47 protein-coding genes, 1 tRNA gene, 1 other RNA gene and 2 riboswitches (1 of these 51 running past the window's edge) are annotated in these 57,188 nt (G+C 64.6%); of the genes, 17 read left to right on the top strand and 32 right to left on the bottom strand.

Features of this window, described 5'->3' with window-relative positions; all coding sequences use genetic code 11:
- The 4 genes in view from ACREB4_RS14460 to ACREB4_RS14445 are tightly spaced (at most 10 nt apart) and all read right to left on the bottom strand, a layout consistent with a single transcriptional unit that may run on beyond the window.
- Positions 1–591, bottom strand: partial view of an ABC transporter substrate-binding protein gene (locus tag ACREB4_RS14460; protein ID WP_431588929.1) — the 5' portion only. Its footprint begins 303 nt before the window's first position; only the first 591 of its 894 coding nucleotides appear in the window; its start codon is at positions 589–591; the stop codon falls past the left edge of the window.
- Between the two features lies 1 nt (position 592).
- The gene (cobU, locus tag ACREB4_RS14455) at positions 593–1,156 is read right to left on the bottom strand and encodes a bifunctional adenosylcobinamide kinase/adenosylcobinamide-phosphate guanylyltransferase (RefSeq protein WP_431588928.1); all 564 of its coding nucleotides are present in this window, start codon (positions 1,154–1,156) and stop codon (positions 593–595) included.
- Positions 1,156–3,009: a TonB-dependent receptor domain-containing protein gene (locus tag ACREB4_RS14450; protein ID WP_431588927.1), complete on the bottom strand. Its 1,854-nt coding sequence runs from the start codon at positions 3,007–3,009 to the stop codon at positions 1,156–1,158. The genes cobU and ACREB4_RS14450 overlap by 1 nt, the downstream gene beginning before the upstream one ends.
- 10 nt (positions 3,010–3,019) lie before the next feature.
- The gene (locus ACREB4_RS14445; protein ID WP_431588926.1) at positions 3,020–4,981 is read right to left on the bottom strand and encodes a TonB-dependent receptor; all 1,962 of its coding nucleotides are present in this window, start codon (positions 4,979–4,981) and stop codon (positions 3,020–3,022) included.
- Positions 4,982–5,041: 60 nt separating this feature from the next.
- Positions 5,042–5,291: riboswitch (cobalamin riboswitch) on the bottom strand.
- Between the two features lie 9 nt (positions 5,292–5,300).
- Here ACREB4_RS14445 and ACREB4_RS14440 point away from each other — a divergent pair.
- From ACREB4_RS14440 to ssrS, 3 genes are all read left to right on the top strand, one after another.
- The gene (locus tag ACREB4_RS14440; protein ID WP_431588925.1) at positions 5,301–5,537 is read left to right on the top strand and encodes a DUF904 domain-containing protein; all 237 of its coding nucleotides are present in this window, start codon (positions 5,301–5,303) and stop codon (positions 5,535–5,537) included.
- The gene (locus ACREB4_RS14435) at positions 5,534–5,857 is read left to right on the top strand and encodes a cell division protein ZapA (RefSeq protein ID WP_431588924.1); all 324 of its coding nucleotides are present in this window, start codon (positions 5,534–5,536) and stop codon (positions 5,855–5,857) included. Before ACREB4_RS14440 ends, ACREB4_RS14435 begins: the two co-directional genes overlap by 4 nt.
- A gap of 57 nt (positions 5,858–5,914) precedes the next feature.
- Positions 5,915–6,093, top strand: a non-coding RNA gene (gene ssrS, locus ACREB4_RS14430) — 6S RNA.
- Positions 6,094–6,110: 17 nt separating this feature from the next.
- Here the strand turns inward: ssrS and ACREB4_RS14425 are convergent.
- On the bottom strand, positions 6,111–7,112 hold the full coding sequence (locus ACREB4_RS14425) for a GGDEF domain-containing protein (RefSeq protein ID WP_431588923.1): 1,002 nt from the start codon (positions 7,110–7,112) through the stop codon (positions 6,111–6,113).
- A 205-nt stretch (positions 7,113–7,317) separates the two neighbouring features.
- Between ACREB4_RS14425 and ACREB4_RS14420 the strand changes: the two genes are divergently transcribed.
- Entirely contained in the window at positions 7,318–8,220 is a 903-nt protein-coding gene (locus tag ACREB4_RS14420; protein ID WP_431588922.1) for an NAD(P)-dependent oxidoreductase, read from the top strand.
- A gap of 15 nt (positions 8,221–8,235) precedes the next feature.
- Positions 8,236–8,311 (top strand) — tRNA-Ala (locus tag ACREB4_RS14415).
- Positions 8,312–8,346: 35 nt separating this feature from the next.
- Here the strand turns inward: ACREB4_RS14415 and ACREB4_RS14410 are convergent.
- Both ACREB4_RS14410 and chrA read right to left on the bottom strand, forming a co-directional pair.
- Positions 8,347–9,858 carry a protein adenylyltransferase SelO gene (locus ACREB4_RS14410; protein WP_431588921.1) on the bottom strand — a complete coding sequence of 504 codons (1,512 nt, stop codon included), beginning with the start codon at positions 9,856–9,858 and terminating at the stop codon, positions 8,347–8,349.
- An 86-nt stretch (positions 9,859–9,944) separates the two neighbouring features.
- Positions 9,945–11,297: a chromate efflux transporter gene (gene chrA, locus ACREB4_RS14405; protein ID WP_431588920.1), complete on the bottom strand. Its 1,353-nt coding sequence runs from the start codon at positions 11,295–11,297 to the stop codon at positions 9,945–9,947.
- Positions 11,298–11,460: 163 nt separating this feature from the next.
- Here chrA and ACREB4_RS14400 point away from each other — a divergent pair, with 163 nt between their 5' ends.
- Both ACREB4_RS14400 and ACREB4_RS14395 read left to right on the top strand, forming a co-directional pair.
- The gene (locus ACREB4_RS14400; protein WP_431588919.1) at positions 11,461–12,663 is read left to right on the top strand and encodes a multidrug effflux MFS transporter; all 1,203 of its coding nucleotides are present in this window, start codon (positions 11,461–11,463) and stop codon (positions 12,661–12,663) included.
- Positions 12,664–12,682: 19 nt separating this feature from the next.
- A complete protein-coding gene (locus tag ACREB4_RS14395) occupies positions 12,683–13,978 on the top strand; it encodes an MFS transporter (protein ID WP_431588918.1) in 1,296 nt (431 codons plus the stop codon).
- 2 nt (positions 13,979–13,980) lie between these two features.
- On the opposite strand, the gene ACREB4_RS14390 is transcribed toward ACREB4_RS14395, so the two are convergent.
- The gene (locus ACREB4_RS14390; protein ID WP_431588917.1) at positions 13,981–14,343 is read right to left on the bottom strand and encodes a translation initiation factor Sui1; all 363 of its coding nucleotides are present in this window, start codon (positions 14,341–14,343) and stop codon (positions 13,981–13,983) included.
- A 62-nt stretch (positions 14,344–14,405) separates the two neighbouring features.
- Here ACREB4_RS14390 and ppk2 point away from each other — a divergent pair, with 62 nt between their 5' ends.
- Both ppk2 and ACREB4_RS14380 read left to right on the top strand, forming a co-directional pair.
- The gene (gene ppk2 / locus ACREB4_RS14385) at positions 14,406–15,284 is read left to right on the top strand and encodes a polyphosphate kinase 2 (RefSeq protein WP_431588916.1); all 879 of its coding nucleotides are present in this window, start codon (positions 14,406–14,408) and stop codon (positions 15,282–15,284) included.
- Positions 15,285–15,328: 44 nt separating this feature from the next.
- Positions 15,329–15,510, top strand: a riboswitch (yybP-ykoY riboswitch).
- A 6-nt stretch (positions 15,511–15,516) separates the two neighbouring features.
- The gene (locus ACREB4_RS14380) at positions 15,517–16,089 is read left to right on the top strand and encodes a TMEM165/GDT1 family protein (protein WP_431588915.1); all 573 of its coding nucleotides are present in this window, start codon (positions 15,517–15,519) and stop codon (positions 16,087–16,089) included.
- Here the strand turns inward: ACREB4_RS14380 and ACREB4_RS14375 are convergent.
- From ACREB4_RS14375 to ACREB4_RS14330, 10 genes are read right to left on the bottom strand one after another with little or no spacing between them, the layout of a single operon-like run.
- The gene (locus ACREB4_RS14375) at positions 16,086–16,838 is read right to left on the bottom strand and encodes a hypothetical protein (protein ID WP_431588914.1); all 753 of its coding nucleotides are present in this window, start codon (positions 16,836–16,838) and stop codon (positions 16,086–16,088) included. The genes ACREB4_RS14380 and ACREB4_RS14375 overlap by 4 nt on opposite strands.
- The gene (locus ACREB4_RS14370) at positions 16,835–17,566 is read right to left on the bottom strand and encodes a hypothetical protein (protein WP_431588913.1); all 732 of its coding nucleotides are present in this window, start codon (positions 17,564–17,566) and stop codon (positions 16,835–16,837) included. The genes ACREB4_RS14375 and ACREB4_RS14370 overlap by 4 nt, the downstream gene beginning before the upstream one ends.
- Before the next feature lie 47 nt (positions 17,567–17,613).
- Positions 17,614–20,373 carry a type VI secretion system ATPase TssH gene (gene tssH / locus ACREB4_RS14365; RefSeq protein ID WP_431588912.1) on the bottom strand — a complete coding sequence of 920 codons (2,760 nt, stop codon included), beginning with the start codon at positions 20,371–20,373 and terminating at the stop codon, positions 17,614–17,616.
- Between the two features lie 31 nt (positions 20,374–20,404).
- Positions 20,405–21,472, bottom strand: a complete 1,068-nt coding sequence (gene tssG, locus ACREB4_RS14360; protein WP_431588911.1) for a type VI secretion system baseplate subunit TssG — start codon at positions 21,470–21,472, stop codon at positions 20,405–20,407.
- Entirely contained in the window at positions 21,436–23,406 is a 1,971-nt protein-coding gene (gene tssF / locus ACREB4_RS14355; RefSeq protein ID WP_431588942.1) for a type VI secretion system baseplate subunit TssF, read from the bottom strand. Before tssF ends, tssG begins: the two co-directional genes overlap by 37 nt.
- Positions 23,407–23,428: 22 nt before the next feature.
- Positions 23,429–23,893 (bottom strand): type VI secretion system baseplate subunit TssE, encoded by a 465-nt coding sequence (gene tssE, locus ACREB4_RS14350; protein ID WP_431588910.1) that lies wholly within the window; start codon positions 23,891–23,893, stop codon positions 23,429–23,431.
- Positions 23,894–23,947: 54 nt separating this feature from the next.
- On the bottom strand, positions 23,948–24,508 hold the full coding sequence (locus ACREB4_RS14345) for an Hcp family type VI secretion system effector (protein WP_431588909.1): 561 nt from the start codon (positions 24,506–24,508) through the stop codon (positions 23,948–23,950).
- A gap of 38 nt (positions 24,509–24,546) precedes the next feature.
- A complete protein-coding gene (gene tssC / locus ACREB4_RS14340) occupies positions 24,547–26,025 on the bottom strand; it encodes a type VI secretion system contractile sheath large subunit (protein ID WP_431588908.1) in 1,479 nt (492 codons plus the stop codon).
- A gap of 4 nt (positions 26,026–26,029) precedes the next feature.
- On the bottom strand, positions 26,030–26,545 hold the full coding sequence (tssB, locus tag ACREB4_RS14335; protein WP_431588907.1) for a type VI secretion system contractile sheath small subunit: 516 nt from the start codon (positions 26,543–26,545) through the stop codon (positions 26,030–26,032).
- A 27-nt stretch (positions 26,546–26,572) separates the two neighbouring features.
- On the bottom strand, positions 26,573–27,241 hold the full coding sequence (locus tag ACREB4_RS14330) for a tetratricopeptide repeat protein (RefSeq protein ID WP_431588906.1): 669 nt from the start codon (positions 27,239–27,241) through the stop codon (positions 26,573–26,575).
- A 255-nt stretch (positions 27,242–27,496) separates the two neighbouring features.
- Here ACREB4_RS14330 and tssJ point away from each other — a divergent pair, with 255 nt between their 5' ends.
- From tssJ to icmH, 3 genes are read left to right on the top strand one after another with little or no spacing between them, the layout of a single operon-like run.
- The gene (gene tssJ / locus ACREB4_RS14325) at positions 27,497–28,177 is read left to right on the top strand and encodes a type VI secretion system lipoprotein TssJ (protein WP_431588905.1); all 681 of its coding nucleotides are present in this window, start codon (positions 27,497–27,499) and stop codon (positions 28,175–28,177) included.
- A 23-nt stretch (positions 28,178–28,200) separates the two neighbouring features.
- Complete coding sequence (tssK, locus tag ACREB4_RS14320; RefSeq protein WP_431588904.1) at positions 28,201–29,571, top strand: type VI secretion system baseplate subunit TssK; 1,371 nt, start codon at positions 28,201–28,203, stop codon at positions 29,569–29,571.
- 33 nt (positions 29,572–29,604) lie between these two features.
- Positions 29,605–30,357 carry a type IVB secretion system protein IcmH/DotU gene (gene icmH, locus ACREB4_RS14315; protein ID WP_431588903.1) on the top strand — a complete coding sequence of 251 codons (753 nt, stop codon included), beginning with the start codon at positions 29,605–29,607 and terminating at the stop codon, positions 30,355–30,357.
- Positions 30,358–30,360: 3 nt separating this feature from the next.
- Here the strand turns inward: icmH and ACREB4_RS14310 are convergent, their stop codons facing one another.
- A complete protein-coding gene (locus ACREB4_RS14310; protein ID WP_431588902.1) occupies positions 30,361–31,668 on the bottom strand; it encodes a replication-associated recombination protein A in 1,308 nt (435 codons plus the stop codon).
- A gap of 495 nt (positions 31,669–32,163) precedes the next feature.
- Here ACREB4_RS14310 and ACREB4_RS14305 point away from each other — a divergent pair, with 495 nt between their 5' ends.
- A complete protein-coding gene (locus ACREB4_RS14305; RefSeq protein WP_431588901.1) occupies positions 32,164–33,894 on the top strand; it encodes a DEAD/DEAH box helicase in 1,731 nt (576 codons plus the stop codon).
- A gap of 24 nt (positions 33,895–33,918) precedes the next feature.
- Here the strand turns inward: ACREB4_RS14305 and lolA are convergent, their stop codons facing one another.
- From lolA to ACREB4_RS14290, 3 genes are read right to left on the bottom strand one after another with little or no spacing between them, the layout of a single operon-like run.
- Positions 33,919–34,578, bottom strand: a complete 660-nt coding sequence (lolA, locus tag ACREB4_RS14300; RefSeq protein ID WP_431588900.1) for an outer membrane lipoprotein chaperone LolA — start codon at positions 34,576–34,578, stop codon at positions 33,919–33,921.
- A gap of 17 nt (positions 34,579–34,595) precedes the next feature.
- A complete protein-coding gene (locus ACREB4_RS14295) occupies positions 34,596–37,079 on the bottom strand; it encodes a DNA translocase FtsK (RefSeq protein ID WP_431588899.1) in 2,484 nt (827 codons plus the stop codon).
- Between the two features lie 51 nt (positions 37,080–37,130).
- Positions 37,131–37,802: a Crp/Fnr family transcriptional regulator gene (locus ACREB4_RS14290; RefSeq protein WP_431588898.1), complete on the bottom strand. Its 672-nt coding sequence runs from the start codon at positions 37,800–37,802 to the stop codon at positions 37,131–37,133.
- A gap of 193 nt (positions 37,803–37,995) precedes the next feature.
- Here ACREB4_RS14290 and trxB point away from each other — a divergent pair, with 193 nt between their 5' ends.
- From trxB to rpmG, 3 genes are all read left to right on the top strand, one after another.
- Entirely contained in the window at positions 37,996–38,952 is a 957-nt protein-coding gene (gene trxB / locus ACREB4_RS14285; RefSeq protein WP_431588897.1) for a thioredoxin-disulfide reductase, read from the top strand.
- Positions 38,953–39,193: 241 nt separating this feature from the next.
- Positions 39,194–39,427, top strand: coding sequence for a 50S ribosomal protein L28 (gene rpmB, locus ACREB4_RS14280; protein WP_431588896.1), 234 nt, complete (start codon positions 39,194–39,196; stop codon positions 39,425–39,427).
- A gap of 14 nt (positions 39,428–39,441) precedes the next feature.
- Positions 39,442–39,612: a 50S ribosomal protein L33 gene (gene rpmG, locus ACREB4_RS14275; protein ID WP_230181974.1), complete on the top strand. Its 171-nt coding sequence runs from the start codon at positions 39,442–39,444 to the stop codon at positions 39,610–39,612.
- A gap of 152 nt (positions 39,613–39,764) precedes the next feature.
- On the opposite strand, the gene ACREB4_RS14270 is transcribed toward rpmG, so the two are convergent.
- The 7 genes from ACREB4_RS14270 to ACREB4_RS14240 form a co-directional block, all read right to left on the bottom strand.
- Positions 39,765–40,973, bottom strand: a complete 1,209-nt coding sequence (locus ACREB4_RS14270) for a DesA family fatty acid desaturase (protein WP_431588895.1) — start codon at positions 40,971–40,973, stop codon at positions 39,765–39,767.
- Positions 40,974–41,195: 222 nt separating this feature from the next.
- Positions 41,196–41,978, bottom strand: a complete 783-nt coding sequence (locus tag ACREB4_RS14265; protein WP_431588894.1) for a lysophospholipid acyltransferase family protein — start codon at positions 41,976–41,978, stop codon at positions 41,196–41,198.
- A 3-nt stretch (positions 41,979–41,981) separates the two neighbouring features.
- A complete protein-coding gene (locus tag ACREB4_RS14260) occupies positions 41,982–43,310 on the bottom strand; it encodes a dihydroorotase (RefSeq protein WP_431588893.1) in 1,329 nt (442 codons plus the stop codon).
- Between the two features lie 7 nt (positions 43,311–43,317).
- Positions 43,318–44,289 carry an aspartate carbamoyltransferase catalytic subunit gene (locus ACREB4_RS14255; RefSeq protein WP_431588892.1) on the bottom strand — a complete coding sequence of 324 codons (972 nt, stop codon included), beginning with the start codon at positions 44,287–44,289 and terminating at the stop codon, positions 43,318–43,320.
- On the bottom strand, positions 44,286–44,801 hold the full coding sequence (gene pyrR, locus ACREB4_RS14250; RefSeq protein WP_431588891.1) for a bifunctional pyr operon transcriptional regulator/uracil phosphoribosyltransferase PyrR: 516 nt from the start codon (positions 44,799–44,801) through the stop codon (positions 44,286–44,288). The genes ACREB4_RS14255 and pyrR overlap by 4 nt, the downstream gene beginning before the upstream one ends.
- Complete coding sequence (gene ruvX, locus ACREB4_RS14245; RefSeq protein WP_431588890.1) at positions 44,798–45,214, bottom strand: Holliday junction resolvase RuvX; 417 nt, start codon at positions 45,212–45,214, stop codon at positions 44,798–44,800. Before ruvX ends, pyrR begins: the two co-directional genes overlap by 4 nt.
- Positions 45,211–45,795 (bottom strand): YqgE/AlgH family protein, encoded by a 585-nt coding sequence (locus ACREB4_RS14240; RefSeq protein ID WP_431588889.1) that lies wholly within the window; start codon positions 45,793–45,795, stop codon positions 45,211–45,213. The genes ruvX and ACREB4_RS14240 overlap by 4 nt, the downstream gene beginning before the upstream one ends.
- Positions 45,796–45,815: 20 nt before the next feature.
- Here ACREB4_RS14240 and ACREB4_RS14235 point away from each other — a divergent pair, with 20 nt between their 5' ends.
- Positions 45,816–47,291, top strand: coding sequence for a cryptochrome/photolyase family protein (locus tag ACREB4_RS14235; protein WP_431588888.1), 1,476 nt, complete (start codon positions 45,816–45,818; stop codon positions 47,289–47,291).
- An 11-nt stretch (positions 47,292–47,302) separates the two neighbouring features.
- On the opposite strand, the gene ACREB4_RS14230 is transcribed toward ACREB4_RS14235, so the two are convergent.
- The 3 genes from ACREB4_RS14230 to ACREB4_RS14220 are packed head-to-tail and all read right to left on the bottom strand — an operon-like array spanning position 47,303 to position 57,150.
- A complete protein-coding gene (locus tag ACREB4_RS14230) occupies positions 47,303–48,412 on the bottom strand; it encodes a diguanylate cyclase (protein WP_431588887.1) in 1,110 nt (369 codons plus the stop codon).
- Between the two features lie 22 nt (positions 48,413–48,434).
- Entirely contained in the window at positions 48,435–54,770 is a 6,336-nt protein-coding gene (locus tag ACREB4_RS14225) for an Hpt domain-containing protein (protein ID WP_431588886.1), read from the bottom strand.
- Between the two features lie 40 nt (positions 54,771–54,810).
- Entirely contained in the window at positions 54,811–57,150 is a 2,340-nt protein-coding gene (locus ACREB4_RS14220; RefSeq protein ID WP_431588885.1) for a methyl-accepting chemotaxis protein, read from the bottom strand.
- Positions 57,151–57,188 lie beyond the last annotated feature (38 nt).

Genomic DNA, 57,188 nt, shown 5'->3' with positions numbered 1-57,188 from the left:
GCTCAAGGTCTCGCCGATGAACGACGACTCGCCTGCCGCGTAAGGCGCGCTGTCCACCTCGTAGTAAACGCTCAAGCCGCGCGCGCTGGCGGGCACGCCCTTGGCCGCCGCGTCCACCTGGGCCTCCAGGCGCTGCCACAGCCGCGCGCCGCCATCGGCGCTGCCCAGGATCTGCGCCACCTTGCCCGCCACGCGCTGCACGTCTTTGTAAGTGCGGGGCTCCAGCGCCACCACCTTCATGCCCAGCGATTCAAGCCGGTCGGTCACGCGCGACGACAAGGCCAGCAAGACCACGTCGGGCTTGAGCGAGGCAATCAGTTCGATGTTGGCATCGTCCAGGCCCCCGGTCTTGGGCAAGCTGCGCACCGAGGCCGGGTGGTTGGAATAGCGGTCGGTGCCGACCAGGCGGGCACAGCCGCCCAGTTCGCACACCGTCTCGGTCAAGGAGGGCAGCAAGGTGACGATGCGGGCGGGCGGCGCGTCCAGGCGCACCGTCACACCGCGGTCATCGACCAAGGTCACCCCAGTCGCAGCCTGGCACACCTGGGCGGCCAGGCACATCACCCACAGCCAAAGGCAACGCTTGATCATGTCATTCCTCATGAGGGACCACGGGGCGTGTCCAAGGCTGGCCAGCCACCATCAAGGTCAGCTGTTGACAGCGTTGCGCCACCGCCTGGTTGAGCCAGCCCAGTTCATCGACGAACGCCCGCACCTCGCGCGACATCGGCACGATGCCCCAACCCACCTCGTTGCTCACGAACACCACGGGCGAAGGCAGCTGCGGCAACAAGGCCAGCACGGCTTCACGCTCGGCCCGCCAACCGGCCAGATCAGGCTGGTTGCTGGCCGGCATCAGCCAGTTGGTCAGCCACAGCGTGAGGCAGTCCACCAGCAGCAGGCGGCCGGGCGCGGCATGCGCCAGCAAGGCTTGCGACAAGGCCAAGGGGGCCTCCACCGTGTCCATGCCAGCTGGCCGCTCGGCCTGGTGGCGGCGGATGCGCTCGCGCATTTCGTCGTCGAAGGCCAAGGCGGTGGCGACCACGGTCACGCGGTGATCGGCCGATTGGCGCAACCAGGCCTGCGCCAGCCGCTCGGCTTGGCGCGACTTGCCGCTGCGTTGGCCCCCGACGATCAGATGGTGGTCAAACGACATCACAAGCCCGGTGTCCAGCGCACGCCGACGATGGCGGTTCGAGGTGCAGTCCCATAGGTCTGCGCGTTCTCGTACTTCTTGTCGGCGATGTTGTCGATGCGGGCCAGCACACGCCATTGCGCGTTGAGGCGGTACAGCGCGTCCGCATTGACCACCGTGTAGCCGCCCAGGGGGCCGACGCCGTCTTTGTTGAAGCGGCGGCCCACCGCCAGCAGTTCGGCACCGAGCGTCCATTGCGCCAGATCGGTGTCCATGCGCAGCGAAGCCTGGCGGCGCGCGCGGCGCTGAAGGTCGAGGTCATTGAGCGTGTTCTTGAACGAACCAAAGTCCATGGAACCCGACAGGCGCACCGGCCCCATCGAAGCCCCTGCGGACAAAGCCACGCCCTTCAGGCGGGCCTGCCCGGTGTTGCTGTAGCAAAAACTGGGCGCCGACTGGCTGCAAGGCGTGGTGGTGGTGGCGGGAAAATTGATCAGGTTGCTCACATGATTGTCGTAAACCGTCAAGCCCAGTTCAGCACCGCCCCCGTGATACCGCACACCCACTTCCGCATTGCGAGAGGTCTCCGGTTGAAGCGCCGCATTGCCATATTTGCTGAAGCGCTGGTACAAAGTCGGCGCCCGGTAGGCTGTGCCCCATGACGCATGGATGTTCCAACGGTCGGCGATGTCCTGGCCGACCGCGATGGAGCCGGTGCTGTGATCGCCAAACTCGCTGTCCCAGTCGGTGCGGCCATTGACTTGGAACGCGGTGCCATGGGCCCGCCATGCATAACCCAAGCCCAGGCCATCATCGCTGCGCTCACCTTCCCCCTTGGTGCCCGACAGCACCACCTCGCTGTTTTTCAAAGTGTCCTCGCGCCGCTCCAGCACCGCCGTCACCGAATGCGCGCCCCACTTGAATTCATTGAGCCAGGATGCCGTGTCCACATCGGTCCGCGTGAGGTAGCCCGTCAAAGGGGTACCGTACCGATCGGACGACTGTGTCAGCGCCGCCTGGCTCGACCAGCTGTCCAGCCATTGCGCGTTCCATTGCAGCTTCAGGTTGTTCAGATCACGAACCCCATAGTCATCCCGACTCGTGACATTGGAGTCGTAGCGGCTGTGAAGATGCTGCTGCATGACCGACGCTTCGACACGGTGCGCCGCCACCGGCTTGAACCCGACCCGCAAATGGCTCCCTGACGTCGAATAGCCATCACGGTCCGTGGCCCGAGTCCCGGCCTTGGCATTGTTCAAGGCACTGAAACCATCGCTGCGCTCTTTGGATGCCGACACCGCGTAGTCGAACAGGCCAGACGCGCCACTCAAACTGGCGTCGGCCTTCAAGAAACCAAAGTCACCGGCCGAAATGCCCAGATCAACGCTCGCTGGGCCCTTGCCTTTCTTGGTGAATATTTGCACGACACCCGAGATCGCGTCCGACCCGTACAAGGCGCTGACCGGCCCGCGCACGACCTCGATGCGATCGATCTGCGACAGGTTCAACAACTGCCAGGACGCGCCCCCGCTCACGTTCTGCGTGTCGATGCGCACGCCATCCACCAGCACCGCGATGTGCCGCGTTTCGCCCCCCCGCAGGTACACATTGGCGTCCGCGCCCGGCCCGCCATTGCGCGCCACCTGGAAGCCGCCCACCCGACTCAGCAGATCGACCACCGTGCCCGCGGCCTGCCGCTCGATCTCCTCGCGGGTGATCACGGTCACATCAGCCACCACCTGGGACACCGGCAGGGGCGTTCGGGTCGCAGTGACCACCACCGGGTCCAGCACGTCTTTGGTCGCTGGCTGCGCCCAGGCCAGCTCGCCACTCAGCAGGGCCACGGCCATCACCATCCATTGTTTCGTCGTCATGGTGCGCCCCTCAGAACTGGCGAGCCAGCGACAGTTTGAAAGCACGGCCAGGCTCAGGATACAAGCCCCCCGTGGCACATCTGTAGGCGTAGTTGTAGCTGCCCTGGTCGGTCAGGTTGGTGCCCGCCACGGACACAGTCCAGACCTTGTCGGACCAGGCATAGCGCGCATCCAGCAGGGCCGATTCAGGGACCTTGCGATCGCACTGGTTGCTCACATCGTCGCCAAAGCGCATCGAGCCCAGGTACTGCACGCCCGCGTCCAGCGTCTGACGGTCAGTGACACGGTAAGCCAATCGCACGGTGGCGGTCTGCGGCGCCACCAACACCTGCTCCCTGCCAGCGTTCGGGCCCGACCTGTACCTGGCCGACAAGCTCTGCCAATTCAAGCGCCACTCCAGCACCGATGTCATGAGCCAGCGAGCTTCCAGTTCGACACCTTGACGGCGGGTGGGGTCAACGTTTTCGTTGTACCCAAAGCTGTTCGGGATCAAAGAAGGCACATAGGTGATCTCATTGACGTTGTCCTGCCGGAAATAACGGACTGACACCGTCTGTGCACCGTGGGCCCACCGCAGCCCCAATTCCTTGTCACGGCCGCGTTGAGGCAGCAGCGGCTGCCCTCCTGGGGTGTTGCCGTTCTCGTCGAAATTCGGCAAGCGGTAGGACTGTGCCAAGCGGCCGTACACCGTCCAGTCGTCCGCGAACACCTGACTCAGGCCCAACTCGGCGGCCTTGAGCGAGTCACGCCGGTCGTAGCTTGAAAAATCCGAGCGCTCTTTCTTGCTCACCCTCTCGGTACGCCAACCCAGGGCCACGCGGGTCGAGGTGTCGAAAGCCCAATCGCTGTGAACGAAGAACGCCTTGTTGGACTGCCAGCCATGGTCCTCGCCAAACGGGTTGTAGGCATCCAGTGTCCACCGCTGCAGATCGAACCCGACGATGGTGCTGGCAGTCACGCCCGACCACTTGTCCACATGGCTGAGCTTGGGGGTGGCCTGTTGGCTCAACACGGACTTTTCATAGCGAGTGCCCGAGTAGTCGGCATCGGTGTCGCGGTTTCTGGAACTGAGGTCCAGTTGCGCGGTCCAGTCCTTGAATGCGAATTCGGTATTGCTGCTCAAACGGGTTTCGTCCGTGGCGGCCTGGTCGGTGAGCTTGGTGGCTTGCCGTGGATTGGCCTGCCATTGTGCGAAGGTCAAGGACCCAGGGAGTTCACCGAACTGGCTTTCTTGCTGCACCCTGAACCGTTGGGACCAGCCACCGGCCGACCATTTCAAACCCAGGCTGCGGGCATCCTGCTCATAACGGGCACGGTCGCGGTAGCCATCCGAACGGATGGTCTTGGCCGAACCGTCCACCCACAAGGTGTCCGTCTGGTAAGACGCATTCGCCGACGCTTCCTTGCCCCGAAAGCTCTCCACCGAGCCGGCCAACCGCCCTGTCGCCCCCTTGCGCCCCTGGCGTTTCAAGATCACATTGATGACGCCACCCGTGGCCCCCTCGCCCCACATGACGCTGGCCCCGCCCCGCACGATCTCGATCCGGTCGATGTCCTCGAGGGGGATCGCCGATAACCGTGCCGACACCTGCTCGTTCTCGCTGACTCGGATGCCATCCACCATCACCACGGTGTTGGCGCTGGCGGTGTCACCGTAGCCCCGCAGGTCCAACATGTATTCGCGCCCCCCCAACAGGTCGGTTTTTCCGGGCACGCCGCCCAGACGACGGATGGCTTCGTTCGCGTCAGACACCCCGGACCGGGCCATCTGTTCTGCCGTGATGACCGAGGCCCCGATGGGCGCCGATTTCAGCAGTTGCGGCATGCGGCTGGCCGACACCACCACCAGCTCCAGATCGGCCCTTGGGGCCTCCTGTGCATGGACCGACAAAACCGGAGCGCAAGCCGACACCGCAACGGCCACAGCCGAACGGACCCCAGGTGCCAAGCGCACCGAATTCAAAGACAACATGATGGATACAACAGCTAAAGGCTCGCGCCAGCGTCCCCGCAGGCCATGAGCGACATGGTGCAAAAGCACCCCTTGTTGGCCGGTATCCGGGCTAGGCGGTACAACCCGTGCGGCCTTCCCAGATGCATCAGCATCCAGTGGCAAGAGAGCACGGGCGGAAGACCAGGCAATGCGCCAAGGCTTCGACCGCCGACCGTTGCGGGGGCAGCGCAGGTGGGGCTGCGCCTGTGTGAGGCACGCGCCGTCCTGCTTCCCGTTTAACCGCACCGGGGAGAACCCCAGCGCGAGCACCAACCCGGCGATTGTAAGGGCGCCTACAATGGCCGCCATGTCCAGAATCGATGATCTGACCGAGCGCGTTGAGCGTCTGTTGCTGCGTCACGAAGAGCTGCAGCGCACCCACGACCTGTTGCAGCAGCAACTGGATGTGACCACGCACGAGCGCGATTCGCTCAAGGCCCGCCTGGCCGCGGCCCGGGCCCGCATCGACGCCTTGATCGACAAACTCCCCGCGTCTGCCAAGGACGCCACCCCGACCCACACGCCCGACGCATGAAACAAATCGAAGTCTCGATCATGGGCCAGAGCTACCTGCTCGGCTGCCCCGAAGGGGGCGAGGCGCGTCTGAAAGAAGCCGTCTCGCATGTGGACCGCGAAATGTGCGCCATCCGAGACAGTGGCAAGCTCAAGGCCCGCGAGCGCATCGCCGTGCTGTCGGCCTTGAACCTGGCGTACGAGTTGACCGAGCGGCCCGCTTCGGTCACCGCGTCCGCCAGTCCTGCGCCTGATGCGGCCGAGGTGCCATCCCCTGAACATGTGGAACGGCTCATCGCCCGCATCGACCAGGTGCTGGGCCAGGATGGTCACTTGATTTAACCACTTGGTCGCGGGGTATTTCCACACCCACGCGGGCGCCACACCAGTAGAATGAAACCGTTCGTCGCGTTCGTGGAAGCTTTTAATTCCTTGAACCGATGCTCTTAGAGCCAGGGCTTGGAACATTGCCCAGCGGGTGTGATCGTCTCGCGTCAGATGAACCCGAAGCTGTGCTGACCTCGCCCACCTGAATCCCCTGGGTTCAGGAACGCGGCAACCAGTGCGCGGCGAACACCTTATGTGTGCATGATGCTCATGTGTGGACGAACTGAATGCTGGCCAAGGCCACACGGTTCCCACCGGTGTCACGGGCACTGGCCATCGCGCGATCCGCGCTGCGCATCATCTCTTCGACCGAGCCCGCAGTGTGCGGAAAGCTCGCCACCCCCATGCTCACCGAGAACGGAATCTGCTGGCCGTTGTGCGGCACGATGTGCCCCGCGCATTGACGGCGCAACTGTTCCATCCTGGAATGGGCCGTGGCCAGGCCGACGCCCGACAGCAGCACCACGAAGCGATCACCGCCCAGGCGGCATGGAGAGTCCATGGCGCGCGTGTTGGCGCGCAGCAGGCGGCCCAGGGCTTCGACCACGCGCTCGCCACCTTCGGGGCCATGCAGGCGCAGGATTTCTTCCAGGCCATCGATGGACACCGACACCAGGGCGAACTCGCGTTGCTCGCGGCTCGACAGGTCGGCCTCGCGGCGCAGTTGCTCTTCGAAGTGGGCTCGGTGGTACAAGCCCGAGGCGGCGTCGCGCACCTGGTTGTCCTGCATGTCGCGGCGCAAGTCGTCGTTGGCCTTTTGCTGGGCTTCGAGTTGCTCGAGCGCGGAATGGAGTTGGGACTCGCGGCGCTTCTGGTCGGTCACGTCTTTCCAGACAGAGAGCAACTTGGCGGCGGGCGTGGACTGGCCTGCTGGCACAGGCGCTTGCCGCCACACGGTGAAATCACGCCGCTCACCAGCCCGCTCCAAGCGGTGCTCGGTCAGGAAGCCCTGGGTCAAAGACAAGGCCTGCTGATCGGCGGCACGCAGCGCCACGGCTTGCGCGGCATCGAACAGGTCCGCATCCTGGGCACCCACCACCGTGGTCCGCGTGCCAGCCAGCAGGCTGGCCGCGACCTCGTTGGCCCATTCATAGCGACCGGTGGCCACGTCCTTGATCAGGAATGCCACGCCCAATTGGTCCAGGGCATGGATCAGGGCGTCCGACAACACGCCTCCGGACAGTGTCTCCACAGCGTTTGAATCGGCCATAACGTTGATTGGTGTGGTCATGAATTATTGGAACAGACCGGCACTGGCAAGCCTGTGCCGGGCAGAGGGCCCCCAGGGCCAAATCTTGGCTTAAATTAACGCGGCTGACTGCCCTTCAAACATGGGATGTGAGCCACCTTTACAGTACTTGTGTGCGCTTTACCACGGCGCATGGCCCTGAATTCACCCCTCTCCGGTATCAGTCATGACCCACTTGACCATTTTGGGCTGCGGCCTGATGGGAGCGCCCATGGCGCGCCGCTTGCTCGCCGCAGGGTTCTCCCTGACGGCCTGGAACCGCACGTGCGCCAAGGCAGAAGCACTGGCAAGCTGGGGCGCCATCGTGGCCGGTTCACCGGCCTTGGCGGTGGCCCATGCCGACATCGTGATCACGATGCTCGAACATGGCCAAGTTGTAGAGGAGGTGTTGTTCGGCCCCGGCGCAGGTCACGCCTCGCCGGGGCTCAAACCCGGCGCCCTGGTGATCGACATGAGCTCCATCCTGCCCGAGCAGGCTCGCGACCATGCGCAACGCCTGGCCAGGCTGGGGGTGTCTTACCTGGATGCGCCCGTGTCGGGCGGCACCGTGGGCGCCGAGGCGGGCACTTTGGCCATCATGGCAGGCGGACTGGCCGACGATGTCGAGCGTGCCCGCCCGGTGTTCAATGCCCTGGGTCGGGCTGTGCACGTGGGGCCCTCCGGCAGTGGTCAATTGGCCAAACTGGCCAACCAGATGATCGTGGGCATCACCATCGGGGCGGTGGCCGAAGCCTTGCTGCTGGCGGAGCGTGGCGGCGCCGACCCGGCCCGGGTGCGGGAGGCACTGCGCGGTGGCTTCGCCGAAAGCCGGATCCTGGAGGTCCATGGGCAACGCATGGTCGATGGCGATTTCGCCAAACGCGGCTCGCTGGCCATCCAGCTCAAGGACCTGAACAACGCTTTGCACACGGCCTCGGCCATGGCGTTCGATGCCCCGATCACACAAGGGCTGACCGCGCTGTATGCCGACGCGGCCCGCCACGGCTTCGACCAACTGGACCAATCCGGGCTGTTCTGCGAACTGCAACGCCGGCAACAACCACCCGTGCCCAAGGACACCTCGGTTTGATACACTGGTTTTGAAGGGCCGATAGCTCAGCTGGGAGAGCGCTGCGTTCGCAATGCAGAGGTCGGGAGTTCGATCCTCCTTCGGTCCACCAGATCGCTCGTGGTCACGCCTGTGCTTGTGCTTGATTCAGGTGCCGCAGAAGGTCTGATAACAGGCCGTGACCTCTGACGGCGCCGGCTCGGCGAAACGAGCCTGCGCCGTCGACTCGGCATCAAAAGGCCGGCGCACGGCGTCGAGCAGTCGCTTGAAGGGCGCCAGATCGCCTTCGGTGGCCGCGGCCAATGCTTCCTCGACCAAGTGGTTGCGCGGAATCACCCAAGGATTCGTCCGACGCAGGCGAGCCGCGCGCGCCACGCTGGCCGACGGCACCCCGCCGTCTTCACGGGCGCAACGTTCGCGCCAGGCGCCCAACCAGGCTTGCAAGGCCTCGGGGTCTTTGACCAGGTCCAGCAGGGGTGCGTCGTCCCCTTCAGCCGCCTCGGCCAGACGCCGCCAACCGAGGGTGAAATCCACGCCCTGCGTGTGCAACAACGTCAGCCAACGATCCGCCAGGCCAGCATCCAAAGCATCGTCTTCGGTGGTCAGCCCGAGTTTGACGCGCTGGCCTTGCAGCAAAGCCGCCTGGTACAGGCCAGGCACAGCGTCGATCACCTCTGTGGCCTGCGCCACTGCCGCTTCAACGGCTTCGTCGGAGTCGTCTTCGACCATCAAGGGCAGGAGCGCTTCGGCCAAGCGCGCCAGGTTCCAGCGCGCGATCAGCGGCTGGTTGCCGTAGGCGTAGCGGCCGTTCTTGTCGATCGAACTGAATACCGCCTGGGGATCGTAGGCCTCCATGAAGGCGCAAGGTCCATAGTCGATCGTCTCGCCCGAGATCGTCATGTTGTCGGTGTTCATCACGCCGTGGATGAAGCCGACGTTCATCCATTGCGCGATGAGGGCCGACTGCCGCCCGGCCACGCGGCGCAACAGCGCGAGGAAGCGCTCAGGCGTGCCGACCAAGTCGGGGTCATGGCGCGCGATGGCGTAGTCGGCCAACTGGCGCACACGCTCCAGTTCCTGGCGCGATGAGAAGAACTCGAAGGTGCCCACGCGCAGGTGGCTGGCGGCCACGCGGGTCAGCACGGCACCGGGCAGCAGGCGCTCGCGGCGAACCTGCTCGCCCGTGGCCGTCACCGCCAGCGCCCGGGTGGTGGGGATGCCGAGCGCATGCATGCCTTCGCCGATCAGCACCTCGCGCAGCATGGGGCCCACGGCCGCCTTGCCGTCGCCCCCTCGCGAGAACGGCGTGGCGCCAGAACCTTTGAAAGCGATGTCGCGCCGCCGCCCGAGGCGGTCGACCACCTCGCCCAGCAACAAGGCCCGGCCATCGCCCAATTGGCGGGAAAAGTTGCCGAACTGGTGGCCAGCATAGACCTGCGCGATCGGCTCGGCCCCTTCGGGGAGCACATTGCCACCCAAGACCGCGGCCCCTTCCGGGCTGTCGAGCAGGGCGCCATCCAGGCCCAGCTCATCGGCCAGATCGCGGTTGAAGTAGAGCAACTGAGGCGTGGGGACCGAGGCGGGCTTCCAGGGCGCATGGAAGCCCTGCAGTTCGCGGGCGTAGGTGTTGTCGAATTGAAAGGCAGTGGTGGCAGGCATGGGGGCGTCGATCGACCTGGGACCCTGAGTTATACCGTGCGCGGCCGAGCGATCCAATGGCCCTCGGGCTCATGCGGCTTAAGGCGTCAAAGCAAGCCGGCGTTGGGCAGCAGCAGCTTGACACCCAAGCCCACCAAAGCGCAAACCGCCAGCAGTGGCATGACCCCGAGCTTGAAACGGAACAAGGCCAGCGCCGCCCCCGCCATGATCACGGCGGACACTGGGTCGAAACCGCGTGCAAATCCGGCGGGCCACAAGACATGGTGCGCGAAAAACAAGGCCAGGTTCAGGATGACGCCCACCACCGCCGCCGTGATGGCGGACAGTGGCGCGGTGAAACCGAGCCGGCCATGCGTGGCTTCGATCAGCGGACCGCCCGCCAGGATGAAGATGAAGGAAGGCAGGAAGGTGAAGAAGGTCACCACCGTGGCCGCCGCCACACCGCCCGCCCACAGCGCATCGGCCCCGAACACCTGCTGCGTCCAACCGCCGACGAAACCCACGAAGGCCACCACCATGATCAGCGGTCCAGGCGTGGTTTCGCCCAGGGCCAGGCCATCCATCATCTGCGGTCCGGACAACCAATGGTGGTGCTCGACCGCGCCCTGGTACACATAGGGCAGCACGGCATAAGCGCCACCAAAGGTCAGCAGCGCGGCCTTGGTGAAAAAGAGGCCCATTTGCGCCAAGGTTCCGTGCAGCCCTTGAAAAGCCAGCAGGGCCCCCATGACGCCAGACCACAGGACCAGCCCCACCAGCAAGACCTTGATCAGGAAGGCGCGCGACCACCTGGCGTGCTCGGGCGTGGGCGTGTCATCGTCGATCAGGGCCGGGCCGTGTCGCCGGCCACCTTCCTCGTGCCCACCGCCCAGGGTGAACACCCCGGGTGCCCAGCGGGACCCCAGGTAGCCGATCAGCGCCGCCACCGCCACGATCAACGGGAAAGGGGCCTCGATGGCAAAAACGGCGACGAACGCGGCCGCCGCAATGCCCCACATCCAGCCATTCTTGAGCGCTCGGCTGCCGATGCGGTGAGCCGCGTGCAGCACCAGCGCCGCGACCGCCGGCTTGATGCCGTAGAAGATGCCCACCACCGCTGGCAATTCGCCAAAACGCAGGTAGACCCAAGACAGGGCCATCAGGATGAACAGTGACGGCAGGACGAACAGCGCGCCCGCCGTGATCCCGCCCAGGCTGCGGTGCATGAGCCAGCCGATGTAGGTGGCCAATTGCTGCGCCTCGGGGCCGGGCAGCACCATGCAGTAGTTCAAGGCATGGAGGAAACGCTTCTCGCTGATCCACCGCCGGCGCTCGACCAGCTCGGTGTGCATGATCGCGATCTGACCGGCCGGGCCGCCAAAGCTGATGAAACCCAGCTTGAGCCAGAACCAGAAAGCTTGCGCGAAAGAAACAGCGGAAGGTGCAGCGACGGTGTCCACGAGAGAAACTCCGGTTGGGATGGCCAGCGCTTGGACGGGACACCGTCTACCTGTGAAGGCCGGGAGGCTGTGATCCCGATGGCGCGAATGGTATCAGCCGCCAGCGCAAGGCCCGGGCAAGGCATGATGACGCCCTGCCGACACCTCTTCATCGCCCTCTCCCATGACCTCCAGCTTCATGCGCACGGCCCTCGTCCTGGGCCTGCTGACCGCCATCGGACCTTTCGCCATCGACATGTACCTGCCGGCGCTGCCCGCCATCGGACAGAGCCTGCACGCGGACACAGGCGCGGTGCAATGGAGCTTGATGGCCTTCTTCCTGTCACTGGGGCTGTGCCAGCTGGTCTATGGACCCTGGTCGGACATGGTGGGCCGCAAAACACCACTGTACGTGGGCCTGGGCCTGTTCGCCGTGACCAGCGTGGCCTGCGGCCTGGCACAGGACATCCACACCCTCACCATCTGGCGGTTCATCCAGGGCATCGGGGCCTGCGCGACCATGGCCATTCCCCGCGCCATCGTTCGAGACCTGCACACCGGCACTGACGCGGCCCGGCTCATGTCCTTGCTGATGCTGGTGTTCAGTGTGTCGCCCGTGCTGGCGCCGCTGGCGGGGAGCATTGCCATCGAACTGGCCAGCTGGCGCGCCGTGTTCTGGGCGGTGACGGTGGCCGCCGTGCTGGGCCTGGTGCTCACCGCCACCATGCTGCCTGAAACGCGCCCACCCGCCGACCGCATCGGCAGCGATTTGCGCAGCGCCTGGGCCGGCTACGTCAAGCTGATGAAGGACGGGCATTTCCTGGGCCTGACCTTCATCGGCGGCTTCGGCATGGCCAGCTTCTTCGTTTACCTGGCCAATTCATCCTTCGTGCTGATCCAGGGCTATGGCCTCACGCCCACCGTGTACAGCTTCTTCTTTTCGATCAACGCGGTGGCCTTCATTGGCACGGCGCAACTCACGGGCTGGCTCACCAAGCGCTTCGGGCTGCCGGGCGTGGTCAAGGTGGCGGCCATCGGCTATGTGCTGCCGCTGATCTTGCTGGTGGCCGTGTTCGCCTCGGGCGTGCACCGGCTGGACGTGTTGGCGACCCTGCTGTTCATCGGCTATGGCTTCCTGGGCCTCATCATCCCGACGACCTCGGTGCTGGCGCTGGACAACCACGGCGAGATCGCCGGCACCGCCTCGGCCCTGCTGGGCACCTTGCAGATGGTGACGGGCGCCATCGTGGTGGCGCTGATGGGCCTGTTCATGGACGGCTCCGCCCTGGGCATGGTGGTGGGCATCACGGTCTGCGCCCTCATCACCTGGGTAATCACGTGGCTGACACTTCGGCACCCGGCCCAACATGGGCATACTGCCGCCTGAACTTTCAAGGACCACCCGGATGACTCAACCCACCACAGACGCGGTGCAGCGCAACAAGCCCAGCACGGTGCTGTTCGCCAGCCTGATCGGCACCACGGTCGAGTTCTTCGACTTCTACATCTACGCCACGGCGGCGGTGCTGATTTTCCCCAAGGCCTTTTTCCCGTCGTCCGACCCGACAGCGGCCACCTTGCAATCGCTCATCACCTTCGCGCTGGCCTTCTTCGCGCGGCCAGTGGGCTCGGCGGTGTTCGGCCACTTCGGCGACCGGATCGGGCGCAAGGCCACGCTGGTGGGCGCGCTGCTGACCATGGGGGTGTCCACGGTGGCCATCGGCCTGCTGCCCACGTATGAGTCCATTGGCACGCTGGCGCCGCTGCTGCTGGCCTTGTGCCGCTTTGGGCAAGGCTTCGGGCTGGGTGGTGAATGGGGTGGCGCCGTGTTGCTCGCCACCGAGAACGCGCCGCCTGAAAAGCGCGCTTGGTACGGCATGTTCCCGCAATTGGGCGCCCCCATCGGCTTCTTCATGTCCGGCGGCATCTTCCTGTGGCTGGGCGAGGTGCTGACCGAAGAGCAGTTCTTCAACTTCGGCTGGCGCATTCCTTTCCTGGCCAGCGCGCTGCTGGTGTTCGTGGGCTTGTACGTGCGCTTCAAGATCACCGAAACACCCGTGTTCCAGAACGTGTTGAACCACAACCAGCGCGTCAAGGTGCCCGTGGTGACGGTGTTCCGCGACCACACCAGGGTGCTGATCCTGGGCACGCTCGCCGCCCTGGCCACCTTCGTGTTGTTCTACCTGATGACGGTGTTCGCCTTGAGCTGGGGCACCAGCGCCCTGCACTACTCGCGCCGCGACTTCCTCGAGATCCAGCTGTTCGCGGTGCTGTTCTTCGCGCTGTGCATTCCGCTGTCGGCCTGGCTGGCCGACAAACACGGCCGCCGTGGCACGCTGATCTGGGTGTCGGCCGCCATCGTGGTCTTCGGTTTCTCGATGAGTTCGCTGTTCGGGGCCGGCAACGCCCTGGGCGTGACCCTGTTCCTGTCCGTGGGCCTGGGGCTGATGGGCATGACCTATGGGCCACTGGGCACGCTGTTGTCGGAGATGTTCCCGACCGCCGTGCGCTACACCGGCTCGTCCATGACCTTCAACTTCGCAGGCATCCTGGGCGCCTCGCTGGCGCCCTACCTGGCGACCACGCTGGCCACGAAGTACGGCCTCGCCTACGTGGGCTACTACCTGTCGACCGCGGCGGGCATCAGCCTGCTGGCCTTGTGGCTGTCCAAGCCCGGCAAGGCCAGTGATTTCGACGCCTGACCTCAGCCTCCGGCCCGCTTGACGGTCCAGCCCTTTTTCTGCAGGAAGGCCATGACCACCTCGACGTGGTCGCCCTGCACCTCGATGACCCCCTCCTTGACGGTGCCGCCACAGCCACACGCGGCCTTGAGTTGCTTGCCCAGGTCGCTGAGCGCCGCCGAGTCCAGCGGTACGCCCTTGACCAGGGTCACGCCTTTGCCCTTGCGGCCCTTGGTCTCGCGCGAAACGCGCACGATGCCATCGGAGGCTGGCAGGGCCACTTTCTGGCCGCACACGCAGTGCGCCACGGCTTGGCGGCATTCTGGGCAGGTGCGGCCCAGTTCGGTCGAGTAAACGAGTCCGCCGCTGGATTTCTGGGATTTCATGTCTTCAATTCACGGAGAGGTCTGTCACAGGGTTGCCACAATACCGCGATACCGTCCACGCCATGAGCCCGACCGACGATGACCTGATCCGCCGCATCCACCGCGACCTGCAAGACAGCTACGACGAAGAGCTGGAACTGGAGCTGGACGACCACGACGACGCGGACAAGGAAAGCCGCAAGCAGTACTTCAACGAGCTGTTCCGCCTGCAAGGCGAACTCGTCAAGCTGCAGGACTGGGTGGTCAACACCGGCCACAAGGTCGTGATCCTGTTCGAAGGGCGCGATGCCGCCGGCAAGGGAGGCGTCATCAAGCGCATCACCCAGCGCCTGAATCCGCGGGTGGCCCGCGTGGCCGCCCTGCCCGCGCCCAACGACCGCGAACGCACGCAGTGGTATTTCCAACGCTACGCCTCGCACTTGCCCGCCGCCGGCGAGATGGTGCTGTTCGACCGCAGCTGGTACAACCGCGCTGGCGTCGAACGCGTCATGGGCTTTTGCACCGACGACCAGTACGAAGAGTTCTTCCGCTCGGCGCCCGAGTTCGAACGCATGCTGGTGCGCTCGGGCATCCAACTGATCAAATACTGGTTCTCGATCTCGGACGAGGAGCAGCAACTGCGCTTCATGGGCCGCATCCACGACCCGCTCAAGCAGTGGAAGCTCAGCCCCATGGATTTGGAGTCGCGCCGCCGCTGGGAGGATTACACCAAGGCCAAGGAAATCATGCTGGAGCGCACCCACATCGCCGAGGCACCTTGGTGGGTGGTGCAGGCCGACGACAAGAAGAAAGCCCGCCTGAACTGCATCCACCACCTGCTGCAGCAAATGCCTTACCGCGAGGTGGAACGCCAGCCCATCGTGCTGCCGCCGCGCGTGCGCCACCAGGACTATGCCCGCCAGCCCGTCTCGCCAGAGATCCTCGTGCCCGAGGTCTACTGAGCGGCAGGCGCCAAGTGCCGAGGTTCTTGACACTGGGGTAAAATTCGCCGGTCATTGGGGAGTAGCCGCCCTGAACCCTCAGGGGCACGCGTCAACACACTTGGCCTTATCGGCCATGGCGCCTGCAGCTTCATCAGCCTGGCAAGACCTTTGACCACATCGCCTCCGCCCGGGCCGGGGAGGCGTGTGGTCATGGGTATGTTTCATGCCGGCCCTTATCAAGCCCCCCCTCATGCAAGCTTTCCTCGTTTCCACCGGCGTCGTCGCCCTGGCCGAAATCGGCGACAAAACCCAACTTTTGTCATTGCTGCTGGCCGCCAAGTTCAAGCGGCCGGTGCCCATCATCGTGGGCATTTTCGTCGCAACCCTGCTGAACCACGGCATGGCCGGGCTGGTCGGCGGCTGGGTGTCCGAGCACATCGGTCCCGACGTGCTGCGCTGGGTGCTGGGGGTGTCTTTCCTGCTGATGGCCGGCTGGACGCTGATCCCCGACAAACTGGACGAAGATGAGGCCACGCCCTTGCAGCGCTTCGGCGTGTTTGGCACCACCGTGCTGGCCTTTTTCCTGGCCGAGATGGGCGACAAGACCCAGGTGGCCACGGTCGCCCTGGCCGCGCGCTACAACGACCTGGTGTCCGTGGTCATCGGCACCACCGTCGGCATGATGCTGGCCAATGTGCCCGCTGTGCTGCTGGGCGACATCGTGGTCAGGAAGGTCTCGATGCGGCTGGTGCATGGCATCGCAGCCCTGATGTTCGCGGTGCTGGGCGTGCTGGCGCTGCTGGACGTGGGGCGCTTCTTCTAAGGTTTCTCCGGGCGCGGCGCGGCAAGGCACCGGCCACCGTGGCACCAGTCGATGTCGCGCAAGGGTGTTCGCACGACCGCCTCCTCGATGCGCAGATCGAAGGGCTTCTGCAAGCCCACCAGCGTGAACTCGGCCAGGTTCAGGACATCCGCCCTCAGCTTGGCATGCACGGGCACAGCCAGGTGCATGGTGGCGCGCACGGGCACCTTCAGCACCTCGGCCAACTGGCCGGTCACCTTCACGTCCAGCGCCAGGGGCACCTGCACCTTGATGGGCACGGTCAGGTGCACGGGCACGCTGAAGGTGATCGGCACCAAGACGTTCATGGCCGGCAACCAGGACACCACCGGGATCTTCATCTCCACCTCGGTCGACACGGGGATGTCCTGATCGAAGCTGATGTTGGTGGACACGGGCAGCGTGGTGTTGATGGTGGCCCGCGCGTTCAAGGTGTTCATCAACTGCACGCCAACCACTTGGTCGATGGGCGCGGCCACCCGGGACTGGAAGTCCAGCCGGGTGAACAAAGGCGTGTGCACCTCCGCCCGGGCGGGCATGCCCGTGGGCAGGCGCAAGGTGAGGGATTGATGGCGCAGCGTCACCACCGACTGCCAGTGTTCTCGCACTTGCCAGGCCGCGCCCGCCACCAGGGCGGTCCAGAGCAGCGCGGCGCCCAGCATCACCAGCACCACATCGCGTCGGCGGACAGGCCGGTGCCAGCCACGTGGCACCGGGGTGGCGGCACTCAAGGCCGAGGCTCCGGCACGCGCTCCAGGCGCAGGGACTCCAGCGGCAAGCGGATGTCCATGTGCGTCAACCCCGCTTTCACGGTCTGGCTCGGGAAGCTCAGGGTGGCATTGACGGGCGCGGTGACGGGCAGGTTGAAGGATTCACGGATCGGCACCTCCGTGTTCATCACCGCATCGATGCGGGCGCTCAGGGGCTCGGCCAGGCGGATCAGGGCGGGCGTGTTCAGGGACACGGGCACCTGCTTGCGCACAGGGATCACCAGGCTGATGGGCACGTCGGCCTTGAGCGGAACCTTGCCCTGGATCGGCAAGGTGACGGCGAATCCCAGGATGCGCGTCTTGACCTTGGTGTCCAGGTCGATGACCTGGTCCACGTGCAAGGTGTGCTCGATCGGCACGTCGAAATGGATGGGCACCGAGGCTTCCACCGCGACGGTGAGCGGGATGGGCTCGGTGATGGGGATGCTGAGCGTTTCGTGGACCGGCACCTTCACCTTCAGGGTTTGGTCGATGCGCACCTGCACCTTGTTGCTGACCGAGGCCCGCACTGCCAGCTCGGACGGCATGCTGATGCTGGCGGCCTGATCGCGCAGCACGACGTGGGCCGACAGGTTCTGCCAGGCCCAATACGCCCCCCACCCCGTCACAGCCGTCATCACGATGAGCAAAGCCAAGGTGCTCAGGATCAGGGTGCGCCAGGTGAGGTGTGCGGGCCGGGGCTCTTGCATAGGAACCCCACTCTACAGCACACCGGCGTTGTCACATCGTCACGTCTTCACTGCACTTTGAACTTGAACTGGCCATCCTTGCCGGCACTCACCTTGATCTTGGCGATGGACTGGCCTTCGGCCATGCGGGCCAGCACGCTGTCCGCGATCTCGGGCAACAAGGTGCCGTTCAGGATGTGGTCGACCGCCCGAGCGCCTGTGTCCACCTCGGTGCAGCGGTTCAGCACCGCCTCGACCAGGGCCTCGTCGTAGTCCAGCAACGCCTGGTGGTTGGCCGCCACACGCTGCACGATGCGGTCCAGCTTGAGCCGGATCACGTTGACCAGCACCTCGTCGCTCAAGGGGTAGTAGGGGATCACCTTGGTGCGACCGATGAACGCCGGCTTGAAAATCTTGTACAGGGTGGGCCGCAGGACTTCGGCCAGGGCCTCGGCGTCGGGCAGTTCGTTCGCTGGTTTCATGACGGTGCCACCAGCGTCTTCGTCGTGCCGCAAGCAAGCCTGCATGATCCCTTGCGAACCCGCGTTGGACGTCAGGATGATGATGGTGTTGCGGAAGTCGATCTCGCGGCCTTCGGCATCGTCCATCAGGCCCTTGTCGAACACCTGGAAGAACATCTCCAGCACGTCAGGGTGGGCCTTCTCGACCTCGTCCAGCAGGACAACGCTGTAGGGCTTGCGGCGCACGGCTTCGGTCAGCACGCCGCCTTCGCCGTAGCCCACATAACCAGGGGGCGAACCTTTGAGGCCGCTGACGCTGTGGGCCTCCTGGTATTCGCTCATGTTGATGCTGATGAGGTTGCGCTCGCCGCCGTAGAGGATGTCGGCCAGGGCCAGGGCGGTCTCGGTCTTGCCCACGCCACTGGGGCCCACGAACAGGAAAACGCCCTTGGGTTTGTTGGGGTCGTCCAGGCCGGCGCGGGCGGTGCGCACGCGCTGGGCGATCGCGGCCAAGGCGTGGTCCTGCCCGATGATGCGTTCTTGCAGAGTGGCGTGCAACTGGCGCACGGTCTTGATCTCGTCCTTGACCATCTTGCCCAATGGGATGCCTGTCCAGGCGGCCACGATCTCGGCCACCACGTGGCCATCGACCTGCATCGGCACCAAAGGTGCTTCACCCTGCAGCGCGGCCAGCTCCGCCTGTTTGAGCGACAAGAGTTCGTGCTCCGGGCTGGCGTGGGTGATGGCGGCTTTCCTGCGACCCTTGGTGGCGCTCCTGGTGGTCTCATCAGCCACAAGCGCGGAGGCGGTGTTGTGCGTGGCGCCGGATTCCAGTTTGGCACGCAGCTCGCGGATGTCCGTCACCAGCTGCTGTTCGAAAGTCCAGCGTGCTTCATCGGCGGCCAGGGTGGTCTGCAAGGCCTGGCGTTCGACCTGCAACTCGTCCAGCCGTGCGCCGTGGTGGGCGCCCGTCGCCATCTCCCGCGTCAAGGCGGCGGACTCCGCGCCCAGGCGTTCCAGGTGCTTGCGGGTGTCTTCGATGCGGGCAGGCGTGGCGCTCTGACCCAGTGCCACCTTGGCACAGGCGGTGTCCAGCACGCTGATGGCCTTGTCGGGCAACTGGCGACCACTGATGTAGCGCGCCGACAAGCGCACGGCTTCCTGGATGGCTTCATCGAAGAGGCGCACGCCAAAGTGCTTCTCCATCAAGGGCGCCATGCCGCGCAACATGGCGCAGGCCAGCTCTTCGCTCGGCTCTTCCACCTTGATGACCTGGAAACGGCGGGCCAGGGCCGCGTCTTTCTCGAAGTATTTCTTGTACTCGCCCCAGGTGGTGGCGGCGATGGTCCGCAATTCGCCTCGGGCCAAGGCCGGCTTGAGCAGATTGGCCGCGTCGTTCTGGCCCGCCTGGCCGCCCGCGCCGATCATGGTGTGGGCTTCGTCGATGAAGAGGATGATGGGATGGGGGCTCTTCTTGACCTCGTCGATCACGTTTTTCAGGCGGTTCTCGAACTCGCCTTTGACCGAGGCCCCCGCTTGCAAAAGGCCCATGTCGAGCACGTGGATGGCCACGCCTTGCAGCGATGCCGGCACGTCGCCCAGGGCCACACGCAAGGCCAGGCCCTCGACGACCGCCGTCTTGCCCACGCCCGCCTCGCCCGTGAGGATGGGGTTGTTCTGCCGACGGCGCATCAGGATGTCGATGGCCTGGCGGATCTCGGCATCGCGCCCGATCACGGGGTCCACCTTGCCATCCAGGGCACGCTGCGTGAGGTTCGTCGTGAACTGGTCCAGGGCAGGTGTCTTGCCCGCCAGGGTGTCACTGGCGTTGGCTTCGTCGGCCTCGGCCATCCCGTCGCGCCCGGAACGGCCCTCGCCCGGAGCCTGCGCCGCTTCTGGCGAACCACGGGTCAACTCGGGCAGCTTGTGCTTGAGTTCTTCGGGTTTGAAGCGGGCGAACAGCTTGGAACCACGGTAGGCCAACTGGCTGAGTGAGGGCTCGGTCAGCAAGGCCAGCAACAAGTGCGCACTGCGGATGCCCGTGGCGTGCGTTTCGAGCGAGGCGATCAACCAGCCATGCTCCAACAACACCGGCAAATGGTTGGAGAACACTGGCGTGCGTTGGTTGCCAGATTTGAAACGGCCCAGCTCGGACTCCAGGTCGCGCTGCAGCTCGGTGACCGAGACGCCGAAGTGCCGGCACAGCTGGACCAGGTCGTTCTGCGGCTGCTCCAGCAAGGCCAGGAACAGGTGCTCCAGGTCCACCTCGTAGTGGCCACGTCCCATGCACAGGTTCGCGGCACGCTCCGCCGCGTGGCGGGTGGTGTCGTTGAGTTTGGAGATCAGGGTCTTGAGGTTCTGGCTCATGGTGATGACAGCGTTGGTGTTTTTGGAGGGATCATGCCGCCGCGTGGATGTCGTAGCGCACGTCGGCACGGTCCTCGTTGGCCGGCCTGGTCTGCAGGAAGGTGTCCCAACCCAAACGGGCCTCGGTGGGCGCGCGGCTCGAGTTCAGGGCGCAGCCCAGGACTTCGTCGCGTCGCAGCTGCACGTTCACCTCGAACTCCAGGCTCACGCCGTTCATCAGGGTCAGCAACTCGCGAAGGGCCAGCGCCCCCGGCGCGCCGGGCAGGAAGCGGCGGAACCGGACATGGCCCAAGGGCCCCAGCACGATGCGCATGCGCAGGTCGCGTTGCCAGACCCGCTCCCCCAGCATGGCCGACTGGCCCAGCCCGCCATTGCCGGGGCGGCCGAGGTAGTGCCGCCCCGCTTCGGGCAGGGTGTACCAACGGCCCACGAACTGGTCCAGGCGCACGGGCACGTCCAGGTAGCCTTGCAGCACCTGCTGCAACTGGCGCGCCGACAGTGTCCGCTGCTGCAAGGTGCCCGCGTAGAACGCCAAGGCCTCGTCGGCCACGCCTGTGCGCTCGGGCTGCATGCGCTCGCGCAGGGATTTCTGCCCGATGCCCGCCAGCGCCAGGGCCATCGGCATGAAACGTTGCCGCCGATCACCTTCGTACTGGATGTGCAGGCGGTGCTTCTTCCAAGCCTGGTAGAACAACATCACCGCGCGGTGGCTGAACACGTCCATGAAGGCACGGGCCGCGTGGTCCTTCTGGTACAGCTCGCGCTGGGCCAGCGACTCGGTGTAGTGCAAAGGCAAGGTGCCAGTCACGCCCAGCAGCCCCATGAAGGCCGGCGTCAAGTCGATGCGCTCGATCGCCTCCGTGCCCCCGGGGTCGAGGTTCGGATCCAGGTCGAGGTGGCGGTGCACCAGCAAGGATTCGACCTCGCTGCCGGGAAAGGCCAACGAGATCGAGTTGCGAAAGTTAAGCTTGCTCAAACCTTCGGGTGTGGCCAGCCAACGCTCCAGCAAGCGCACCGCCTGGAAGAAGCCAAACCGCTGCGGTTCGCGCAGCAGTTGCTCGATCACACCAGTGGCTTGTCGCCGTTGCGGGGCGGGCATGTCAGCACCTCTTCCTGTGTGCGCGCCGACACGATGGTCAGCTGCGTGAAACTGTTGACGTGGACATACAGCCCGAAGAAATGGTTCATCACGGCGGCCAGCAGGCCCAGGCCGGTGCCCACGAAACTGTCCTCGTCCACGGTCAGGCGCACCTGCGTGCCGCGAACGAAGGTGGCGAATGGCTCTCCCGGCAACCAGGCCGTGGCGGGCCGGAAGTCCACGGCCACCAGGCCATCGACCTGGCGCCGGTTCGAGGCACTGCGCGGCAGGTCGTACAGGCGCAGCATCTCTTTCAGGGCATCGATGCCGCCGGAAGACAAGGACAAATGGTTGAGCGACAAATGCGAGATCAGGCGCCATAAAATGCCCCGCCCGCGCTCGAAGCGCTGCGTGGCGGTGGGCTTGCGCAACAGGCGAATCTCTCGGGCCAGGCTGCCGCCATCGAGGGTCAGATCCCCGCCAGGTGAGCCAAAGGCCAGCAAGGTGGGCAGGTCCCGGTTGGTGGCCGACACCGTCAGGGACAGGGTTTCGGTTTGTGGCAAGGCCGGTTCGAAATCCACGTCGACGATGGAAATCTCGGTTTCATAGCCAGGGCTCTGTTCGGCCAGGTCGTCATCGCGACGGGCATGCCAGTAGCGCCCAGGTGCGCCCGCGCCTTGCTGCTTGGCGCGCTGCCGTCGCAAGGCGGCGAGGTTCGGTGCCGAGGCGCTGATGTCGGCTTCGTCGAAGGGCAGCAGATCGTCGTGCCGCAACGAGAAGAAGGGACGGAATTCGTCCACCGACTCGCCCTGCGGTGTTTGCAAAACGCGGTAGACCCGGTCGATGGCGTACACCTCGTAGCCAAAAGCACGCCGGCTGTCGGGCAGCACGGGATAGCTCGAGGCCGTGTGGGTCACGCGGATGGGATCGGCCGGCAAACTGAACAGGTTGATCACCGGCGTGCAGCCCAACACGAAGCTGCGGGCCTGGATGGTTTCCAACAGCCGCGACTCGTCAGAATCGGACCGCACGCCCGACATCAACAGGTGCAAGGTCAAAGAGCGGGCATGGCGGGCTTCGCCCTCGGCGCCATCCACCACGACCTGCCGCAGGTTGAATGGCACCGGGACGGTCAGGTCCACGAAATTGAACTTGTCAGGAAAGGCAAAGTACTCGGTGAGCAGGCGGTAGGCTGCATGGGACCGCTCGTCGAAATCGATCAGCGCCTCGTCATCGGCGAACCCGACAAGCTTGGGACGTGCATCATCAACCCCGATGGACGCGGCTGAAATCCACGGATGGTGCGGCGTGGCTTGCGTCATCACCCCGACCACCTTCTGGCACAAGGCTTCGCGCAGGACGCTGACCTGCGAGGACTCACCATCCAGGTAAACACGCAAGGGCTGCTCGGACAGCATGCTCCAGGAGGCCTGAGGCGACACCAGTTCCAGGGTGATGGACAACACCGAGGTGGCCCCGGCAGGCAAGCGCGTGCCCTCGGGCGCCAGGACGGAATTGCGGAAGGTGGCTTGGGCGATTCGCAGCGGCCGCAAAGTGACCGACTGGGTCGTGCGGAACTTGCAAGCCACGCCCTTGACCGCGCGCGAATTCAACACCGTGCCACGCACCACTTCGGCGGACTTGCTCATCTGGCCCGCGGCCGAACCCGGGTCGAACTGGGCGATGGAACACGATGGGAAAGGCCGAAGGTAGTGCGGGTACAGCACCTCCAGCATGGATTCGGTGAACAGCGGGAAGTCATCGTCCAGGCGCTTGTGCACCCGCGCCGCCAGCAGAGCAAACGACTCGATCATCCGCTCGACATGGGGATCCTGCGAAACATCGTTGGCCAATTGCAGACGCCCCGCGATCTTGGGGTAGCGCTCCGCGAAGCTCATCGACGATTGCCGCAACAGCGCCAGTTCGCGCTCGTAATGGGGCAGCAGATTTTCCATGGTCATTGAATTCTGATGATGCTCAAGGATTGCGTCCGCGTGACACTTGGTAGCGTTGGCTGACCGGTTGCAGAACAGCGTCGAAGCTGACGACTTCATTGGCTTCGTGCGCGATCAGCAGCGCCTGGATGGCGAAATGCAGGCGTTGGCCGGGCCCGGCTTGGCTGCTCACCTGAACCACCGGGTTTTGCAAGCGCGGCTCGTGCACCAGCAAGGCAGACCGGATGTCTTCGCAGATCAGAGCGCGGTCGCCCTGGTTGGCCAGAGACAAGGACACGAAGTCCTTCAAACCAAAAGACAGCAGCGACTGCCGGCAATGGGCAAAGCCCTTCAGCAAACCCTCTGGCAAGCCACAGCGGGAGTTCAGGAGCGACTCGACATCGCGCGCCACGCTGTCCTTGAGCTGATCGATCGACGTGTGCCCTCGCTCATCGCGGTGGTCATCGGTCAGCTTTTCCAGCAAATTCAATCCAAACAAGGTCATCATGAAAAAGCGGCGGCACGAAGCCACCGCTTTCCTGTTCAGTCGATCAAGGCTTGATCAAGCAAAGGTCGACGTGTTGGTGGCCAGGTTCCAGGCGCCGGTGCCGGTGACCGAACCTTGGCTGCCGTCCAGCTTGGAGGCCGAGTAAGCCCAATCCACGGCCGAGTACTTCAGACCGAAGGTTTCCTTGGGGATGCCTTCCTCAGTCACGGTGGGGGCCACGGACGAGATCAGCACGTTCTTCAGCTTGATGACCAGGTAGCTCACGCGGGCGTTGGCGGTGCCGTTGTTGAAACCATTGGTCTGGCCGCTGGAGCGGTAGAACGTGATTTCGACTTCGGGCGTCACCAGGCCTTGCGAAGCGGCTTGCCACAGCTTGGGGCTGGACGAGTCGATGTCTTTGACGAACACCATTTCATCGTGCTCGCAACGCTCGGAGGTGTGGCCACCGGCCGTCGAGGCCGAAGCCGACTTGGGTTGGCGGATCAGGTGAGCCCACGAGTCCACTTCGATGGTGGGCTTGCTGTTCTTGCCGGTGGCGGAGTTGCTGCCGTGCTTCGAATCGCGAACGTCGCCAACGATGCTGGAGCCCTTGAACTCGATGTAGATGTCTTTCATTATTTTTCCTTCCGTGATGTTTTAAAAATAGATTCGCCTCAGGCGCCACTGGGCAGTTCTGCAACCAGCCGCAATGACACTGACAACTCATCCAACTGGAAATGCGGGCGCACGAAAGCGACCGCACGGTACACCCCAGGACGTCCGGGAACTTCCTGCACCTCGATGGATGCCTCCCTGAGGGGGTATTTGGCTTTGGCTTCCTGCGACGCGCTGTCGTCGGCCAAAACATATTGAGCAATCCAGGCATTGAGGAAGCTCTCGACATTGCCCGCCGAGGCAAAGCTGCCGATCTTGTCGCGCATCATCGCCTTGAGGTAGTGCGCAATGCGGCACACCGAGAAGATGTACTGCAGTTGCGAGGCCAAGGTGGCATTGGCGGTGGCAGCGGGGTTGTCGTATTTCTTGTGCTTTTGCACCGACTGGGCGCCAAAGAAGGCGGCGTAGTCCGTGTTCTTGCAATGGACCAGGGGAATGAAGCCCAGGTCGCTGAGCTCTTTCTCGCGGCGGTCCGTGATCGAGATCTCGGTGGGGCACTTCAAGGCCACTTCGCCATCGTCGGTCTTGAAGGTGTGGGTGGGCAGGTCTTCGACCAGGCCGCCGCCCTCGACGCCACGGATGGCGGCGCACCAGCCGTACATCTCGAAGGCGGCCGTCAGGCGCGCACCGAAAGCATAGGCGGCATTCACCCACAGGTACTTGCTGTGGTCGGTGCCATCGATGTCTTCCACGAAGTTGAAACCTTCGGTGGTGTTGCCGTCTTTGGGGTCGAAAGGCAGGCGCCCCAGGAATCGCGGCAATGTCAATGCCACGTAGCGCGAATCTTCGGATTCGCGGAAGGACTTCCACTTGGCGTACTCGACGGTGTCGAACACCTTGGACATGTCGCGCGGCTTGCCCAGGTCGGTGAAGGTTTCCAGGCCCATCAGCTCGGGCGAGGCCGCCGAGATGAAAGGCGCGTGGGCGGCAGCCGCCACGTGCGACATCTGCTCCAGGAAGTACATGTCTTCCGCGCCGCGGCCGGCTTCGAAGTCGCCGACCAAGGCCGCGAAAGGCGCGCCACCGAAAGTGCCGAACTCTTCTTCGTACACTTTCTTGAACAACGCCGACTGGTCGAAATCGATCGCGGTCTTGAAGTCCTTGACCAGTTCCTTCTTGGTGGCATTGAAGACCTTGATCTTGAGCTTCTCGCCAGTGGAGGTTTGCTTGCACAGGTAGTGCAAGCCTGTCCAGGAGGACTCCAGCTTCTGGAACTCGGCGGCGTGCATGACTTCGCTGAGCTGGTCGGAGATCAGGCGATCGATCTCGGCAATGCGGGCGTCCAGCGTGGCCGACAGGTTGTCGGAGACCACGACCGTGCCTTGCAGCACTTCCTTGACCAGTTCGCCAATGATGTCCTTGGCACGGGCGTGCTCGGTGTCTGACTTGGCCACCTTGCTCTTGGACACGATGTCGTCCAGCAGGCTGAAGGAGTCGGTGGCCACGGGTTGGCCATTGGATTGCAGTAGTGCGCTCATGGTGTCAGTCCTCGGCCTTCTGGGTCTCGGCGCCCAGCTTCTGAAGTTGCTCGGTGTTGCTCAGCACGTCGCCCAGCACGTCTTCCAGCTTTTCGTTGCCGGCCATCTTGTTGCGCAGGTCGGAAAGCTTGGTGCGGGCTTCGAGCAGCTTGCGCAGGGGCTCGACTTGCTCGACCACCGACTCGGGGCGGAAGTCTTCGATCTTCTTGAAGTCAAGGTTGACGGCGAACTCGCCCCCATCGGCGCTGAGCTTGTTCTTGACGCGGTAGCTGGCACGCGGCGCCATGCCCGACAGGACTTCATCGAAGTTGTCCAGATCAACATTGACGAACTTGCGGTCCTTCAGGCGCGTGACCGGCTTCTCGGGGTCGGGTTGCCCGGTGAAATCGCCCATCACGCCCATCACGAACGGGAGTTCCTTCTGTTCGATCGCGTCACCGATCTCGACGTCGTAGGTCAGTTGGACGCGCGGGGGACGCACACGCTCCAGGCGCTTTTGAACACTGTCGTTTTTGGCCATGACAAAAATCCTCTCTGTGGAAACTGATTACTTCAAAGCACCAAAGGGGTTGCTGCGCCCCCCGGCAGCAGGCGGCGCCGCGTTGAGCGTGCTCACCGGGCTGGGCGCCGGGGTTCTGGCTGAAGAGACCACCACCGGTGCGGAAGCAGTGGCCAAGGGACGGGGCGCGGCAACACGTCGTGCAGCGGCGGCCCTGGGTGCGGGTTTGCCGACGTCGTTGGCGGACGCCGTCGCGACGGGCGGGACCAGGATGGGTTCGCCCAAGGCCTCGCGGATCAGCTTGGCCACGCTTTCGGCTTCGGTGCGGGTTGAACCATTGACTTCGTTGGCCTTGCGCAATTGCTCCAGCGCCTGAGCGCTGACACGCAGGCCACTGACGGCCAGGATGCTCTTGGCGGTGAGGTCGGTGGTGTCGCGCTGCAAGGTCTCTTGCGCGGCGGTGATGGCCTGGCCATATTGGCGCGCATCGAAATAGATCTGGGCTTTGCGCAGCCAGGGTGTCTTGCTGGCGGGATCGACCTTGATGGCCGTGTCCAGCTCGTTCAATGCGTCTTCGGTTTTGCCCAGCTTCTGGGCCTTGTCGGCGGCGTCAAGGCGCTCGGTCAACTTCTCGGCCGTGGCCGCGCTGGCAGCGGCGGCGTCGCCTTGCTTGGGGGCCGTGCTGCATGCCATCAAGGCGCACAACAGTGATGCCATCGCCGCGCCTGACAGGCCGCGACGCACGTGGAGATGCAACAATTGGGAACTCCCTGAATTGAATATGTGGTCCTCGGCAACCAGCGTGCTGTGTTGCCGACAAGAAGAATTAAAGCCCAAAACATCTGGCCAATTTCTCCCCCTTTGGGGTGCGTTACAGACTCTTGCATCTGGTTGCAAAGACCTCACCCCCTCGTTGGGGGATGCCTTCAAATCGAGGCTTGGCCTTCTTACACTACCGGCATGAACACAGGGATGGGGACACGCTTGGTGGCGCTGATGAGCGCGTTGATGTGGGTGGCATTGAGCGCCTGCACGACCGCCCCGCCCGTGAAGGTGGCCTCCACCGAACTCGATCGGCTGGGGGTGGCCAAGGAAGCGTCCGGCGGCTCGCTGATGGACACCTTGAGCGGCTACAAAGACAAGACACTGGAAGCCATCGGCTTCAAGAAGCCCGAGCTGCCCGAAGTCCCCGAGGTCCAGTTGCCCGACCGCAAGCTGCTTTGGCGCCTGCACGCCAGCGACTCGCTCAATGTGTCGTCCACCGGCGAATCCGTGGCCCTGCTCACGCGCATCTACAAACTGCGCAGCCCCAATGCCTTCCTGCAGGCACCTTACGAAGTGTTTGGTGATCCCGCCAGGGAAAAAGCCCAGATGGGCGACGACGTCATCGAAACACGCGAGGTCCAGATGATTCCGGGCCAGCACGAAGAAGTGCACGAGAAGGTTGCGCGCGAAGTGCGCTACATCGGCATCGTCGCCCTCTATCGCCAACCCTCACCTCAGCGTTGGCGCTATGCCTTCCGCAGCGAGTCCGCCGAGAAGAGCGGCCTGTCCATTGGGCTGCACGCTTGCGCCATGAGCGTGCAGGTGGGCGAACCCATCGGCCAACCACTGAGCCTGGCACGCTCAGTGGCCGTGCCCTGTCCCCCGTAGAACCAGCCGTCAGCGAGTCCACCTTGATCCAGTCACCCAAAATCCTGTGGGGCGAAGGCTTGTTCCTTCGCCCTCAGCACTTCCAGCAGCAAGACGCTTACCATGAGTGGCGCCTGTCCCAGATGTCCCGCCTGCTGCACCCTTATGCCTGGGGCGTGCGCCACATCAAGATCGACCCGGATGCCTTGCAGACCGGCCTGCTGCGCGTGCTGGAATTGCAAGTCGTCTTCCCCGATGGCGAGCTGTTCAACGCCCCCGCCGAAGACGAGTTGCCACCGCCCGTGGCGCTGGACGCCTCCCAGGCCTCAGGCCCCCAAAGCGCCACCCAGGGCCAGGAGCTGGTCTTCCACCTGGCCTTGGCGCCCGTGCGCGGCAGTGGTAGCAACTTCGCTACCTCGCGCGAAGAGGCCGACACCGCCGTGCGCTACTACCGCAGCCACCTGCAAACAGCCGATGCCTACACCGACGCGGTCACCGCCGAGGTCACCGTGCTGCGCAAGTCGGCCAAGCTGCTGTCGGAACTCGAGCCTCGCGCGCACCTTGTCTCTTTGCCTCTGCTGCGCATCAAGCGCACCGCGACGGGCGGCTTCGAACACGATGGCCGGTTCATCCCGCCCAGCCTGAACGTGCAGGCCTCCGCCGCGCTGGTGCTGCATTTGCGCCGCCTGCTGGACGTCCTGCAGGCCAAGGTCGATGCCCTGTATGGCCTGCACCGCGAGCCCAGCAAGAACATCATCGAATTCCGCTCGGGCGACGTGGCCTCGTTCTGGCTGCTGCACACCGCCAGCTCCGCCTTCGCTGGCCTGTCGCACCTGGCACGGCACCCTGGCCTGCACCCCGAGCGACTGTTCGAGAAGCTCCTGGAACTGGCGGGCGCCCTGCTCACTTTCTCCAAGACTTTCACACTGGCCGATCTGCCCGCGTACGACCACCAGCATCCTGGCCCGGCCTTCGTGCGCCTGGACCACATCGTGCGCGAACTGCTGGAGACGGTCATCTCCACCCGCTACTTCTCGATCGCGCTGAACGAGCAACAGCCTTCCTTCCACCTGGGCCGCCTGGACTCCGAACAGATCAAGCAGAGCACCCAGTTCTACCTGGGCGTGTCGGCCACCATGTCACCGTCCGAACTGGTCGATGTGGTGCCCACCCGCTTCAAGCTGGGCGCGCCAGAAGACGTCGACAAGCTGGTGCTGTCGGCCATGCCGGGTGTCAAGCTGGTGCACGCGCCGCAGGTACCCGCGGCCATCCCGGTTCGGCCGGGATGCTACTACTTCACGCTGGAACCGCGCGGCACCTTGTACGAACGCATGCTGCAAGCCCAGGCACTGACCGTCTACGTGCCCTCGGGGCTGAATGAACTCAGGCTGGAACTCATCGCGGTCAACCCGTGATCGACGCCGCCCCAACAGAACGTGAGTGATCCAATGTCGTCCACCACCGCCCCCACCTTGATGGCCACGCCGCGTGCTCAGCAAGCCAGCAGCTTGCTCGACCTGATGTACGACGGCTTCTACCTGCTGTTCCTGCTCAAGGCCAAGCATGCACCGATCGAAGCCGAGGTTTTCCGCGAACGCGTCAAGCAGTTCCTGACGGCCTTCGAGCGAGGGGCCACCCGCATGCACGCCACTTCGGACGACATCTACGCTTGCAAGTACGCTTTCTGCGCCACGGTGGACGAAGCCATGCTCATGTCCTCGTTCAAAGCGCGTGAGTCATGGCAGCGCCTGCCCCTGCAATTGCAGTTCTTTGGCGAACAACTGGCCGGCGAGCAGTTCTTCACCAAGCTGGAAGACCTGCGCTCGCAAGGCGTGGCACGCATCGGCGCACTGGAGGTCTTCCACATGTGCCTGCTGCTGGGCTTTCAAGGCAAATACCTGATCGAAGGCACCGAGAAGCTGGGCTACCTGACCTCGCGGCTGGGCGACGAGATCGCGAGGCTGAAAGGCAAGCGCGCCGGCTTCGCGCCCCATTGGGCCGCGCCCGACCAGGTCTCGCACCAGCTCAAGCACGAAGTGCCCCTGTGGGTCATCGCCTCGGTGTTCGGGCTGCTGTCATTGCTGGCCTTCGTGGGCTTGCGCTGGAACCTGAACCACTTCACGCAGCAGTCGCTGGCCGAGCACCACGACATCGTGCAACTGGCGCCACAGGTCGCGAACATCACGGTCACCCTGCCCTGAGGCTCAGCTGTCTCCAGCCTCTTCATCGAGCTTTCGAAGAAAGCCCATCTTCTCGGCAATCTTGGCCTCCAGCCCCCGCGGAACCGGTTGATACCAACGAGGCTCCGGCATGCCATCGGGCAAATAGGTTTCTCCGGCCGCATAAGCGTGGGGCTCATCGTGGGCATACCGGTACTCATGCCCGTATCCCAGCTCCTTCATGAGCTTGGTCGGGGCGTTGCGAAGATGAACCGGAACCTCCCGGCTCTTGTCCTGCTTCACGAAGGCCCGCGCCGCGTTGTAGGCCTTGTACCCCGCGTTGCTCTTGGCCGCGATGGCCAGGTAGATGACGGCTTGGCCCAGCGCCAGCTCGCCTTCAGGGCTTCCCAGCCGTTCAAAAGTCAAAGCCGCGTCGTTCGCGATCTGCATGGCCCTGGGGTCGGCCAAGCCAATGTCTTCCCAGGCCATGCGAACAATCCGCCGAGACAGATACCGGGCATCCGCGCCGCCATCCAGCATGCGGCAAAGCCAATACAAGGCGCCATCGGGGTTGGAGCCCCTGACCGATTTGTGCAAGGCTGAAATCTGGTCGTAGAAATTGTCTCCGCCCTTGTCGAACCGTCTGGCGTTGAGACTCAAGGCATTGGTGAGGAACTCCGCGGTGATGGTGGAGATGCCTGCAGCGCCCGCGGCCGTGTTGGACTGCTCCAGCAGGTTCAGGAACCGCCGGGCATCGCCATCGGCATACCCGATGATCGTGTCGACGGCCTGCTCGTCGAACTGAAGGTGGGGCAGCGCCTTGTCTTGCGCCCTCTTCATGAGCAGCTTCAACTCGTCCTCGGTCAAAGACTTCAACACATAGACCTGGGCCCGAGACAACAAGGCCGAGTTCACCTCGAAAGAGGGGTTCTCGGTGGTCGCGCCAATGAAGGTGAAAAGCCCAGACTCCACATGGGGCAACAGCGCGTCTTGCTGAGACTTGTTGAACCGGTGGATTTCGTCCACGAACAGGATCGTGTGCTTGCCTTGCGACAGGTGGTGCTGCGCCTGCTCCATGGCCGCCCTGATGTCCTTGACACCGGCAAAGACCGCGGACAAGGCCATGAACTCGCAATCAAAGGCGTGGGCGGTGAGCCTGGCCAGGGTCGTCTTGCCCACCCCGGGGGGGCCCCAAAAAATCATGGAATGCGGCTTGCCCGACTGGAAAGCGAGCCGAAGAGGCTTGCCCTCTCCCAGCAAATGCGACTGCCCGACGACCTCATCGAGCGTCTTGGGACGCAAGGCTTCGGCCAATGGAGCGACCGGCTCGGCCAGGAAAAAATCACGGGACATATCTTGAGGGGCCAGTGGCGTGGACAGGCTTTTTTGCCTGCGCCCATTGTCGCCTCAGGCCTGAACGCCCTTCGGGAAAGCAGGAATTCCAGCCGAAGACTGAGAAGCGCTGGACAAATCTGGTTACGAATGCCATAATGCGGGTTGACCCGATAGCTGTCTTGTTTTGCAAACCTTGCAAAACACAGTTTCCCGAGTTTTCGTTCATCCCCTCTGACCTTTTCAAGCCGAGTTGCACCGCCGGGTGTCAACTGATAGTCGTGTCTTGAGTCTCGGTTGGCGGCGATGCCGTCGCTTTCCTAACCGGCTCACCGTGACGCCTCGTGCTTTGGCTGCCAAGCCATCTGCCTTGTCACGCGATTCGGACACGAATCCACAGCGACCTCACCTGTTCCAGGTAGACCAACCATCCCGTTGGCACCTGGTTGCAGCGCTTTTGCTTCCTGGCATACGCCGGGAAATGGCAGCGCTTTGTCCTGGCTTGAAAGAATAATCATGAATGAAGAATTGAACCCCGCCGCCGAACCGTCGAAGCTCGACATGCTGGCCCGCGAACTCGACGCCGCCGAAGGCGTCAACACCGCTGAAGAAGCCGACACCGACAACGCCGGTGGCCCGCGCTTTTCCGACCTCGGCCTCGATGCCATGTTGATCAAGGCTCTGACCGATTCTGGCTACACCCAGCCCACGACCGTGCAGATCCAGGCGATCCCCGTGGCCATGAATGGCGCCGACCTGAAGGTCGCCTCCAGCACCGGCAGCGGCAAGACCGCCGCGTTCATGCTGCCCGCACTGCAACGCCTGATCGCCGCCCGCGGCGATGGCAAGCGCCGCGAAAAGGGCATGGTCCACGGCCCCCGCATCCTGGTGCTGGCCCCCACGCGTGAACTGGCCATGCAAGTGTCCAAGGCCGCGTCGACCTATGGCCGCCACATGCAAGGCTTGCGCGTTGCCACCGTCGTCGGTGGTGTGCCTTACGCCGCCCAGTTGAAGGCCCTGCGCGGTCCTCTGGACGTGCTGATCGCCACCCCTGGCCGCCTGCTCGACCACCTGGGCACCGGCGTCTGCGTGCTGTCCAACCTGGAAGTGCTGGTCCTGGACGAAGCCGACCGCATGCTGGACATGGGCTTCATCGAAGACATCGAGCACATCGCTTCGCAAACCCCTCCTGAGCGTCAGACCCTGATGTTCAGCGCGACCTTCGCCGGTCACGTGGGCAAGCTGGCCGCGCGCCTGACCCGTCCTGATGCGCAAAGCATCGACGTGGCCTCGCACACCGACAGCCACGACAACATCGAACAGCGCCTGCACTACGCCGACCACTTCGCACACAAGAACGACCTGCTGGACAGCCTGCTGACCCAGCGTGACGTCGACCAAGCCGTGATCTTCACCAGCACCCAGCGCGACGCCGACATCCTGGCCGACCGCCTGGCCGACATGGGCCACGAAGTCGCCGCCCTGCACGGTGGCATGCCCCAAGGCCGCCGCACCCGCGTGCTGCAAGCCCTGCGTCAACGCCAATTGAAGATCCTGGTGGCCACCGACGTCGCCGCCCGCGGCATCGACGTGCCCACGATCACCCACGTGATCAACTACGGCATGCCCATGAAGCCCGAAGATTACGTTCACCGCATCGGCCGCACGGGCCGTGCCGGTCGCAGCGGCCTGGCCGTGACGATCGCCGAGCGTCGTGACATCCCCATGCTGCGCCGCATCGAGCGTTACACCACGCAGAACATCCCCGTGGCGACCATCGCCGGCCTGGAACCCAAGGCACCCTCGCCTTCCAACGGCCCGATGCGCCATGGCAAGCCCATGCCCGGTCACCGTGGCCCCCGTGAAGGTGGATTCGGTGGTGGCCGTTCGTACGGCGCCCCGCGTGAAGGCGGCTTCGGTGGTGGCGGTTTTGGTGGCGGCAACGGCGGCGGTTACCAGAACCGTGGCCCGCGTCGTGATGGCCCGTCCGAAGGTGGCTACAACAGCCGCCCCAGCTTCGGCAGCGACCAGCCCCGTGGCGACTTCCGCCCTGCCGGTGGTGATGACCGTCCTGCGTTTGGCGCCCCCCGTGGTGACAAGCCTTCGTTTGGCGGAAAGCCCTCTTTCGGCGGCAACAAGCCTTCGTTCGGTGGCAAGCCGTCCTTTGGCGGCCCCAAGCCCTCGTTCGGCGGCAAGCCTTCCTTTGGCGGCCCGAAGCGCCAAGGCGGCTTCAAGCGCGAAGACTGATCACTCAGTCAGACTGGACTGGCCTCAGGGCTGGTCCAGCACATCGGCCCCCGCCGGTGGTTTGAACTGAAAGCGGGTGGCCGGCAAGGTCACCCGCGATTCAAACTGGGCAAAGTCCAGTCTTGATCGTTGACCAAAGCCGTCCTCGATCACCAGTGCGGCCAACACGCCCGCTTTGAAACCGACCCGCACCGAACGGAACTGTCCGTCCTTGTCGCGTGGCACGGCCTCCACCCACTCCATCGATGCATCAGGACCGGACAGGGCCTGCTTCGGCACGTCCTTGAGCGTGAAGTCCTTCTCCAGCGATCCGCCCGACAAGAGGGCCGCCGGCGTGGCGCCCAGGGCATTGCTCATGGGACGCACGGTGACCTGGTTCAGGTCAGTGTCCCACAACCAGACCTTCTGGCCATCACCCACGATCAGTTGCTCGGTGGGCGTGGTGTAGTTGAAGCGAAAGCGGTTGGGCCGCTGGAATTCCAGGCTGCCGTTGGACTTGCGGGATTTTTTGCCATCGGGCGAAGTCACCAACTGGGTGAAGTTGCCCCGGCCGGTGTTCACGTCCTTGACGAAAGCGCGCAGGGTGCTGACGCCATCAGCGTGCGCCGAGTTGGCCAGGGAGGCGCTCAGCGCCAGGGCCAGCGCGCCGGGCTTCCAGGTGAAACGGTTGCTCATCGTCGTCATTGAAAATGTCCTTGCCATCAGGCGTCCCAGGGCGCGGCAGTCGCGCCACCATCGCCCGTGCGGTTGGGCACCAGCAGTTCGCGGTTGCCATTGGTGGCCATGTTCGACACGAGTCCGGATTTTTCCATTTGTTCCAGCAACCGTGCCGCGCGGTTGTAGCCGATGCGCAGATGCCGCTGCACCAGCGAGATCGAGGCCTTGCGGTGCTGCAGCACGATGGCCACGGCCTGGTCGTACATCGGGTCGGACTCGGAATCGGCACCGCCACCAGGCATGCCATCGCTGCCGGCATCGCCGTCCAGCACGCCGCCTTCGAGGATGCCTTCAATGTAGTTGGGCTCGCCCTGCGACTTCAGGTACTCGACCACGCGGTGGACTTCATCATCGCTGACAAAGGCGCCGTGCACTCGCATCGGCAAGCCACTGCCGGATGGCAGGTACAGCATGTCGCCCTGCCCCAGCAAAGCTTCGGCGCCCATCTGGTCAAGGATGGTGCGGCTGTCGATCTTGCTGCTGACCTGGAAGGAAATCCGCGTGGGGATGTTGGCCTTGATCAGGCCCGTGATCACGTCGACGCTGGGGCGCTGCGTGGCCAAAATCAAATGCACCCCCGAAGCCCGCGCCTTCTGCGCCAGACGCGCGATCAATTCTTCGATCTTCTTGCCCACCACCATCATCAGATCGGCCAGCTCGTCGATGATGATGACGATGAAGGGCATGCGTTCTTGTGGCTCGGGCGATTCCGGCGTCAGGCTGAAAGGGTTGGGCAGGAACTCGCCGCGTGCCGTGGCCTCGTCGATCTTCTTGTTGTAGCCAGCCAGGTTGCGCACGCCCATCTTGCTCATGAGCTTGTAGCGGCGCTCCATCTCGCCCACCGCCCAGTTCAGGGCGTTGGACGCCTGCTTCATGTCGGTCACGACCGGGCACAGCAAATGCGGGATGCCTTCGTAGACGCTCATTTCCAGCATCTTCGGGTCGATCAGGATCAGGCGCACATCGCGCGCCTCGGCCTTGTAGAGCAGGCTCAAGATCGTGGCATTGATGCCCACCGATTTGCCCGAGCCGGTCGTGCCGGCCACCAGGCAGTGCGGCATCTTGGTCAGGTCGGCCACCACCGGCGCGCCGATGATGTCCTTGCCCAGGCCGATGGTCAGCATGGACTGCGCATCGTTGTAGACCTGCGAGCCCAGGATCTCCGTCAGGCGGATCATCTGGCGCTTGGCGTTGGGCAACTCCAGCGCCATCAAATTTTTGCCCGGGATGGTTTCGACCACGCGGATCGACACCAGCGACAGCGAGCGCGCCAGGTCCTTGGCCAGGTTGACGATCTGCGAGCCCTTCACGCCCGTGGCCGGCTCGATCTCGTAGCGCGTGATGACCGGGCCGGGGGAAGCCGCGACCACGCGCACTTCCACGCCGAAGTCCTTGAGCTTTTTCTCGATCATGCGGGACGTCATCTCCAACGTCTCGGCGGTCACGGTTTCCATGCGGCCCTGCGCCGCGTCCAGCAAGGCGATCTGCGGCAGCTTGGTGTCGGCCATGTCCGAGAACAGCGGCTTTTGCTGCTCCTTGACCACGCGGTCGGACTTGGGCACCTCGACCATCGGCTTTTCAATCACCAGCGGGATGGGTTCGATCGGCGCTTCGTGGCGGATTTCTTCCGCGACGCGCTCGCGCTCGATGGTGGCTTTCTCACCAATGCGCAGGTCGACCGCCTCTTCACGTTTGGCCTCGCGGCGTTCGCGCACGCGGTCGAACAGGCCGCCAATGCGCTCGGCAATGTCCAACCAGGAAAACTTCAGCGCCAGCGAGAGGCCCGCGATCAGCAAGGCGATCCACACCACCCCAGAGCCATTGAAGCCCAGCCACTTGTGGCTGAACTGCCCCAAGGTCATGCCCAGGATGCCGCCAGCGTGTTCGCCCGCCAGGTCAGCCTCGTGGCGGTAAAGGCGCGACCACTCGAGCGCACAACTGGCCGCCATCAACAACAGCAGGCCCAGCCAGAACAGCCAACGCGGGCGGGCGGTTGGGACCGAAGCCGACGGCGCCGCCAAAACAGCACCCGACGGCACGAGAGAGACGGAGGTGTCCCGGCGCAACCAACGCGCCAGGCCGCCCAGCCAGACCCGGGCCCCGACCAGCAGGATCCACCAAGTCGACTGGCCAAACAGGAACAGCGCCACGTCGGACGCATACGCGCCCAGGTGCCCGCCCCAATTGGCGGCATCCTGGTTGAGTCCGGACGTGGTGAAGGCGGCATCCAGCCGGTTGTGCGTGACCAGGGAAAAAAAGGCCAGCACCAGCAGCACGCCACCGATCAGCAGGCCAGCCTGAAAGCGGAAGGTGTTTTCGAGCGGCGGCCCCACGGGCTCGGGCGCCACCAGGACCGGGCTGCGGTGCAGCCGGCCCGTCACGCGCAGGGATGCCGCAGCATCCTGGCGTCGATCGGATTTCGCGTCCGCAGACGCCTCATTTCGGAGTGAACCCAACGGAAAAGTCATGCCCGCATTGTGCGGGCATTTTCAAAGCGATGCCGCCGTGGCGGCCGAGCATCAGGCCGTGGCGACCAGGCGCTCTTTCAGCACCACGCTGCCGGTGTCCTGGGTTTCGATCAGGCCACGCTCCTCCAGGTCCTTCATGACGCGGCTGACCATTTCACGCGAGGCGCCCACGTGCTTGGCCAGATCCTGACGCGACACCTTGCCGCGGATGACTTTGGCGCCCTCGTCCTCGTCGGCCATGTCCAGCAGGGCACGGGCCACGCGGCCATAGACGTCCAGCAGGGCCAGGGACTCGATCTGGCGGTCGGCATTGCGCAGGCGCTGCACCAGCCCCCGCAAAATGGCGTACGACAGGCTGGAGTTTTCAGGCAAACAGCGGGCAAAATCGGCGCGTCCCAGCACCAGCACGTCGGTCTGCACCTCGGCGCGGACGGTGGCGGAATGGGGTTCGTTGTCGATCAGGCTCATCTCACCCAGGTAGTCGCCGGCTTCGAGCACCGCCAGGATGACTTCACGGCCTCGCTCGTCGGAGGCCACCACACGGGCACGGCCCGTCAGGAGAATGAACAAGGAATTGGTCTTGCGACCGCGTTCGACGATGAGCTCGCCACGGCGATAACGGCGCTTGACCACGCCCTCTGCGATGGCCTCGGCCTGTGCTGCGGTGAGCATCGAGAACAGCGGAACGCGCCGGATCAGGTCGAGATTGGACAGCATGGCCATGGGAAGCTCCTCATTTGAGATGATGAATTCGAGGTGAACCATTCACCTTGTCTGGTGTGCGACAAATCACCAGTCCCTACAATTTTCGGCAGGACACCAGGAATTTGTAGGCACTTTATCCATTGCAAACCCTAGGACAAGCCCGAATATGAGCCTGGAAACACGCACAGTTTGAACACAAGAAGGAAACACGATGTCTACCCCCCAACATAGCAACGTCCTGATCCTGGGATCCGGGCCTGCCGGCTACAGCGCCGCCATCTACGCGGCCCGCGCGAACCTGCACCCCACCCTGGTCACCGGCATGGCGCAGGGCGGGCAACTGATGACCACCACCGAAGTGGACAACTGGCCCGCCGACGTCCACGGCGTGCAGGGCCCCGAACTGATGCAGCGCTTCCAGGAACACGCCGAGCGCTTCCACACCAAGATGCTGTACGACCACATCAACGAGGTCGACCTGTCCAAGCGCCCCTTCACGCTCAAAGGCGACTCGGGCACCTACACCACCAACGCCCTGATCATCGCCACGGGCGCCTCTGCCCAATACCTGGGCCTGCCCTCCGAAGAAGCCTTCATGGGACGCGGCGTGAGCGGCTGCGCCACCTGTGATGGGTTCTTCTACCGCGATGCCGTGGTCTGCGTGGTGGGCGGCGGCAACACCGCCGTCGAAGAAGCGCTTTACCTGTCGAACATTGCCAGCAAGGTACACCTGATCCACCGCCGCGACAAGTTCCGCGCCGAGGCCATCCTGATCGACAAGGTCTACGAGAAGGTCGCCGCCGGCAAGATCGAGCTGCACTTGTTCAAAACCTTGGACGAAGTGCTGGGCGACCAGACTGGCGTGACCGGCGTTCGCCTCAAGAGCACCCTGGATGAAAGCACCACCGAGCTGGAATTGAAGGGCTGCTTCATCGCCATCGGCCACAAGCCCAACACCGACATTTTCAAAGGCCAGTTGGAGATGAAAGACGGCTACATCCTGACCAAGGGCGGCAGCAACGGCATGGCCACCATGACCAGCATCCCGGGCGTGTTCGCAGCCGGCGATGTGCAGGACCACATCTACCGCCAGGCCATCACCAGCGCCGGCACGGGCTGCATGGCGGCCCTGGATGCGCAGCGTTTTCTGGAGCAGGAAAGCGTTTGATGCCCTGTTGAGTTGGCAAGGCGCGAGTTTTTGGTTATAATCTCAGTCTTTGCAAAATTCGTCCCGGTGTTTGGCGACAGGTTCATTGAGTTTCAGTGAATTTGGCGCCCGCACCGGAAGGGTGATGACCCAAGGTTTCGAAGTTTAAAAACTGAGCAGCCTTGTTCTGATCACCGCTTCGTCACACAAAGCGCGGCGGGTTATAAGCCCCAAGCGCAATCACAGCGAACGGAGAAGCGTCATGGCACGCGTCTGTCAAGTCACGGGTAAAGGCCCGATGGTGGGAAACAATGTTTCTCACGCGAACAACAAAACCAAGCGTCGTTTTCTGCCCAACCTGCAGTACCGTCGTTTCTGGGTCGAGAGCGAAAACCGTTGGGTGCGCCTGCGCATCAGCACGTCGGCTTTGCGCTTGATCGACAAAGTGGGCATCGACCAGGTCCTGAGCGACCTGCGTGCCCGTGGCCAACTGTGATCCGGAGCTGAACCATGGCATCTAAAGGCGGACGCGAAAAGATCAAGCTGGAATCCACTGCGGGTACCGGCCACTTTTACACCACGACCAAGAACAAGAAGACCACGCCCAACAAGCTGGAATTCATGAAGTTCGACCCCAAGGCCCGCAAGCACGTGGCCTACAAGGAAATCAAGCTGAAGTAATTCAGCCTGGTCCTTGCCAAAACCCGCTCAGCGCAAGCTCAGCGGGTTTTTTCATGCCCACATCCAAAGAAATTGGGCAGATTGGGCAGGCATGAAAAAGCCCCGCATGCGGGGCTTTTTTGTTCATCTCTGAGAGGCGGAAGAAGGATCGATCAGGCGTGGGCTGCGCGCAGCTTGCGAGAGAACTCTTCCAATGCCGCCACGCCGCTGGCTTCGGCGCGCTGGCACCAGCTTTGCAGCTCAACGACCAGCTGTTCGGCCGAGACATTGGTGCGCGTCCACAAGGCACGCAGTTCCTCGCGCATCTCGATCAGCTTGTCCAGCTTGGGATGGGCCTGACGCGCCTGGGAGATCTCGCCACGCAGGCCGTGGGGCACCTTGTCGTCATCGCGGTGCAGCCAGTGGCGCACACGTTGCAACCTGTGGGCCGCGGCTTCTTGGCGACTGGACTTCAGGCGGGCCAACTCGGCGGAGCAAGCGGCGCTGACCTCGCGGGCATAACCGGCCATCAACTCATAACGGTGGGCCACGATCGCTTCCAGGGTCTTGGCATCGGCCACAGGCTTGATGTCACCCAGGGTCAATCGAGGCGCGGTCTTGCGGACCTTGGCCAGGCCCAGCATTTCCAGACCACGGATGTAGCCCCAGCCAATGTCGAACTCGTAAGGCTTCACCGACAATTTCGCCGAGGTTGGGTAGGTGTGGTGGTTGTTGTGCAACTCTTCACCACCAATGATGATGCCCCAGGGCGAGATGTTGGTGGACGCGTCGGCCGCCTCGAAATTGCGGTAACCCCACCAGTGGCCAAGGCCATTGATGATGCCGGCGGCGGTCACGGGGATCCAAAGCATCTGCACGGCCCAGACGGTGATGCCGATGGCGCCGAACAGGAACATGTCCAGCACCAGCATCAGGATCACGCCCAGACCGGCCTTGCCGGTGTAGACCGATTTTTCCAGCCAGTCATTGGGAGTGTTGTGGCCGTATTTTTTCAGGGTGTCCTGGTTGTCGGCCTCGTGGGCATACAACTCGCGGCCACGCAGCAGCACGGTTTTGATGCCATGGGCGACGGGGCTGTGGGGATCCTCTTCGGTTTCGCACTTGGCGTGGTGCTTGCGGTGCACAGCCACCCATTCCTTGGTGACGATGCTGGTGGTCAGCCACAACCAGAAACGGAAGAAATGCGAGGGAATCGGATGCAGATCCAGGGAACGGTGGGCTTGCGCACGATGCAGGAAAATCGTGACGGATGCGATGGTGATGTGGGTCAATGCGAGCGTAGCGAGGATCACTTGCCACCAGCTGGCTTGCAAAACCCCATCAATCGACCACTGCACGAGGGCGTCATGGACCGCACCCATGGACAAAAAATCAAACATTCAAAACCTTTCGAGCGGAACCAGCCATTGTAGGCGGCCCACGGTATGTGGCGTGTCCTCGTGCTGAAACAATAGGGGTTGAAGCGCCCACGAAGCTGCGTGACAACCCTTTGTGCCGGACCCGGCCTTGCGGCTTTTTCCACACCATTGGAGTTTGCATTCACCGCCAGAGTTCAACGGCCGGAAAAAAAGGCGGCAGAACGCCTATTTTTGGTACAGGCAATCGGCGATCCGGCTGCTGAGCAGCTCCGCCAAAGCCCGGCGGTCAGCATGGTCCACCGTCTGGAGCGGCAGGACATTGACATGCACGGTCAACCCTTGGGCGGTGACCACCCCCCAGAGCGACTGCCAGAGGGTGGTGTCGCCCACGAAAGCGGCCACGGGGCTGATGTCATGGGCAACATCGCTGTAGCGCAAGGCCACCGGTTGAACAGGCTCCTTGGCATCGATCGCGGCCTGCAGCATGTTGGCGTGAAAATGCATCAAGGCCCGGCCATCGCCCGTGGTGCCTTCGGGAAAAACGGCCACGGTGTAGCCATCGCGCAGGGCATCGGACATCAAGCCCAGCACGCGCATGGCGTCGCGGCGGCGTTCGCGCTGAAGGTACAAAGTGCCCGCGGCGGTCACCAGGTAACCCACCACCGGCCAGCCCGCCACCTCGGCCTTCGAGACGAACCGCGATGGCACCACCGAGTTGATGGCCACGATGTCGAGCCAGGACACGTGGTTGGACACCACCAACTTGGCGCCGGGACGCGGCTGGCCCTGCACCACCAACTCGACGCCCAGAACCTTGAGCAACTGCTGCGACCAACGCCGCACGGCTTCGTCGCGCTCGCCGGGCGCCCGGTCCACGTAGGCGATGCGCGCCAGCCAAAGCCCCCGCACGATGTGCACGAGGATGTTCAGCAGCCGGCAGGCGCCGATCAGCCCCTTGGTCAGGGCGCCGTTCTTGAGAGATGCCGGGGTGATGACTTTGTCGGTCACGGCTCAGGCAGCCACTTCATGGGCAACCTGCCCCGCCACCAGGGTCACGCGAACCCGGCCCGGCAGGTCGGTGCCCGAGACCTCGAAGGCAAAAGGCGTGTGTTTGCCCTGGCTCGTCAAGGCACCGGGCTCGGCCTGCCAGCGAACAGCGGGATCGAAGATGCAGACGTCGGCGACACCGCCCTGCACCAACCGCCCTGCGCTGGACGACAAGGAGCCCAGGGCATCGCCCAGCACCTTGACGGGGCCGGAGGTGACCACCGACAAGGCCTGGCGCAGACGCGCCGGATTGGCCGGCTGGTCGTGGTCGGCACCAGCCCATTTCAGGGCCAGGCTCAGCAGCAGTTCCAGGCCGGTGGCGCCCGGCTCCGCTTCGCCAAAAGGCAAGGTTTTCTCGTCCTCGCTGACGGGCGTGTGGTCGGACACCAGGGCGTCGAGCGTGCCGTCGGCCAGCCCGGCCTGCAGCGCGTCGCGGTCGCGGCCCTGGCGCAATGGCGGGCTCACGCGCATGGCGGGGTTGAAGTAGCCGATGTCGATGTCGGTCAGCAGCAGTGAATTGATGCTGACGTCGGCGGTGATTGGCAGGCCTTGCGCTTTGGCCTGGCGGACCAGGTCGACGCCGGGCGCGCTGGAGATGCGGCACAGGTGCACGCGCGCGCCCGTGGCCCGCACCAGCTCGATGATGGTGTGCAGGGCGATGGTTTCGGCGCTGACCGGCACGCCGGACAGGCCCAGGCGCGTGGCGACGGGGCCGCTGGCGGCCACGCCCTTGCCCAGCCAGGCATCCTGAGGACGCAGCCAGACGGTGTAGCCGAAGGTGCCAGCGTATTGCAGGGCGCGTTGCAGCACCTGGGTGTCGCGGATGGGCACTTCGGCCTGCGAGAAACCGATGCAGCCGGCCTCGTGCAGCTCGGCCATTTCCGTCAGCGTCTCGCCTTTCAGGCCACGGGTCAGCGCACCGAGCGGGAAGAGGCGGCAGCGGCTGAGCTTGCGGGCCCGGAACTTGAGCATCTCGACCAGGCCGGGTTCGTCCAGCGTGGGGTCGGTGTCGGGCAGGCAGACCACGCTGGTCACCCCGCCTGCCGCAGCGGCGGCCAGCTCGGATTCGAGCATGCCTTCATGTTCGTGGCCGGGCTCGCGCAAGCGGGCGGCAAGGTCGACCAGGCCAGGGGCCACGATCAAGCCCGTGGCGTCGATGGTGCGGTCGGGCGTGAAATCGGCCTTGGCCTCACCGATGGCGGTGATGCGGCCACCGGTGATGGCCAGATCGCCGATTTGATCCAGGCCGGAAGCGGGATCGACCAAACGGCCGTTCTTGATGAGGATTTTCATGTCGGGTTCAAGCCTCGTTGCCGGCGATGATGGACATCACGGCCATGCGCACGGCGATGCCGAAGGTGACCTGGGGCAGGATGACGCTCTGCTTGCCATCGGCCACGGCGGAGTCGATCTCGACGCCGCGGTTGATGGGGCCGGGGTGCATGACGATGGCGTCGGGCTTGGCGTGGGCCAGCTTTTCCTGCGTCAGGCCGAACTCCTTGAAGAACTCGCCGGCGCTGGGCAGCATGCCGCCCGACATCCGCTCGTTTTGCAGGCGCAGCATGATGATGACGTCGGCGTCCTTGATGCCTTCGACCATGTCGTGGCAGACACGCACGCCCATCTCGCGCAAGTCGCCGGGCACCAGGGTGCGGGGGCCGACCACGCGCACTTCGGGCACGCCCAAGGTCGTCAGCGCGTGGATGTTCGAGCGTGCCACGCGCGAATGGACGATGTCGCCCACGATGGCCACGGTGAGGTTGCTGAAGTCTTTCTTGTAGTGCCGGATGGTGAACATGTCCAGCAGCGCCTGCGTGGGGTGCGCGTGGCGGCCGTCACCGGCGTTGACCACGTGCACGTGCGGGGCGACGTGCTGGGCAATCAGGTAGGGTGCGCCGGATTCGGCGTGGCGCACCACGAACATGTCGGCGTGCATCGCGCTGAGGTTGGCGATGGTGTCGAGCAGGCTTTCGCCTTTGGAGGCCGACGAACGCGCGATGTCGAGGTTGATCACGTCGGCGCTGAGGCGCTTGGCCGCGATTTCGAAGGTGGTGCGCGTGCGGGTGCTGTTCTCGAAGAACAGGTTGAACACGCTCTTGCCGCGCAGCAGCGGCACCTTCTTGACCTCTCGGTCATTGACGCTCAGAAACGTCTCGGCCGTGTCCAGGATCTTGTGGATCACGGCCTTGGGCAGGCCTTCGGTGGACAGCAGGTGGATCAGCTCGCCGTGGCCATTGAGCTGAGGATTGCGGTGGCGCTTGGTGGTCGTCATTCGACCCTCTCGAAATGGAACTGGAAACGGCCGTCGTCAGCGCGGGCCAGGGACACGCGCTGGGCGGCCGGCAAGGTGATGCGGGCGGCGGACAGGGCCGGCTCGATGGGCAGTTCGCGTCCGCCGCGGTCGACCAGCACCGCCAGGGTGACGCTGGCCGGGCGGCCAAAGTCGAACAGCTCGTTGATGACGGCGCGGATGGTGCGGCCGGTGTAGAGCACGTCGTCGATCAGCAGGATGTGCCGGCCTTCGACGGAAAAGGGCAGGTGCGTGGCGTCGGTGGTGGCGGCCATGCCGCGCGAGCCGAAGTCGTCGCGGTGCAGGGCCGACGAGATGACGCCGTGCGCTTCCGTGCGGCCCAGATCCTGGCTGAGGCGCTCGGCCAGCCACGCGCCCCCCGACCAGATGCCGACCAGGGCCGTGTCGGCCGTGACGATGCGGCGCACGCCGGACAGCAGGTTGGCGTAGAGCGCCTCGGCGTCCAGGTGCAAGGTGTTTTGCTGATCGCTCACTCGGGCCCCTTTTGGGAAGGTTCGGGATGTTCGTTGAAAAACTGCTGCAGCAGGATGGCGGCCGAAGCGGCGTCCAGGTCGCGGGCACCATCGGCGATGGCCTCGGTGGTGGAGTAGCGCTCGTCCACCTCGTGCACCGGCAGCTTGAAGCGTCCCTGCAACTGGCGCGCGAAACGGCGTGCGCGCAAGGTATTGTCGTGCTCGGCGCCATCGGGGTGGAAGGGCACGCCCACCACCAGGGCGTTGGGGTGCCATTCGTCGATCAGGCTGCCGATCTGCGCAAAGCGCGCATCCCCCTCGGCCGCGATGGTGCGCAGCGGTTGGGCCTGCCGCAGCAAGGTGTTGCCACTGGCCACGCCCACGCGCTTGAGGCCGTAGTCGAAGGCCAGGTAGCTTTGAACGCCCACGCTCATCCGTGCCCGGCCTCGGACGTCAGCATGCTGCGGTCAATGCCCAGCAGTGACAAGGCCCGGTCGTAGCGCTCCTCCACCGGCGTGTCGAAAATGACCGCGGGCTCGGCGTTGACGTTGAGCCAACCATTGCGGCCCAGCTCTTCTTCAAGCTGCCCCGCGCCCCAACCCGAATAACCGAGGGTGATGAACACCCGGCTGGGGCCCGCACCATTGGACAAGGCTTCCAGCACATCGCGCGAGGTGGTCATTTCCAGTCCACCGGGAATCTTCAGGGTGGAGCTGTAGTGGCCGCCTTCGGCGTCGAGGCTGTCGTGCAGCACGAAGCCGCGCTCGGTTTGCACCGGACCGCCGAAGTAGACTGGGCGGGAGGCCAGGTCCTCGCGGTCCAGGCTCAGGTCGACTTTTTCAAACAGATTTTTCAGATTGATGTCGATCGGTCGGTTGATGACGAGGCCCAAGGCCCCGTTTTCAGTGTGTTCACACAGGTAAACAACCGCCCCCGCGAAATTGCCGTCGGACATGCCGGGCATGGCAATGAGGAACTGGTTGCTCAGATCGATGGAGGGTGCGCCTTCAGACATGCCATGATTTTAGACCCCACATGAAGCCTCAGTTCGATTCCGCCCTTGTCTGGTTTCGCCGCGACCTGCGCAGCACCGACCACGCCGCCCTGCATTACGCCCTGAAGCAGTCGCGCCGGGTCTGGTGCGTGTTCGTGTTCGACACGGGCATCCTCGACCCCCTGCCCCGCGTCGACCGTCGGGTGGTGTTCATCCGGGACAGCCTGGTCGAGTTGGACCAAGGCCTGCGGCACCTGGCACGCGACCAGGAAGCCCCCCACGCCAGCGAGGCCGGATTGATCGTGCTGCACGGCGATCCGCTGAAAGAAATCCCCCGGCTGGCCCAGAAACTGGGCGTGCAGGCGGTTTTTGCCAACCACGACGATGAGCCCGCCGCCCTGACCCGCGATGCCCAGGTGCGTGGCCGACTGAGCGACGTGGGCGCCGCCTTGTTCACCTCGAAGGACCACGTCATCTTCGAGCGCAACGAGGTGCTGACGGCCAACGACACGCCCTACGGTGTGTTCACGCCCTACAAGAACAACTGGCTGAAAAAGGTCGACGACTTCTACCTCCAGGCCTACCCCGTGGCGAAGTACGCGCAACACCTGGCCGCCATCCCGCCCGATGTGGGCCTGAAGGCCGCCAAGGGCGAGCGCATCCCCAGCCTGGGCGAACTGGGTTTCGAAGCCACCGAGGACCTGAAGATCCCCACGGGCATGAGCGGCGCCCAGGCCCTGCTGGACGACTTCCTGGAACGCATCGACCACTACCACGACACCCGCGACTTCCCCGGCGTGAAGGGCCCCAGCTACCTGTCGACGCACCTGCGCTTCGGCACCGTGTCCATCCGCCTGCTGGCCAGGCTGGCCTGGGACCGGCGCCAGGCGGGCTCGGCCGGCGCCCACACCTGGCTGTCCGAATTGATCTGGCGCGACTTCTACCACCAGGTCATGCACCACCACCCCCACGTCATCGGGCACAGCTTCAAGCGCGAGTACGACAAGATCAAGTGGGCGCATGGCAAACAAGCGGAAGCGCGTTTTGCCGCCTGGTGCGGTGGCCGCACCGGCTATCCCTTGGTGGACGCCGCCATGCGCCAGATCAACCAGACGGGCTACATGCACAACCGCCTGCGCATGGTGGTGGCCAGTTTTCTGATCAAGGATCTGGGGATCGACTGGCGCTGGGGCGAGCGCTATTTCGCCGAAAAGCTGCTCGACTTTGATCTGGCGGCCAACAACGGCGGCTGGCAGTGGGCGGCCTCCACGGGTTGCGATGCGCAGCCTTACTTCCGCATCTTCAATCCCATCAGCCAGAGCCAGAAATTCGACGGTGCCGGCAAGTTCATCCGCCGTTACGTGCCCGAGCTGGCCCACCTGAGCGACAAGGCGATCCACGCGCCCTGGTTGCTGGGCGACCTGGGCGATGCGGTGGACTACCCCGCCCCCATCGTGCAGCACGACGAGGCCCGCGCCGAAACATTGGACCGCTATGCCGTGGTCAAGGGCAGCTAGAAGAAGAGCGGCTAGAAAAGCTCGATCTTGCCGACCTTGTCGCCTTCGGTCTCGATGATGCCTTGGTTGACCAGGTCCTCGAAGCACAGGGTCTGGTTGCGGCCCTGGTGCTTGGCCTGGTAGACGGCTTGGTCGGCCCGCGAAAACGCGCCGCTGGGCGTGTCGTGCAGGTGAACGCCGGTGAAGCCCAGGCTCACGGTGACCTGGCCGACTTGGGGGAAATCATAGGCCTGCATGTTCTGGCGGAAGCGTTCGAACACCCGAAGGGCGTGCTTTTCGGTGCCACCACGCAGCAGCACCACGAATTCTTCGCCGCCGAAGCGGAACAGGCGGTCGTAGTGGCGAAAGGTCTGGCGCATGATGCGCGCCACCAGCACCAGCACCTCATCGCCGATCAGGTGGCCGAAACGGTCGTTGACCAGCTTGAAATGGTCGATGTCGATCACGCCCAGCCAGAAGGTGTTCATCTGCGAACCGCGGCGTTCCGCCTCGTTCTCAGCCTCTTCGGCGCTCATCTGCACCGGCATGGAAGCCTTGAGGAAGGTGGCGTCGAAGGTCTGGCGGTTGAGCAGCCCGGTGAGGGAATCACGCTGGCTGGATTCGAGCAGGTTCTGGAAATTGCCGAACACGCGCAGCAAGGTCTGCATGGAGCGCAGGTCGCGCAGCGGCAAGGCCTGCGCAGAGCGAACTTCCAGCACGCCAGACTGGCCCAGCTCTGCGTGCAGGGTCAGCACAGTCAGCCAGGTGGCTTCTTCGGGCGAGGGCCCGTCTTCGGCTTCGTTCAGGGCGCGCTGCACCAGCGTGCGCGACACCAGGGCTTCTTCCCGTGCCGGAAAATCCTCCAGGAAGGGCATGGTGTCGGGGTCCAACCAGGGCGGATCGCTGACGGTGAGCTTGCCGCGCCGCGCCAGGCCGGAACAGAGCCAATGCTGGTCGCCCCCCTCCTGACCCAGGACACGGTAAACGCCCACGCTGAGCGCGCCCAGCAATTCGAGCACGCTTTGCGCCAGGGACACGTCCAGCATTTCGCGATCACGCTGGGCTGTCAGGTGAGCCAGTTGGTCGATCGCGCTGTTGTCCAATGAACTGCCTTTCGGGGCCGGTGCTTCTTCATCGGGCATATCGGCTGGAAACTTCCGTGACTTAAGCCCCGCCATTCACACTCGCTGCTTCACGCTGCAAGGCGTAGCGCGCCACCAGGGCCAGCAGTTCCTCTTCACCATAGGGCTTGCCCAGGTAATGGTTGGCGCCCAACTGGGTAGCGTAGTCGCGGTGCTTTTGCGCGATCCGTGAAGAAATCATCACCACCGGCAATTGCTTCCAGCGGTCGTCGGCGCGGATGTTGCGCACCAGGTCGAAGCCGTCCATGCGGGGCATCTCGATGTCGGACAGGACGACCACTGGCGTTTCTTCGGCCAAGCGCTCCAGGGCGTCGATGCCATCCTTGGCCAGCACGACGCGGTAGCCTTCACGCGCCAGCAGGCGCTGCGTGACACGGCGCACGGTCAGGGAATCGTCGACCACCAGCACCAGTGGAGGCAAGGCCTCGATGGCCAGGGCCGCCGCCTGCTCCACCACCGTGGGCTGCCCGCTCGCCACCGCGTGCAAGGCGGCGCGCGTGTAAGCCTGGGCGGCGTCGCCGTAGACCGTGGCCAGGGCCACCGGGTTGTAGATCAGGGACACGGCGCCCGAGGCCAGCAAGGTCATGCCCGCCAGGCCCGGCAGGCGCGACAGCTGGGGCCCCAGGTTTTTGACGACCACTTCCTGGTTGCCCAGCACTTCGTCCACGTGCATGGCGATGCGCTGCTGCGCCGAGCGCACCACGATCACCGGCAGCGAACGGCCTTCGGTGGACCCACGCGGGCTGTTTTGCAGCAAGGCGCCCAGCCAGTAGAAAGGCAGCACCAGGTCGGCGAATTGGTAGGTGCCGAACTCGTAAGCCTGCTCCACTTCGGCGGGCTTGGCGCGGCGCACCATCTCGATCAGGTGGGTGGGCACGGCCACGGTGACGTCGCCACAACGCAGCATCACCACCTTGGTGACAGCGGTGGTCAGGGGCAGGACCAGCTTGAAGCTGGTGCCCTGGCCAGCGGCGGTGGCGGTTTCGATGCGGCCGCCCATGGCGTTCACTTCAGAGCGAACCACGTCCATGCCGATGCCGCGCCCAGCCAACTCGGTGATGGTGTCGGCCGTCGAGAAGCCGGGCGTGAAGATCATCTGGGCCAGGTCGCCAGCGGGCACCTCCGCATCGGGCTGGATCAAGCCCATGGCCACGGCTTTTTCGCGGATGCGGTCCAGGTTCAGGCCGGCACCGTCGTCGCGGAACTCTAGGGAGACTTCATTGCCCTCCTGGCGCAAGGACACGATCACCAGGCCTGCGGCGTCTTTGCCTGCGGCTTGGCGCACTGCTGGCAGTTCGATGCCATGGGTGATGCAATTGCGCAGCAAGTGCTCGAAGGCCCCCGTCATCCGTTCCAGCACGCCGCGGTCGACTTCGGTGGCCCCACCGACGATGTCCAGTTTGACCTGCTTGCCGGTTTCCTTGGCCGCCTGGCGCACCACGCGGTACAGGCGATCGGACAAACCCTCGAACTCCACCATGCGCGTGCGCAGCAGGTCGTCCTGCAGGTCGCGCGTGAGGCGGGCCTGGGCGGCCAACTGGTCTTCGGCGACTTCGAGTTCGCGGTTCAAGGAGCGCTGCACAGTGGCCACGTCGTTCACCGACTCGGCCATCATGCGGGTCAGTTCCTGGAAGCGCGTGTAGCGGTCGAACTCCAGCGGATCGAAATTCTGGCTGGCGGCGCGGGCGGCTTCCAGACGGGTGTTGAGTTGCGTGTCGGCCTGCAGTTCGATGTCGCGAAGTTGCTGGCGCAAGCGCCCCAGGTTGTCGGTCAGGTCGGTCAGGGAGCCACGGATCTGACCCACTTGCGAAGCGATCCGGGTGCGGGCAATGCTGACCTCGCCGGCGTGGTTGACCAGGCGGTCCAGCAATTGCGGGCGCACGCGCACGACGGCCTGCACCGCCGTCTGGGTGGCGTCGCGCTTGGGCGCATTGGTCAAGCGGCGGCCGTTGTTGGCCAGGGTGGTCCAATCGATCACCGCCGGGGTGGCACCATTGGCGGGTTCGCTGGTGGCCGGCGGCAGATCGGACGTGGACGGGGCCAGGCCGGAGTCTGGCGATGGCCCACCCTGGGCATCGGCGAAAGGCTGCGCTTCAGGAAGCACCTCGGGCGACACGAGTGACACCGACTCGACGGGCTCGGCGGGTGGCAGCGGCTTGCTGACCTCGGCATCGTAAGTCTGCGCATCGCGCTGCGACAGGGCCTCGAACTCTTCGACCAGGGCATCGACGCGGGCTTCCAGCGGTTCGACGTCGTCTCGGGTGATTGACTCCGAGCCGATCAGGTGCTCGATGGTGGTTTCGAGGCGGTGGGCCAGTTCGCCCAGGCGCATGGCACCGGCCAGGCGGGCACCGCCCTTGAAGGTGTGCAGCGTGCGCATGCAGGCTGCGGGCGCGGCCGGATGCGTGGGTTGCTCCAGCCATTCGCGCATCTGGCTGGCCAGTTGTGGCAACAGTTCCTGCGCTTCTTCTTCGAAGATCGGGAACAGGTCGGGATCGACGGCGTCCTGGGCTTCCAGATCGTCGCGGTCGTCCAGGCCTGTGATGCTGTCGGCCTTGCGCAACGCGGGCATCGTGGCTGGCGCGGGGACGTCGGGCAGCGAATCCAGGGACGTGATCTCGGCCTGTCCCAGGGGGCTGGGTTGCGTGGGCACGACTTCATCGTGCGAGTTCTGCTGGTCGAAGGACGAATCGGGCACCGCCGCCTCGTCGACCGAATGCACCAGGCGGAGATGGCCGTGGCTGCGGTGGTCGTCCTGGCCCGGAGCGCCCTCTTCCGCGTCACCCGCGTCCAACTCGCCCAGCAGGCTGCGCGCTTCCAGGCGGCGCGAAGCCGTGTGGTCGTACATCTCGAGGCGCCGCATCAGGTCGTCGTTCGGCGTCTTGAGGAATCCGGCGGCGAACTGGTGAAGCAAGTGACGGATGTCGTCGGCAGCCTCGTTGAACAAGGCCGCGGCCTCGGGTTCGCCACGGCCCAGGGCGTGGGCGCGCATCAGGCTGTGCTCCAGCAGGCGGGCCAATTGCGACAATTCGCTGTAGCCGACGGTGGCGGAGTTGCCGGCCAAGGAGTGCGCGAGGGCGATCGCCTCGTCGCTCACGGGGTGGTGCAGTTCCAGCGCCCATTCGCTCAGCGAGGTGCACAGGCGGCGCGACTGCTCGTCGGCCTCGTTCAGGTAGATGTTGAACAGCGGGATGCTGATGCGCAGCGGGCCGATGACCTTGACCTGCTCGTCGGACTCGGCGGCTTCGGCAGACTCCTGGTCTTCTCCTGAAATCGCGACTTCCTCCGTCTCGGCAGACACGTCCACCTTCATGTCGGCCACGATCGCCTCTTCGCCGAACACGCTGGGCTCGGATTCGAGGTACAGCGGTGGCGACGCTTCGAGGGCTTCGGGCGCCTGGACTTGCAAAGCTTCGTCGGACACGATGTCCAGCACGATGGCGGGCTCGGGCTCGGGTTCCGACAACTCGGTCACCGCGGGTTGGTCGCTTTCCAGTTGAAGCTGAGGCTCTTCCGGCTCGGTGAACTCCGGCGCCGCGGCGACTGCGTCTTCCTCGGGCGGCAGCTCCAGGGTCAGCAACTCGCCATCCATGCTGGGCAGGTGGGACTCGCTGAAGGCCGAAGGCTGGGTGACGGGCTGGTCGTCTTCAGAAGGCTCGATCGCCTCCGGCTCTCCCCCCAGGTCAACCAGGGGCAAGCTCAAGGCCGACAGGTCGTCCTCGGCGGGCGACGAGCTTTCCTCGGCCGCGAAGGATTGGACATCGGTGGCGGCGAAGGTGGAACCACCACCAATCGGCACGCGGCGGCCTTCCAGGCGCAGGGTGTCGGCGGCGCGGACCAGGTCGGCGCTGTGCCAGTGCTGCGCGTTCTTGGCCTCGATGGCCTTGGTCCAGCCCGCCATGTAGTCCAAGGCCTCGGCGGTGAAACCCAACAGGTCCTGGCTGGCCGGCTGTTGAGAGGCCAACCAGGTGTTGAACAGTTGCTCGCAGGCCCAGCCAGCTTCGCCGTAGTCGTTCAAACCGACCATGCGCGAGCTGCCCTTCAAGGTGTGGAAACCACGGCGCACGCTGGTCAGCAAGGTCACGTCATCGGGCTGGCTGTTCAGCCCTGCCGTCGCTTCCAGGGCGCTGGCGATGACTTCGTTGGCCTCCTCCAGGAAGATGCCACGCATCTCGTCGTCTTCTTCCAGGCCGGTGGGCTCGGCGGGCACCACGGGCGTGGGCATCAAGGGTGAATGGCCGCTGTCGGTGAAGGCTTCCCCCACGGGGATGTCCAGTCCGACGGGCTCGGAGACCGATTGGGCGAAGTCGGCCATGACCTGGGCGACCTGTTCGCGCGCCAGGGTCTGGGCGTCTTCGTCGTCGGAGGCCCGGGCCGTGGCCAGGGCGGCCTGCGCGGAGGCGACGGTGTCGGCCAGGGCGGGCTGGTCCTGCACCATGGGCGTGTCGGCGAGCTTTTGCAGCTCATCCGACACATCGCTCAGCGAGACTTCATCCCGCGTAACCGACTCGACCACGGCTTCGGCCGCGGTCTGCACTTCGTCGCGCTCGGCCTTCTGGGCGGCGGCCTCGACCGGATCGGGCAAGGCCACGGGGATGGGCGCCGAACGCTCGCGGCCCATCAGGGGCGACAGCACGCCCGTTTCGGGGTCGAACTTGAACAGTGCTTTGACCAAGTTGGGCTGCACGTTCAGCATGTCGATCAGGAAGCCCAGCGCACCCAGGTTGGTGGCCAGGCGGTCGAACACGCCTGCGTCGCCCGCCTCTTGCACATTGGTGTCGGGCTGCAACAGGTGGTCCACGTCTTCGCGCATGCGCACGGTGGCGTGGCCGGCCATGTCCAGGCCCAGCACGGCCAGCACGCCGCGCATGGCTTGCAATTGCGTGGGCACGTTCACCAGCGAGGTCGGCTGGGTGGGATCCCGGAAGAACAGGTCGATGTTCTTTTCGGCTTCGCTCAGGTTGCTGCGCAGTTCTTGAACGACGCTGCCGATGGTCTGGCGGTCGGACACCCGGCGGTACAGGTCTTCCATCCACGATTCCAGCGGCTGGGCCGGCTGGCCCTGGCGGACCGCGTCGATGCGGCTGGCCAGGCGGTGGATGCGGTCTTTCTGCTCGGGGTGGTCGAACTCGCCGTCTTCCAGCGAGGCCTCCTGGTACAACAGGCTGGTGGCCACTTCCATGGCCAGGCTGGCCTCGGGCGCCTGGCCCGACTGCACGGTCTGGTTCACAGCCTGGGACAGCGCATCGGCCAGCACCTCGCCATCGGGGTAGAGGCGCTTGAGCGACTCGGCCACCAGGGCGAATTGTTCGTTCAGGCCGCCCAGGCGCAGCAATTCACCGGCCGCCACGGCCGACCAGCCGTCCTTGGCCCCGGCCACCCGCTTGATCGCCTGCGCCACCCACGCCGGGTCGTAGCGGCCCAGGCTGGATTCGATCAGGTCGACAGGCGCATGGCGGTCCAGGCCGAAGGTGCGGCGCACATTGGACAGCACGGAATTGGGCTTGTGGGTGCCATCGGCGCCCGAGGCTTGTGCACAGAAGAACAGCAGCTCTTGCGCCAGACGGTCCGAGGGCGTCTCCTTGCCCTGGACCAGCACGCGCAGCTGCTTGAGCAAGGACGACAGCACGCGCTTGGCATGCACCGTCAAGGGCACATGGTCACCCGCCAGGGCTTCCAGGAAACCACTGGCCAGCATCCAGGTGGCGGACTCGCGGTGGGCATGGCGCTGCGACGATCCGCTGGCCAGCGAAGCGCACAGATCGGCCAGGGCGACCGCGTCGCGCGGCTGGTTGCGGCGCAGCAGTGCCAGCAGACCGGACTCGAAATCGTCCACCGTGGCCTCATCGGCCGCACGCGGCGTGACCGAATCGGGCGGGGCCAAGGGCGCTTCCAGCGACACCTTGGGCCAATCCTGGCTCCACAGGTCGGTGGGCCGCGGCAAGGTGGAGCCCGCCAGGGTCATCAAGGCTTCGTACTGGGGGAACAACGCCAGGGCCGGCACATTCTTGCCGTTCAGGCGGCGCGTGATGTAGTCCAGCAAGGCAAAGGAGCCACGCTCCACCGCCAGCACCGCCGATTCCGTCAGCGTGGAAGGCCGGTTGATGAACTTCTGGACCACGGCCTCGCTGGCGCGCAGCAAGGTGGCCCCGGCGGGCAGGCCCGCCAATTCGAGTGCGCCCACGCCCTGGTGGATCTGCTGGCGCGCCTGCCGCAGCACGGCGGGGTCGCGCGCGTCCATGTCGGACTCGGACGAACTGGCGTCCTTGAGACCGCGGTGCAGCGCCTTGTGCGCGGCATCCAGCGACTTGCGGAGTTCTTCCTGAACCCACGCCAGGGCGCTGAGATCGTCTGACATCGGGGCTGCTTGCATGCTGTCCATGGTCGACTCTTAAGCCTTAAGCGATCTTGAACCGGGACACCGACTGTTGGAGTTCGTCGGCGGTCTTGGACAGCTCGCGCACGAGCTGGGTCGTTGATCGGGTACCTTCACCGGTCTGCTCGGTCACCGCAAAAATGTGCTGGATGTTCGAGACGACCACGTTCGCAGATTCTGCTTCACGCAGGGCCTGTGAGGAAATCTGCTCAATCAGTTCGGCCAGTCGGCGTGACACGCGGTCGATGTCGCCCAGCGCGGAGCCGGCGGCGTCGGACAGTCGGGCCCCTTCGACCACACCCTGCGTGGAGCGCTCCATGGCGGCCACGGCGTCTTGCGTGTCGGTCTGAATGGTGCGCACCAGCGCGGCAATCTGCTTGGTCGCGTCGCCGGAACGTTCGGCCAGGCGCTGCACTTCTTCGGCCACCACGGAGAAGCCTCGCCCGGCTTCACCCGCAGAGGCCGCTTGAATGGCGGCGTTCAGTGCCAGCACGTTGGTCTGTTCGGTGATGTCCGAGATCAGTTCGGTGATTTCGCCGATCTCTTGCGACGATTCGCCCAGCCGCTTGATGCGCTTGGAGGTGTCCTGGATCTGGTCGCGGATGGTGTTCATGCCGCCGATGGCGTTCTGCACGGCGGTCAGGCCCGTGTCAGCGGCCGCCAGAGATTGGCGCGCCACCTCGGCGGAGTGCTGGGCTTGCGCAGACACCTCGTTAATCCGGCCCGCCATCTGCAGCACCGATTCGCCGGTTTCGCGGATCTCGCGCAGTTGCTCGTCAGAGGCCGCCAACAGCTCGGTCGACGTGGCTTCCACCTGCTGCGTGGTGTCGGTCGCACGTTGGACCGTGCTCTGCACCTGGGCCACCAGGCTGCGCAGCTCTTCCACCGTGAAGTTCACCGAGTCGGCGATGGCGCCGGTGATGTCTTCCGTCACGGTGGCCTGTTGCGTCAAGTCACCTTCAGCGACCATCTGCAGTTCGTTCATCAATCGCAAAATGGCGGCCTGGTTGGCGTCGTTGACGCGCTTGGCTTCACGCTCCTGGCGTTCGGCCTCCTGGCGCTGACCTTCGGCCAACTGGCGGCGTTGGGTTTGGTCGGTCAGGAACACGCGCAGCAAGCCAAAGCCCGCCGCGACGGTGAGCGCCAGGAAGATCACGATCATCACGATGTTCAGCGGATCGATGCCGGCGCCGCTGGACAAGCGCGTTTGCACCTGTTCCAGGCCTTTGCGCAGCGGCTCGCTGTCGTCGATGATGGCCACTTGGGCGTCACGCGCGGCCACCAGGCCTTGCAAGGTGCCCAGGATGAAGGTCGATTGCGTGCGGGTTTGTTCGAACAGCTTCTGCAGCGCTTCGAGCGGCTCGCGGGTCTCGGCGTCCTTGACGCCGTTCAGCCCCAGGTCCTTGTTGCCATTGAGCAGGCCATCGACGATTTCCTTGAAGGCGTTCAAGTCCTTGCCGAGCAGGAACACGGCTTCGGTCGACACGCCTTCCACGGTCAGGAATTCGTTCGCGGACTTGCCGATGCGCTGCGTCAGCATGACCATCTGGTTCATGGACGTCAGCTCGGCGGCTGTGGCACCGCCCTTCTCGATCTTGGCGGTGGCGATGCCTTCGGCCAGGTCCAGCAGCTCGGAAGATTGGCCGTTCACCTCGCGCAGCGCCTGGCTCACCTGGGTCAGCGTCTGCTTTTGCGCCAGCACGAACTTGGCGTTTTTCTCAGCGCGGTCCACCAGGGGCAGCAAAGGCAGCAGCGGCTCCTTGGCCGTGGCGGGCACCTCGGTCAAACCGAGGGCACCGTCGCCCTGGGCCAAGCCACGCACATTGCTGGCCAGCACCTTGGCGGAATCGGCCACTTCCTGGAAAGCCTGCGCACGGCCGATCAAGGCCTGCGACACCGACTTGGCCAGGCGTTGCGACTGCATGAGCGCCTGGCCGGTCGCACCCGCTTGCGCGGCACGGCGGTCGGCCGAATTGACCGAGAGGATGGCGCTGAGCAGCAAGCCCAGACCACCGACGATGAAGGCCCCGAACAAGGCACGTTGCTGGCGTTCCAGCGACCACTGGCCAATGATGGGCAGGCCCGTGCGCGACTCCGCGCTCGCACCATCCCCGGCGTCGGGCTTGACGCGCGTGTCGTGGTAATCCGGCGGGAACTCGGAAGGCGCCGCCTCGGAAATGATCGAGTCAGACGAGGTCGCGGGACCGCCCGGCTGGAGCGTCGACGACACGGCGTTGTGGGTGTCCGCGGTGCTGGGCGTGCCCGACGAAGTCACCGGCGCCTCGGACGCCAAGGCCTCCGGCTGGACTTCGTCTTCGTCCTGCGACTTGCCCAGGTCCTTGATTCGACTCAGGAAACTCATGCCTTGTACTCCAAACGGTCAAGCGTCGATCTTGAGGT

This window comes from Aquabacterium sp. (genome assembly GCF_050725395.1).
Lineage (GTDB): Bacteria > Pseudomonadota > Gammaproteobacteria > Burkholderiales > Burkholderiaceae_C > Aquabacterium.
The sequence above is the reverse complement of the archived record's forward strand: the minus strand, read 5'-3'. Positions and strand labels throughout refer to the sequence as shown.

Bases quoted from the DNA above. Each gene is read 5' to 3' on its own strand.
- ACREB4_RS14230 (WP_431588887.1), bottom strand. From the start codon at position 48,412: ATGCCCGATGAAGAAGCACCGGCCCCGAAAGGCAGTTCATTGGACAAC.
- ACREB4_RS14255 (WP_431588892.1), bottom strand. From the start codon at position 44,289: ATGACGACCACCAAGCGCCACCGCAATCCTCAGCTCAATGGCCACGGC.
- ACREB4_RS14410 (WP_431588921.1), bottom strand. From the start codon at position 9,858: ATGCCTGCCACCACTGCCTTTCAATTCGACAACACCTACGCCCGCGAA.
- tssE (WP_431588910.1), bottom strand. From the start codon at position 23,893: ATGATGACCTTGTTTGGATTGAATTTGCTGGAAAAGCTGACCGATGAC.
- ACREB4_RS14270 (WP_431588895.1), bottom strand. From the start codon at position 40,973: ATGGGTGCGGTCCATGACGCCCTCGTGCAGTGGTCGATTGATGGGGTT.
- icmH (WP_431588903.1), top strand. From the start codon at position 29,605: ATGTCGTCCACCACCGCCCCCACCTTGATGGCCACGCCGCGTGCTCAG.
- ACREB4_RS14295 (WP_431588899.1), bottom strand. From the start codon at position 37,079: ATGACTTTTCCGTTGGGTTCACTCCGAAATGAGGCGTCTGCGGACGCG.
- ACREB4_RS14240 (WP_431588889.1), bottom strand. From the start codon at position 45,795: ATGTCTGAAGGCGCACCCTCCATCGATCTGAGCAACCAGTTCCTCATT.
- lolA (WP_431588900.1), bottom strand. From the start codon at position 34,578: ATGACGACGATGAGCAACCGTTTCACCTGGAAGCCCGGCGCGCTGGCC.
- ACREB4_RS14420 (WP_431588922.1), top strand. From the start codon at position 7,318: ATGACCCACTTGACCATTTTGGGCTGCGGCCTGATGGGAGCGCCCATG.
- tssB (WP_431588907.1), bottom strand. From the start codon at position 26,545: ATGGCCAAAAACGACAGTGTTCAAAAGCGCCTGGAGCGTGTGCGTCCC.
- ACREB4_RS14370 (WP_431588913.1), bottom strand. From the start codon at position 17,566: ATGCAAGAGCCCCGGCCCGCACACCTCACCTGGCGCACCCTGATCCTG.
- ACREB4_RS14440 (WP_431588925.1), top strand. From the start codon at position 5,301: ATGGCCGCCATGTCCAGAATCGATGATCTGACCGAGCGCGTTGAGCGT.
- tssC (WP_431588908.1), bottom strand. From the start codon at position 26,025: ATGAGCGCACTACTGCAATCCAATGGCCAACCCGTGGCCACCGACTCC.
- rpmG (WP_230181974.1), top strand. From the start codon at position 39,442: ATGGCATCTAAAGGCGGACGCGAAAAGATCAAGCTGGAATCCACTGCG.
- tssJ (WP_431588905.1), top strand. From the start codon at position 27,497: ATGGGGACACGCTTGGTGGCGCTGATGAGCGCGTTGATGTGGGTGGCA.
- ACREB4_RS14395 (WP_431588918.1), top strand. From the start codon at position 12,683: ATGACTCAACCCACCACAGACGCGGTGCAGCGCAACAAGCCCAGCACG.
- tssH (WP_431588912.1), bottom strand. From the start codon at position 20,373: ATGAGCCAGAACCTCAAGACCCTGATCTCCAAACTCAACGACACCACC.
- ACREB4_RS14225 (WP_431588886.1), bottom strand. From the start codon at position 54,770: ATGTCAGACGATCTCAGCGCCCTGGCGTGGGTTCAGGAAGAACTCCGC.
- ruvX (WP_431588890.1), bottom strand. From the start codon at position 45,214: ATGAGCGTGGGCGTTCAAAGCTACCTGGCCTTCGACTACGGCCTCAAG.
- ACREB4_RS14390 (WP_431588917.1), bottom strand. From the start codon at position 14,343: ATGAAATCCCAGAAATCCAGCGGCGGACTCGTTTACTCGACCGAACTG.
- ACREB4_RS14310 (WP_431588902.1), bottom strand. From the start codon at position 31,668: ATGTCCCGTGATTTTTTCCTGGCCGAGCCGGTCGCTCCATTGGCCGAA.
- tssG (WP_431588911.1), bottom strand. From the start codon at position 21,472: ATGCCCGCCCCGCAACGGCGACAAGCCACTGGTGTGATCGAGCAACTG.
- ACREB4_RS14400 (WP_431588919.1), top strand. From the start codon at position 11,461: ATGACCTCCAGCTTCATGCGCACGGCCCTCGTCCTGGGCCTGCTGACC.
- ACREB4_RS14305 (WP_431588901.1), top strand. From the start codon at position 32,164: ATGAATGAAGAATTGAACCCCGCCGCCGAACCGTCGAAGCTCGACATG.
- ACREB4_RS14220 (WP_431588885.1), bottom strand. From the start codon at position 57,150: ATGAGTTTCCTGAGTCGAATCAAGGACCTGGGCAAGTCGCAGGACGAA.
- trxB (WP_431588897.1), top strand. From the start codon at position 37,996: ATGTCTACCCCCCAACATAGCAACGTCCTGATCCTGGGATCCGGGCCT.
- ppk2 (WP_431588916.1), top strand. From the start codon at position 14,406: ATGAGCCCGACCGACGATGACCTGATCCGCCGCATCCACCGCGACCTG.
- ACREB4_RS14290 (WP_431588898.1), bottom strand. From the start codon at position 37,802: ATGGCCATGCTGTCCAATCTCGACCTGATCCGGCGCGTTCCGCTGTTC.
- tssF (WP_431588942.1), bottom strand. From the start codon at position 23,406: ATGGAAAATCTGCTGCCCCATTACGAGCGCGAACTGGCGCTGTTGCGG.
- ACREB4_RS14425 (WP_431588923.1), bottom strand. From the start codon at position 7,112: ATGGCCGATTCAAACGCTGTGGAGACACTGTCCGGAGGCGTGTTGTCG.
- ACREB4_RS14435 (WP_431588924.1), top strand. From the start codon at position 5,534: ATGAAACAAATCGAAGTCTCGATCATGGGCCAGAGCTACCTGCTCGGC.
- ACREB4_RS14260 (WP_431588893.1), bottom strand. From the start codon at position 43,310: ATGAAAATCCTCATCAAGAACGGCCGTTTGGTCGATCCCGCTTCCGGC.
- ACREB4_RS14235 (WP_431588888.1), top strand. From the start codon at position 45,816: ATGAAGCCTCAGTTCGATTCCGCCCTTGTCTGGTTTCGCCGCGACCTG.
- ACREB4_RS14380 (WP_431588915.1), top strand. From the start codon at position 15,517: ATGCAAGCTTTCCTCGTTTCCACCGGCGTCGTCGCCCTGGCCGAAATC.
- ACREB4_RS14445 (WP_431588926.1), bottom strand. From the start codon at position 4,981: ATGTTGTCTTTGAATTCGGTGCGCTTGGCACCTGGGGTCCGTTCGGCT.
- cobU (WP_431588928.1), bottom strand. From the start codon at position 1,156: ATGTCGTTTGACCACCATCTGATCGTCGGGGGCCAACGCAGCGGCAAG.
- ACREB4_RS14330 (WP_431588906.1), bottom strand. From the start codon at position 27,241: ATGGCATCACTGTTGTGCGCCTTGATGGCATGCAGCACGGCCCCCAAG.
- ACREB4_RS14345 (WP_431588909.1), bottom strand. From the start codon at position 24,508: ATGAAAGACATCTACATCGAGTTCAAGGGCTCCAGCATCGTTGGCGAC.
- ACREB4_RS14450 (WP_431588927.1), bottom strand. From the start codon at position 3,009: ATGACGACGAAACAATGGATGGTGATGGCCGTGGCCCTGCTGAGTGGC.
- rpmB (WP_431588896.1), top strand. From the start codon at position 39,194: ATGGCACGCGTCTGTCAAGTCACGGGTAAAGGCCCGATGGTGGGAAAC.